45 protein-coding genes and 1 tRNA gene (1 of these 46 running past the window's edge) are annotated in these 57,671 nt (G+C 65.2%); 24 read left to right on the top strand and 22 right to left on the bottom strand.

The features are described 5' to 3' along the window. Window positions 1–424 carry the 3' end of a DUF6119 family protein gene (locus QJS31_RS06240; RefSeq protein ID WP_306356165.1) on the top strand. It extends 1,187 nt beyond the left edge of the window, so 424 of the gene's 1,611 nt are visible here — the last part of the coding sequence; the start codon falls outside the window, past its left edge; it ends in the stop codon at window positions 422–424. A gap of 120 nt (window positions 425–544) precedes the next feature. Here QJS31_RS06240 and QJS31_RS06235 read toward each other — a convergent pair whose 3' ends face one another. Both QJS31_RS06235 and QJS31_RS06230 read right to left on the bottom strand, forming a co-directional pair. Further along, window positions 545–1,171 (bottom strand): hypothetical protein, encoded by a 627-nt coding sequence (locus QJS31_RS06235; RefSeq protein WP_306356164.1) that lies wholly within the window; start codon window positions 1,169–1,171, stop codon window positions 545–547. 671 nt (window positions 1,172–1,842) lie between these two features. Beyond that, window positions 1,843–3,087 carry a GAF domain-containing protein gene (locus tag QJS31_RS06230; RefSeq protein ID WP_306356163.1) on the bottom strand — a complete coding sequence of 415 codons (1,245 nt, stop codon included), beginning with the start codon at window positions 3,085–3,087 and terminating at the stop codon, window positions 1,843–1,845. Window positions 3,088–3,444: 357 nt separating this feature from the next. Between QJS31_RS06230 and QJS31_RS06225 the strand changes: the two genes are divergently transcribed. After that, a complete protein-coding gene (locus tag QJS31_RS06225; protein ID WP_306356162.1) occupies window positions 3,445–4,413 on the top strand; it encodes a hypothetical protein in 969 nt (322 codons plus the stop codon). A 28-nt stretch (window positions 4,414–4,441) separates the two neighbouring features. Beyond that, window positions 4,442–5,218, top strand: coding sequence for a class I SAM-dependent methyltransferase (locus QJS31_RS06220; RefSeq protein ID WP_306356161.1), 777 nt, complete (start codon window positions 4,442–4,444; stop codon window positions 5,216–5,218). A gap of 111 nt (window positions 5,219–5,329) precedes the next feature. Here QJS31_RS06220 and QJS31_RS06215 read toward each other — a convergent pair whose 3' ends face one another. The 4 genes from QJS31_RS06215 to QJS31_RS06200 are packed head-to-tail and all read right to left on the bottom strand — an operon-like array spanning window position 5,330 to window position 8,229. Further along, the gene (locus QJS31_RS06215; RefSeq protein ID WP_306356160.1) at window positions 5,330–5,542 is read right to left on the bottom strand and encodes a hypothetical protein; all 213 of its coding nucleotides are present in this window, start codon (window positions 5,540–5,542) and stop codon (window positions 5,330–5,332) included. A gap of 46 nt (window positions 5,543–5,588) precedes the next feature. Further along, window positions 5,589–6,569, bottom strand: a complete 981-nt coding sequence (locus tag QJS31_RS06210; RefSeq protein ID WP_306356159.1) for a hypothetical protein — start codon at window positions 6,567–6,569, stop codon at window positions 5,589–5,591. A gap of 37 nt (window positions 6,570–6,606) precedes the next feature. Further along, on the bottom strand, window positions 6,607–7,194 hold the full coding sequence (locus QJS31_RS06205; protein ID WP_306356158.1) for a hypothetical protein: 588 nt from the start codon (window positions 7,192–7,194) through the stop codon (window positions 6,607–6,609). 48 nt (window positions 7,195–7,242) lie between these two features. After that, window positions 7,243–8,229, bottom strand: a complete 987-nt coding sequence (locus QJS31_RS06200) for an LGFP repeat-containing protein (protein ID WP_306356157.1) — start codon at window positions 8,227–8,229, stop codon at window positions 7,243–7,245. A 10-nt stretch (window positions 8,230–8,239) separates the two neighbouring features. On the opposite strand from QJS31_RS06200, the gene QJS31_RS06195 reads away from it, so the two are divergent. Then, on the top strand, window positions 8,240–8,542 hold the full coding sequence (locus QJS31_RS06195; protein WP_306356156.1) for a hypothetical protein: 303 nt from the start codon (window positions 8,240–8,242) through the stop codon (window positions 8,540–8,542). Window positions 8,543–8,995: 453 nt separating this feature from the next. Here the strand turns inward: QJS31_RS06195 and mobF are convergent, their stop codons facing one another. The 4 genes from mobF to QJS31_RS06175 form a co-directional block, all read right to left on the bottom strand. After that, the gene (gene mobF, locus QJS31_RS06190) at window positions 8,996–14,659 is read right to left on the bottom strand and encodes a MobF family relaxase (protein ID WP_306356155.1); all 5,664 of its coding nucleotides are present in this window, start codon (window positions 14,657–14,659) and stop codon (window positions 8,996–8,998) included. A 427-nt stretch (window positions 14,660–15,086) separates the two neighbouring features. Then, window positions 15,087–15,398: a hypothetical protein gene (locus QJS31_RS06185; protein ID WP_306356154.1), complete on the bottom strand. Its 312-nt coding sequence runs from the start codon at window positions 15,396–15,398 to the stop codon at window positions 15,087–15,089. Window positions 15,399–15,897: 499 nt separating this feature from the next. After that, window positions 15,898–16,686 (bottom strand): ESX secretion-associated protein EspG, encoded by a 789-nt coding sequence (locus QJS31_RS06180; RefSeq protein ID WP_306356153.1) that lies wholly within the window; start codon window positions 16,684–16,686, stop codon window positions 15,898–15,900. Beyond that, on the bottom strand, window positions 16,683–18,575 hold the full coding sequence (locus QJS31_RS06175) for a PPE domain-containing protein (protein ID WP_306356152.1): 1,893 nt from the start codon (window positions 18,573–18,575) through the stop codon (window positions 16,683–16,685). The genes QJS31_RS06180 and QJS31_RS06175 overlap by 4 nt, the downstream gene beginning before the upstream one ends. Before the next feature lie 249 nt (window positions 18,576–18,824). On the opposite strand from QJS31_RS06175, the gene QJS31_RS06170 reads away from it, so the two are divergent. The 7 genes from QJS31_RS06170 (at window position 18,825) to QJS31_RS06140 (ending at window position 33,040) form a co-directional block, all read left to right on the top strand. After that, entirely contained in the window at window positions 18,825–19,139 is a 315-nt protein-coding gene (locus QJS31_RS06170) for a hypothetical protein (protein WP_306356151.1), read from the top strand. Between the two features lie 15 nt (window positions 19,140–19,154). Further along, window positions 19,155–19,676, top strand: a complete 522-nt coding sequence (locus QJS31_RS06165; protein ID WP_306356150.1) for a YbaB/EbfC family nucleoid-associated protein — start codon at window positions 19,155–19,157, stop codon at window positions 19,674–19,676. Between the two features lie 304 nt (window positions 19,677–19,980). Next, complete coding sequence (locus tag QJS31_RS06160) at window positions 19,981–30,501, top strand: toxin glutamine deamidase domain-containing protein (protein ID WP_306356149.1); 10,521 nt, start codon at window positions 19,981–19,983, stop codon at window positions 30,499–30,501. A gap of 144 nt (window positions 30,502–30,645) precedes the next feature. Beyond that, window positions 30,646–31,137 (top strand): DUF6301 family protein, encoded by a 492-nt coding sequence (locus QJS31_RS06155; protein WP_306356148.1) that lies wholly within the window; start codon window positions 30,646–30,648, stop codon window positions 31,135–31,137. Next, complete coding sequence (locus QJS31_RS06150; protein WP_306356147.1) at window positions 31,134–31,577, top strand: hypothetical protein; 444 nt, start codon at window positions 31,134–31,136, stop codon at window positions 31,575–31,577. The genes QJS31_RS06155 and QJS31_RS06150 overlap by 4 nt, the downstream gene beginning before the upstream one ends. After that, window positions 31,574–32,434, top strand: a complete 861-nt coding sequence (locus QJS31_RS06145) for a hypothetical protein (RefSeq protein WP_306356146.1) — start codon at window positions 31,574–31,576, stop codon at window positions 32,432–32,434. The genes QJS31_RS06150 and QJS31_RS06145 overlap by 4 nt, the downstream gene beginning before the upstream one ends. 225 nt (window positions 32,435–32,659) lie before the next feature. Continuing rightward, on the top strand, window positions 32,660–33,040 hold the full coding sequence (locus QJS31_RS06140; RefSeq protein ID WP_306356145.1) for a hypothetical protein: 381 nt from the start codon (window positions 32,660–32,662) through the stop codon (window positions 33,038–33,040). 10 nt (window positions 33,041–33,050) lie between these two features. Here QJS31_RS06140 and QJS31_RS06135 read toward each other — a convergent pair whose 3' ends face one another. Both QJS31_RS06135 and QJS31_RS06130 read right to left on the bottom strand, forming a co-directional pair. Beyond that, on the bottom strand, window positions 33,051–34,757 hold the full coding sequence (locus tag QJS31_RS06135; RefSeq protein WP_306356144.1) for a hypothetical protein: 1,707 nt from the start codon (window positions 34,755–34,757) through the stop codon (window positions 33,051–33,053). 244 nt (window positions 34,758–35,001) lie between these two features. Continuing rightward, window positions 35,002–36,705, bottom strand: a complete 1,704-nt coding sequence (locus QJS31_RS06130; protein WP_306356143.1) for a YncE family protein — start codon at window positions 36,703–36,705, stop codon at window positions 35,002–35,004. 273 nt (window positions 36,706–36,978) lie between these two features. On the opposite strand from QJS31_RS06130, the gene QJS31_RS06125 reads away from it, so the two are divergent. From QJS31_RS06125 to QJS31_RS06115, 3 genes are read left to right on the top strand one after another with little or no spacing between them, the layout of a single operon-like run. Continuing rightward, window positions 36,979–39,384, top strand: a complete 2,406-nt coding sequence (locus tag QJS31_RS06125; protein ID WP_306356142.1) for an AAA family ATPase — start codon at window positions 36,979–36,981, stop codon at window positions 39,382–39,384. After that, the gene (locus QJS31_RS06120) at window positions 39,381–40,511 is read left to right on the top strand and encodes an aminotransferase class V-fold PLP-dependent enzyme (protein WP_306356141.1); all 1,131 of its coding nucleotides are present in this window, start codon (window positions 39,381–39,383) and stop codon (window positions 40,509–40,511) included. Before QJS31_RS06125 ends, QJS31_RS06120 begins: the two co-directional genes overlap by 4 nt. Then, window positions 40,508–41,440, top strand: coding sequence for an aminoglycoside phosphotransferase family protein (locus tag QJS31_RS06115; RefSeq protein WP_306356140.1), 933 nt, complete (start codon window positions 40,508–40,510; stop codon window positions 41,438–41,440). The genes QJS31_RS06120 and QJS31_RS06115 overlap by 4 nt, the downstream gene beginning before the upstream one ends. Window positions 41,441–41,543: 103 nt before the next feature. On the opposite strand, the gene QJS31_RS06110 is transcribed toward QJS31_RS06115, so the two are convergent. Continuing rightward, window positions 41,544–41,759: a DUF397 domain-containing protein gene (locus tag QJS31_RS06110; RefSeq protein WP_306356139.1), complete on the bottom strand. Its 216-nt coding sequence runs from the start codon at window positions 41,757–41,759 to the stop codon at window positions 41,544–41,546. Further along, window positions 41,746–42,654 carry a helix-turn-helix transcriptional regulator gene (locus tag QJS31_RS06105; protein WP_306356138.1) on the bottom strand — a complete coding sequence of 303 codons (909 nt, stop codon included), beginning with the start codon at window positions 42,652–42,654 and terminating at the stop codon, window positions 41,746–41,748. Before QJS31_RS06105 ends, QJS31_RS06110 begins: the two co-directional genes overlap by 14 nt. A 217-nt stretch (window positions 42,655–42,871) precedes the next feature. On the opposite strand from QJS31_RS06105, the gene QJS31_RS06100 reads away from it, so the two are divergent. The 4 genes from QJS31_RS06100 to QJS31_RS06085 are packed head-to-tail and all read left to right on the top strand — an operon-like array spanning window position 42,872 to window position 44,445. Beyond that, complete coding sequence (locus tag QJS31_RS06100) at window positions 42,872–43,072, top strand: hypothetical protein (protein WP_306356137.1); 201 nt, start codon at window positions 42,872–42,874, stop codon at window positions 43,070–43,072. Between the two features lie 55 nt (window positions 43,073–43,127). After that, a complete protein-coding gene (locus tag QJS31_RS06095) occupies window positions 43,128–43,502 on the top strand; it encodes a hypothetical protein (protein ID WP_306356136.1) in 375 nt (124 codons plus the stop codon). Further along, on the top strand, window positions 43,499–43,930 hold the full coding sequence (locus tag QJS31_RS06090) for a DUF4254 domain-containing protein (RefSeq protein ID WP_306356135.1): 432 nt from the start codon (window positions 43,499–43,501) through the stop codon (window positions 43,928–43,930). The genes QJS31_RS06095 and QJS31_RS06090 overlap by 4 nt, the downstream gene beginning before the upstream one ends. Before the next feature lie 26 nt (window positions 43,931–43,956). Next, on the top strand, window positions 43,957–44,445 hold the full coding sequence (locus QJS31_RS06085; RefSeq protein ID WP_306356134.1) for a DUF4254 domain-containing protein: 489 nt from the start codon (window positions 43,957–43,959) through the stop codon (window positions 44,443–44,445). Window positions 44,446–45,344: 899 nt separating this feature from the next. On the opposite strand, the gene QJS31_RS06080 is transcribed toward QJS31_RS06085, so the two are convergent. Then, window positions 45,345–45,417, bottom strand: a tRNA-Asn gene (locus QJS31_RS06080). Between the two features lie 186 nt (window positions 45,418–45,603). On the opposite strand from QJS31_RS06080, the gene QJS31_RS06075 reads away from it, so the two are divergent. Next, window positions 45,604–45,849 (top strand): hypothetical protein, encoded by a 246-nt coding sequence (locus QJS31_RS06075; RefSeq protein ID WP_029932092.1) that lies wholly within the window; start codon window positions 45,604–45,606, stop codon window positions 45,847–45,849. A gap of 51 nt (window positions 45,850–45,900) precedes the next feature. Here the strand turns inward: QJS31_RS06075 and dnaG are convergent, their stop codons facing one another. Further along, entirely contained in the window at window positions 45,901–47,817 is a 1,917-nt protein-coding gene (gene dnaG / locus QJS31_RS06070) for a DNA primase (RefSeq protein WP_306356133.1), read from the bottom strand. A 109-nt stretch (window positions 47,818–47,926) separates the two neighbouring features. Here dnaG and QJS31_RS06065 point away from each other — a divergent pair, with 109 nt between their 5' ends. Genes QJS31_RS06065 through QJS31_RS06055 form a run of 3 tightly spaced genes read left to right on the top strand, consistent with a single transcriptional unit; the run spans window position 47,927 to window position 49,797 of the window. Next, complete coding sequence (locus QJS31_RS06065; RefSeq protein WP_282780154.1) at window positions 47,927–48,517, top strand: energy-coupling factor transporter transmembrane protein EcfT; 591 nt, start codon at window positions 47,927–47,929, stop codon at window positions 48,515–48,517. Window positions 48,518–48,577: 60 nt separating this feature from the next. After that, the gene (locus QJS31_RS06060; protein WP_306356132.1) at window positions 48,578–49,126 is read left to right on the top strand and encodes a biotin transporter BioY; all 549 of its coding nucleotides are present in this window, start codon (window positions 48,578–48,580) and stop codon (window positions 49,124–49,126) included. Further along, on the top strand, window positions 49,123–49,797 hold the full coding sequence (locus QJS31_RS06055) for an energy-coupling factor ABC transporter ATP-binding protein (protein WP_306356131.1): 675 nt from the start codon (window positions 49,123–49,125) through the stop codon (window positions 49,795–49,797). Before QJS31_RS06060 ends, QJS31_RS06055 begins: the two co-directional genes overlap by 4 nt. 13 nt (window positions 49,798–49,810) lie before the next feature. On the opposite strand, the gene QJS31_RS06050 is transcribed toward QJS31_RS06055, so the two are convergent. From QJS31_RS06050 to QJS31_RS06030, 5 genes are all read right to left on the bottom strand, one after another. Continuing rightward, window positions 49,811–50,503 carry a 2OG-Fe(II) oxygenase family protein gene (locus QJS31_RS06050; RefSeq protein WP_306356130.1) on the bottom strand — a complete coding sequence of 231 codons (693 nt, stop codon included), beginning with the start codon at window positions 50,501–50,503 and terminating at the stop codon, window positions 49,811–49,813. 60 nt (window positions 50,504–50,563) lie between these two features. Beyond that, window positions 50,564–51,277: a hypothetical protein gene (locus tag QJS31_RS06045; protein ID WP_282780162.1), complete on the bottom strand. Its 714-nt coding sequence runs from the start codon at window positions 51,275–51,277 to the stop codon at window positions 50,564–50,566. A 125-nt stretch (window positions 51,278–51,402) separates the two neighbouring features. After that, the gene (locus QJS31_RS06040; protein ID WP_282780164.1) at window positions 51,403–52,656 is read right to left on the bottom strand and encodes a deoxyguanosinetriphosphate triphosphohydrolase; all 1,254 of its coding nucleotides are present in this window, start codon (window positions 52,654–52,656) and stop codon (window positions 51,403–51,405) included. Between the two features lie 3 nt (window positions 52,657–52,659). Then, entirely contained in the window at window positions 52,660–53,325 is a 666-nt protein-coding gene (locus tag QJS31_RS06035) for a YdcF family protein (RefSeq protein ID WP_306356359.1), read from the bottom strand. Between the two features lie 29 nt (window positions 53,326–53,354). After that, window positions 53,355–54,050: an MBL fold metallo-hydrolase gene (locus QJS31_RS06030; protein ID WP_282786514.1), complete on the bottom strand. Its 696-nt coding sequence runs from the start codon at window positions 54,048–54,050 to the stop codon at window positions 53,355–53,357. A 65-nt stretch (window positions 54,051–54,115) separates the two neighbouring features. Between QJS31_RS06030 and QJS31_RS06025 the strand changes: the two genes are divergently transcribed. After that, a complete protein-coding gene (locus QJS31_RS06025; protein WP_306356129.1) occupies window positions 54,116–56,116 on the top strand; it encodes a TPM domain-containing protein in 2,001 nt (666 codons plus the stop codon). Between the two features lie 74 nt (window positions 56,117–56,190). Further along, window positions 56,191–56,631: a DUF6247 family protein gene (locus tag QJS31_RS06020; RefSeq protein ID WP_051037017.1), complete on the top strand. Its 441-nt coding sequence runs from the start codon at window positions 56,191–56,193 to the stop codon at window positions 56,629–56,631. Window positions 56,632–56,651: 20 nt separating this feature from the next. Here QJS31_RS06020 and QJS31_RS06015 read toward each other — a convergent pair. Beyond that, on the bottom strand, window positions 56,652–57,671 hold a 1,020-nt coding region (locus QJS31_RS06015; protein WP_306356128.1), incomplete at its 5' end, for a molybdopterin-dependent oxidoreductase.

Here is a 57,671-nt window from a genome sequence, read left to right as displayed (position 1 = left end):
CAACAAGGCCGCGGCTGCCGCCATCGGTGGATACGCCCTGGACAAGAAGATGATCAAGACTCCCTTGCACTCCAAGAACGGCTTCGAATCATGCGACATCTACGTCCCGCCAGGCATCCTCGTCCACGTCAAGAAGGGCCGAGGCTCCGATGAGGTCAGCCATCTGCTTGCTCAGGCTCTGGTGGCCAGCGAATCGCTCGCGCGGGATGAGTTCGCGCGTGAAGCATGGACGCGCGAGGTCGAATCGGCTTCGGACGGTGCGATTTCCGATCCCGCGGTCGTCCAAGTTGTGTTGGCTATCGGTCGCAAGAAGCCTGTGACGGCGCAGAACTTGTTCACTTTCTCGAAGGTGAATCTGGTGCGTCAGTATGATCTGCTGCGGCATCTGGGGGTGGACGTCCGGGTTGCTTCAATCCCGATCTAGCCGACGCTCGGGGCGATATCGTGCACATGCCGACTGGGCACACCCTCAGCCATGAAACAGGCAGCACCTCAAAGTAACTGACCAATATGGACGTGGATCCCGGCACGACGAACTGGAACGTTAGGTCGTTCTTACGAGCAACTCCTGCGGGATGAAGCCAGCCAGCTCGTCCTCGAACCAAGTCCAGTCCCCGATCGGCCGCAACGGCGGCCGCGGTTCGGGGACCCTGCCAGCTCTCACAGCTTGGCCCAGATCATCAGTCGAGATGTCCAATAGGCCCGCGACAGCAGTGAACTCGACGGGTCGACGGACGGCTTGAACGCCCTTGATCCACGAGAGTTCACCAGGCGGACGGATCGAAACTTCCTCAGCCTCGGTTCGAATCATATCTAGGGCGGCAAGATCGAGCGGTTCGCCTGTCCGTCCCAGCACGTGCCGAATGGGTATCTCCATCTCCATCACGGCGGGCGGTGAGCCGAAGAACTGCCGAGCATGCCACGCGGCCGCTGTGGGCGAACGCCACGGTGCCGGGTCATGGGGATCTCTCGTGACCCACCACACGGCCCAAAGTGCCTCCCAGCGGAGTTCCGGAGCACGAGACGCCCATCGCTTCGCAGCGTCGTCACTGGTCGCGAACCATACGAGGTCGGCCCGAACTTCCTGCACCGCAGCGAAGCGACCATGATCAGCAAGTGCTTTTCGAAGAGCATCGGTCGTCACGTCGTAACGATCGGCGATCTTCTGCAACTCCGACGAAGGGTCAAGGGGCCGAAACCCGGAGCTTTGAATGCAGCGTGCCCGACCCAAAGTCGTTCCGTGCCAGAGTCGTACCCGATCCATGGAGCGGTTCTACCACGTACCTCGCTGTCCAACGGCGCCGGATGCTCGAAGTGGTCAGCCACGACCGAGACGAACCAGCCGGAATGCCGCCAAGTCGCGCTCCGTCGAATAGATTTCGTGTGTCATTGCCAGGACTGCGACGCCGACGCAGTCGAGGATCGGTGGATAAGGTGTCAATTTCAGCACGTGAGCTTCGCGGTGTGGTACAGAGGTTGCCTGCCAGACAGCCGATCACCGACGCGTACGAACAGGCACATCCCGGACCACAATCGAGGTGGCCGAGTCAACGAGACCATCTCTTGGACTGGCTGGCGGAATACGATCGCACCGGCTTCTACGGCCGCAAGAACCCCGGTCAGGATGCCCGGTTCTTCTACACCCACTTCAAGTGCGCGCCCGGACTACTGTGGCTGGCGGAAGCACTGGGTGAGAATCCAGGCCGCCTACGGGAGGCTGCGGCCCGTGTCGAGGCGGCCGGAGAGAATCTCGCACGCCAATGCGGCGCGTTCCGCGCCGTCATACCCTGGACACGGATTGAGGAACTGCTGACCGCACAACCCACCAAGGCTGGTCGCGGCCTACTCGGTCGCCGGACTTTCGAACTCGGGGCCCCAGGCTGCCGGTGTGGGACGGTGTACAAGATCCTGGCAGATGCGGCAGCCGCGGATCAGGGGCACCGGGTTCGGTGACACCGGCGTGACATCGATGAGCGCCTGCGGGCGACGACGACGCCCGTTGATCCGAGTCCATTTGGCGTCCAACACCATCCACTCGTCTTGCGGTGAGAAGCGCAGGCGCGCTTGCGTCGCGGCCTCGCGCCGTACGCCGGATGCGAGGGCGAAGCAGGTTTCGGCTGCCAAGAGTCTGCTGTTGTAGTCGAATTCGGGCTGGTGGTGTCGCCAGCCCGCGAGCGGTGTGCGCTGCTCGGCGAGCCATTCGTGGACGAACCCGCTGGGCAGGTCCACCAACCCCATCGCGTGGCCGAGCGGTATCGGCATCTGCCGGAAGACGAGGGTGCACGGGTCGGTGCAGATCGCGGACGGGTCTGTGGCGGCTTCGAACACGATCGCGCGGACGACGCGGTCGGGTCCGTGCCCGCTGGCTCGTGCGGCGAACTGCAGCTGATGATCGGTGCCGTCGTCGTAGGTGGTGGTGGCGGTGCCGATCCAGTGGTCGGTCGGGTTGACCATGTTGAACATCGACAGGAAGTTCGCGCGATCGTCCCATTGGTCGAATCGGGATAGCAGTTCGGGAATCGTATTGCCGTGGGGAAGCTCCCCGAAGGGAAGTTGCAGCAGGTAGGTGGCGGCGGGGTCAGCCGTGACGACACCGCCGGCGCTCCATTCCATCGCGCCGACGACCGGTTTCTCGGGTAGTTCGGCGTTCACGCTGTCGACCCAGATCCTGGTGGCGTGGACGCGTCCGGAGGGGCCGATGACCGGGATTGCGGCAATCCGTTTCACCTGCCCGTCGGGCAGGGTGACCTCCGTGCTGCAGGTGCCGCCCGCTGTCGCGCACTCCCGCACCACCGAGTCCAGTTCGCGGGCGACCAAGGCGTTGGCAGCGATGCTCGAGCGGGTGAGCTTGGAGAATTGGCGCGGTTCTGCTCCGTCCAGAACGACCGACGACCGGGCTGGGCCCGAGAGGGTTTCCGCGACGACCCAGCATCGACGAGCGCGGTCCTTGCCGGTGGAGGAGAACTGTTGCGAGCCGCTACAGGAATCCGCGGCGGGTGCGGGTTCCAGGTTCCGACGAGGCCGAGCTGGGCTGTGCCGGTCTGCACGGCCGAGGGATTTCGCGTCCTGAGGATCTTTGTGGCTCATGGCGTACCTCCTCCGATCGTGTCCACGGATCCGTGTGGCGCGGGGCGGGGAGGCGAATCGCGTGCTCGAGCTCGTCCTCCCGGGTTGCGGCGTGGATGCGTGGACTGCTCCCAAGATCGTGCGCTGAGGGCAACGATGCAGGCCAGCAGGCTTCAACGGATGGAACAGACCTTGTGGTCGGCATAGCATTGTGCTATGGCGCGGGTCACAGATGACCGCCGCGGTGCCCAGCCGACAGGGCACGGCGGGACCGGGCCACGTCCCGGGCATGTGCCGTCCGGCCATGGCCCATGCGGGCTGATCACGCCGCAGCCATTAGCTGCGATCGCGGCGGTCGACCAGTTGGGGATGTCCGATGTGGGGTTCTTGGCGCGGGTACCCGGCAGCACGCTATCGCGGCTGTGGCAGGACGAATCGTGGCTGGACGGAGTTTCTGGCGCGACCTTGCAGCGCCTGATCACCGCGATACCGAGTTTGCTCGCCTACGTGGATGGGCGCAGCCACGCCGCACGGATCGACTCGGTGCTGACCGAGTGCGCCGACTCCGGCCTCGAGGTGCGATTCGACAGGCTGGAAACCCTGATCGCGCGGGGGCAGCCCGTTCAGCATTTGGTGACCGCACTGGAAGCGACGGCCAGCGTAATGCGATTGGATTCTCGCACCGCGATCGCGAGTCTGGCTCGCTGCTGGGGCAGCGGCCAAAGCATCGCGCTCGACGCCGTCATCGCGCCCGACCACGGGGTGCTGGCCGCGCCTGATCTCCTGGTCGACAAGGCGCTGCAGCTGATCGGGGTCGTCGACACCGGCTGCAATTCGCTGCGCACGACGGTGGGCTACGGAATCCTGGTCCACAAGGCAACCAAACTGACCGGCGCTGTCCCCGCCGAGGTATCGAATACGGCCGCCGACCGCAGCGCGGCCTTCGCGTACCGCAGCAGCGTCATCGGCATGCTGTTGCACAGCGACGACCCCGACGCCGCCTTCGCCTACCAGCGACAGCTGGATGCCCGCCCACTGCTGCGCCGCAACGAGCTGTGGTCGTTGGCCACCTTCTGCGGTGACGAGCCGCAGACGCCGGAGTTCGCGCTCACGGCGAAACAGTTGAATCGCACGGCAGCGGAGATGATCCGCGATCTATCCGCCCTCAATGATGCCTATCTGCACTATCTCGTTACCACCGCGATCCCGGCTGTGCTGGACTACGATCCGACCTTCGGGTCGCTGCAGGCGGAACTGCGGACCGCAGTGGAGCAGCGGCTGGAACACGGAGTCGCCGATGCGCGCGTTCGGGCGGCGACCGTGGCGTTGCGGAAGTCGATTCGGTAGCCAGCGACACAACTAGTGAGGAGCGGCCGTGCTGGGTGACGAGCGAGTGTCGGATGCCTACACGAAGAACGCGGAATTCTGGATCACCATCATCCGCGACCGCCTCGACCCCTACCAGACCCAACTGACCGACCCGGCCCTGCTCGACATGATCGGCGACCCCACCGGCCTGCACATCCTCGACGCCGGCTGCGGCGAGGGATACCTGACCCGAGAACTCGTCCGCCGGGGCGCAGCGCATGTGCACGGCGTGGACACCTGCGAGCAGCTCGTCACCGCCGCCCGATCCCACCCCGACACCCACCCGGACACCGCGACCTACCACCACGCCGACGTCGCATCGCTGCCGTTGCCCGATCGCAGCGTGGACCTCGTCGTCGCCAACAGACTGCCCAACGGCATCGCCGATCCTGGCCGCCGCTTCCACGAATTCGCGCGCGTCCTCAACCCGTCCGGGCGGCTGATCCTGCTCAGCATGCACCCCTGCTTCTATGGCGCCCGCGCCGAACGAACACCGGCCACCACCACCGACTTCTCCGTCGACGGCTACTTCGATATCCGGTCAGTCGAGCAGAACTTCAACGTCGCCGGCCGCATCTCGCCAGCACCATCAGTCCAACAATTCTTCTCCCTCGAGACCTACATCGGCATGATCACCGCAGCCGGATTCGCCGTCACCAACCTGCAAGAACCCCACCCCACCCCTGAGCAGCGGAAGCAAAACCCCTGGTGGGACCAGAATTTCGTTCGCCCACTGTTCCTACTTCTCGAAAGCCGGCTGCAGTGGCGAGCAACCACCACCTGATCGACCGCCCGCAACGCCCGATACCTCTGTGGTATCGAGCCAGGTCGGCCGATGCAATTCCGTTCGCTCGCGAGACCAGCCTGTCGGGACTGTCCGTGTATCGCTGGGAATTCAGTTTCCGGCGGCGGTGGCCGTCCATCCACCGTCTTCTTCGGTAACGGCCGGGCCGGAAGGTGTGAGTGTCTCGGGTGCGGTTCCAGGTCGGGGGCGGGAGTCTTCGACGAAATCGCGGGCACTCCTCGGCTCGGGTCCGTCGATGCTGGGTTCCCCCAGGTCTGCGAGGTCATCAACCTGCTCGTCGAAAGGGTTCTGTTTGTCGACCACCGAACTACTCCTTCGAGTCGGTCTGGGCACGCCCGCGTTCCAGAGGCTAGTAGTAGGTCAATCCCATGCCACCGGTGGCGAATAACTCACGCAGGATGGTGTTCATCTGCCCTGCCCACTCCTCGGCATTGTGCGGCGGCGTCGGCAGCCGTGGCACGGTCGTCCGGTAGAAATCGCTGCCTTCGTCGAAGTCGCGGTCGGTAGGCAGGGATACCCGCTCTTCGCCGTAACGATGAATCTTGGTGTTCTCGAAACCGATGATCGCGGTGCGGCCCTCGACCCGCAGCGACACCAGAGTGAAGAAGTGGTTGATCGCCCCTTTGGGTTGCAGCATGCGCGACAGCGCCGACACCGCCTTCTCGATGTCGGGGGCGATGTCGCCGCTGGGCTCGACCTGCCAGCACAGGCTCGAGGCACGGACGGAGGCAGCGATGACCTCCGCAGCTGGCGTAGTGGCCCCGGGCAGCAGGGGCTGTACCGCTACCTGGTCCGCTCCGATGACCAGTTCCGTGGCGAAGAATCCGAAGAAGAAGTCCTCGGGCGCGGCCAGAGCATGACCGTCCTGGCCGACCAGGGCTACCGCGCGGAACAGGTGCGTGTACGGCCCACCGATATTGCGTAGCCGGTAGGCCGCCGGCGACCACTGCGGGCCGAGCAAGGCCCGCGCCCACCCCTGTGCCTCGATCTCGGGCACCGCGATGCCCTCGCCAGGACACACGGGTGCTCGTGTCCAGCCCGATGGGTAGCCCCACACCTCGACCAAGACGGCGTTGACAGCGCGGTCGTCGCCGAAGCTGCCCAGATCGGAGACATCGAGATAGTCGATGGCGGTAGCGACGTCGAGGTCGGGAACACTCACCGCCGGTCCGCGCACGTCTCGGTCCTGCTGTGGCCACCGCAGTGTTTCGATGTTGGACCAGCCGCCGCCGCGGATCGCACTGCGGCCGGCTGCGTGCTGCGCGGCGAGCTCGCCACGGAACCGTTGCGTCACCTCGGCGGTGATCTGGTCCGCGCTGATGTCGACCATGGTCTACCCCGCTGGCTCGAAGTCGTGGGCGTGTGGGCTATTTGAAGATATCCAGTGCTGTGTTGACCCAGTCCGGGCACCGCAATTTAGACGGATCACCGGAGTCGCAGTAGAAGGTCAGGAACCCGACCGGGTTCCCTGCGGGCATGGTGTAGTAGGTGTCGAAGTTCTTGGGGCTCACGACCGCGACGACGGGCATCCTCTCTGTGATCTCGCAGTTCTTGCCATTGCTGTCGCAGCGCCCCTTCCGCGCCAGCGCGTAGAAGTTGTAATGGCCGTCGGTGTTCTTCTGCGGGGTCGAGTGCTTCAGCGGCCACTCCATGATCTTGATCTTCGTGATGGCATGCCGATGTCGCGCCTTGTCGTAGCCGAAGCCGAAGCCTCGCTGATACTCCGCCACAGGGTCGCCGACAGCGTCGTTGGGGACACAGTAGAAGCCTCGACGGATCGGGAAGGTGCCGACCTTCGTTTCAACGGTACGCAGCACTTCTGAGCTGTTGTGATTCGGGAAAGCGGGGTCCCGCGTGCTGCAGTCGTCGGTGACTTGAGCGTGTGCGGGGCCTGTACCGATGATGGTGACGCCCATCATGAAGGCGGCCGCCAGTACGACGCTGATTGATCTCAATGGTTTCTCCTGATCGAGTGCTGTCCCAGGGAACGATCCGGCGGGCTGTCACTGTTGGTCGACTTCGGCGATATAGACCTCGCCGTCGGGTGCGTGCGCGATCGCGCCCTTCTGGAATTCCTGGGCCATCGACAGCCCCGGAGGAAGGTCAGTGGTCCGAGGGTTCTCGACCGGGTATCCCAAAGTGCTGCTCTCGTATCCGAGATCGCCCCACACATTGAGCAGGAACACCGGGACTCGCCATGCGCCGACGACGGGGAACCAATAGATCGCGCTGCCGTTTTCGAAGAACACGAAATGGCCGACACCGTCGGACGCGACTTGCTCATCAGTCAGCGGCAGGCCGAGTTCGCCATCTTCCCTGCCCACTTCGGCCCACCGGTCCCGGATCGCCCCGTAGAGCAGACGACTCCCGGCCGGTGCCGACCAGGTGATGGTGCCGTTCTCGAAATTGTTGTAGCGCCCGTTGTGCTTGGTCACCGGCAGTTCGTCGGAAGTCGGATACCCGAGCGGGCCGCCCTCGGCCCCCACAGAGTTCCACTTCTCCCGGATCGCACCGCCGATGGCATATGCCTCATTGGCATGCCAGTAGATGGCGCCACCGTCGAACTCCTGGCGGCGCCCGAGATTGACGCCAGGGATCTCATCGGTGCGCGGGTAGCCCAGGTATCCGCTTTCCCAACCGTGACGCTGCCAGGCCGCGAAGAAATGGTTCACCACCGGATGCGCTCCACCCCACGGCGACCAGTAGATCGGCCCGTTCTGGAACGTCGAGCGCTTCCCCACACCATCGGGATTGGTCAGCTCGTTGCTGGTCGGCCACAACAGGAAGCCGTTCGGGCCGCCGAGCTCGTTGTATTTGTCGCGGATCGCACCGCACACCTCGAACGGAGCGGGCCAGTACACCTGACAGCCAGGCGCGGCGAACGCGGTCACCTCACCTGAAGTAGCCGCCAGCTGCGCTTCCATGGTCTCGGCCTTGTCGGCGTCCTCCTTGCTGAACCCCTCGGGGATCTCCTGGCAGTCCGAGCGCATCTTGCCCGGTATGACCTCCCGATTCGGCTTCTCGGTTGGCTCCCACTTCTCCGGCTTCGCCTTCTTCCCGCCCGGCGGGCCGGCCGGGCACGAACCGCCTCGTGCCGCGTCGGGTGGTGTCCTCGCAGGTGGGGTCACCGACGGCGTGCCCGGCACCGTGGTCGATGGCGTCGTGGTCGTCGGTGCCGTCGTCCCGGTGACCGGTGTTCGTGTCGTCGACGAGGGCGTCGATGTCGAGGGGGTGGGGCTTGTCGTGGATGGCCGCGGCGCGACGGAAGTCGTCAATGGAGGTGTCGTCGCAGGTTGGGCATAGGCGGCGATGGTGCCTGCGGTGAGCACGGCGACCGCCGCCATCACCACGGTGGCGCACGCTCCTCGTGCGAATGGAAGCCGCACCGAAACCGTTTGCTGCTGAACAGATCTCAAGTCCCCTCCTCATAACCCTCATCAGGACACATCCGAATACAGCAGCCCGTCACCCCCGACAGCTAACAAGCTGAATGTGCCTGCAAACACTAACGAGAAGAAAGACTTCGAGCAGTGGCGACACTCCGGCAAACTATGCGATGTTTCCCTATCACCACGTCTAGGAACCCAGACATGTTCCACGGGAGAGCTCCAAGACCGACCCCACCGGTACGCCACACCTCGCCGGAATGCCGGTCTAGACCCACAAATTTCTCAGCGCTCCGCCACCACCAAGCACGTCTGATCGAGCAGTCCTCAGGCAGCTGACTGATCCCTGGGTGGGCTGCTGAACGTAAGGTCAGAGGTCCAGTACCCCGGATATGTCTGCGTCAGCGCTGGTTTCAGGATCGAATCTAGTCTCTCCGGACCCCTGCTGCTGGGTCTCGCGATCCCTTTGGGATTCTCGTCCGAACTGTTCCGCCTCCCGCCTTCCGCTCGGAAGCTCGCAGCGCCGTTGTTGTTCCGCGCGTGCGGCGGCGAGGGCGTCGCGGCGCTGTTCGACATCGGCTGTGAGACGTTGTCGAAGTAGCTCTTGATCGAAGTCCGATGTGTCGGTCCGGGTCCAGCGGAACAGGACCGCGTCCGCCGTGGTGACCAGCGCGATTCGGGTGGTGAGGTCGCGGATGCGTTGGTCGAGTTCGCCATCGGTGAGGTGTCGGAGTTGCCGATCGGGCCTGGGCTCGGTATGGCTGATTCGCGGTTCGATGCCGCTACTGGCAGGACAGGTGAGCCCGGTGGGATGGGGTCCACTGCGGCCCGACGGCTCCGATGGCGGGGTGGGTTGCACGCCGAATCGCTGGAGCTGCGCGAGTTTCCATTCGCAGCGGAAGCGTGCTTGGTTGAGTTCTGCCAGGTCGAGATCGTCGGCGGCGAGGCGCGCGACGTCGACATCCGCGGCGGTGACGATTCCGGCTGGCCCGGCGGCATCGAGGAGCGCGCGAAATGCGCCGTCGGAGCGGTCTTTCGCTCGGTCGGCGGCTTCGGTGGCGAAGTCGGCCGAGATCTTCGCCAGATACAGATCGAGCATCTCGCTGCTGGATGGTGGCCCGGCGCGCAGGTCGGCGATCTGTTCGGCGAACGCGGTTCGCGCGGCGGAGTCGGGGATTGCCGTGAGCAGTGCGTCCAGGTCGTCCAGGTCGTGGTCGCCATCTCTGCTGTGGACTCGGTCGGTGAGTTCGTCGACCCGGGCGCGGAGGGTGGCGGCTTCCTGGTCGGCGGCGACCCACTCTGCGTGTGCGTCACGAGCGGCGAGCAGGTAGGGGCGTTGTGCGTCGCGGCGGGCTCGGAGCTGGTCGAGATGGGCCTGTACCGCTCGGAGGTGGCGACCGGTGCCGCGGTGGTAGGCGATGGACAGCTTGCGGTAGGTGCGGACGTAGTCGTCGTGTTCGGCGCGCAGTATCGCGGCGCGTTCGGTGGGCGGGAGGTCGCGGTGGTCGGGGATGGTAGCCGGGTCCACCGGTGGTTCCCAGCTCGTGTCATCGGAGTTGGACCACCGGCCGTCGTACGGTTCATCGGTGTCTGCAGGAGGGAAATCGTCCGGTGGGGCGAGCGCTTCGAGGGACGCTAGGTAGTCCGTGTCGAGGTCGACCGATAGGTCGGCAACCAGTGGGTCCGGTGCGCTCGGTGGGGCTGGAAGGTGCTGTTCAGGATCGAGTGGGATGCCTTGGCGGGCGGCATATTCAGTGTCCTCGTCGGGGTGTGGCGGCGGCTCGGTGGGTAGGTCTGCGGCGGTGCGGTGGAGGTCGAGGTGATGGCGGGCGAGGGCAGTGATCCGCCATGCCACGGCGGTGGCGTAGTGGTCGGGGCGGGGCCGATCGTCGGCGTGGCACGCATCGGTGAGCAGTGTGCTGGCGGTGGCCAGTAGCTCACGAGGCGTCCAGTGGGTCGGGTCGGCGGATTCGACGGCGGCGACCAGGCGTGGCCACGCGGGATCAGCCTGTACGAATGCGGTCAGAGCGGGACCAAGGACATCATCGACATCGGTGATCCACCACGGCCGCAAGGGATCCGAGTGGCGGTGGTCCGCGTCGAGTACGCCGAGATCCAGTTCTCCCGCGAGCCGCCACCACAATGCGGCAGCGGGTTGTTCTTCGGGCAGCGGACCGTTCTCGGCCGCGCTGTGGAGCAGTGCTGGAACATCGAGCCCGGAGCGGTGCGCAACGTCGAGCTTGGCGGCAACGGCGGGCCAGAAAGCGTCGGCGGAAATGCGGGGGTCGATGCGGTCAACGGTGGGCACCCACTTGCCGAGGGTGTCGCTGAGATCGCCTACCAGGGTGAAGATCCGGTCATCGAGGGCACGTTGGTGGCGGTGGGCGGGACCGAAGTCGGGCAGTCGCGGCCCTGTCGGCCGATGATCGGCGTCGCCGATGCGACGGGCCGCTCGCCACACCGCAACGTCACCGACGAGAGCTTGTCTGCCCGCCTCAGCGGTGGCGTGCCGAGTCAGTAACGGTCGCGACCAGGCTGGTGCGGTCGCCGACACCCATGCCTGCGTGTGGTGTCGGATGTCGGCGGCGAGGTGGGTGACCAGGTGGGCGCGTGCGGCCAGGTACGGGCCGAATTCCGGGTGGTCGTGCAGCACGTCGGGGATGCCGGGCAGCCACGGCAGCGGGCCGGATGCGCTCGTGTGCGAGTCGGTGCGGTTCAGCCGCCAATCGAGCACGGCGGCCGGATCGCGGACGCCGTCGAAGTCGCGCTCGGTGATCGCGGTGGCGAGGCGTTGCTGCGGATCGCCGGGCTGCCCGCGGTCGTCCGGGGTGATCGCGATGATGGCTAGGTGCTGGCGCAGCGCAGGCCATCCGCCGCAGTCGGTGAGACCGGGATACAGCTGTTCGGCCGCGATGTCGATTCGGTTCATCACCTCGGGTCCGGCGAGGTGTTCGGCCGTCGCGCCGAGTGCATGGGCGAAGGCGTCGGCGGCGTGCGCGAGCCGAGTTGTGACAGCGAAGGTGCTGCGATGACTGCTCGTCGCCGACTGTTGGATGGTGTCGCGGGCGAGGATCTCGGTGAGGATGTCGACCACGGTCGGCGGGTGCAGGGACCGTTCGCTGTGCTGTTGGTGGGCGATATCGACGGCGGTCTGGGCGTAGATATCGTTGCGTCGGCGACCGCGCGAGATCGCGACATACAGTTGAGCACGGCTCTCCGCGCCGGTGAGAACGCTGTGCCCGGTGTCGGCGGTGACGCCTTGGGCGGAGTCTATGGTCGTGGCCCACCCCAACGTCACCTCCTCGCAGACGTACTCACACGGCAGCAACACATGACGGCCGGAATCCAGATGCGCGGCCAGCACGCTGCCGTCGCGGCGTACCTCGAGCACACGCCAGCGGTAGCCGTTGCGGACGTAGTCGGTCCCGCTGAACCGCAGTCGCGGGTCGTTGCGGCGGGTACAGATCACGTCCGCGGCAGAGGCCGACAACCCGTCCGCCAGCTCGACTTCCGGTCCGACCACGCGCGCGGCCGTTGCGATCCGATCGCTGCGGGCACGCCGGTTCAGGATGGCCACGATCTCGCGTGTCGGTGCGAGCATCACCGCGTCCAGACCAGCGGCACGATCCCGCGCCCAGTCGGTGTAGCAGCGGTCGATGACCCGGTCCAGCGTGCCGATGTGCAGGCGGTCGCGGTCGGCGTAGAACGCGATCACCGACGGATCCCCGTCACGTACCGCCAAGGTTGCGGCAGCCTCTGCGGGATCGTGGAAGCGCATCACCCGGGAGAGCGTGACCGCGCCAGCGGTGTCGGCAATATCGCGCAGCACCCCGCCCGCGGTGATCGAGGCCAGCTGCCGGTCGTCGCCGATCGCGCGCACGACGGCGCCGCGGCGCAATAGGAAATCGACCGTCAGGTCCAGTTGCCGGGTGGAGGCTTTGGCGGCCTCATCGATGATCACCAACGTGCGCGGGCCGATGGTGTGTACCCATGCCGGAACATGCACCCGTGCAGCCGTTTCCGGCGTGAGGTGGGTCAGGATGTAGCCGAGTTTGTCGATGGTGGCCACCGGCACCCCGGCCCCGATCTCGGCCTCCAGCACGGCCGCGGACGCCGCGGTCGGCGTGAGCCCGACAACGCTGCCGCCGTCGCTCATCCAGGCCCGCACCAGTACCTGCATCGCCACCGTCTTGCCCGTCCCGGCCGGCGCGATGGCCACCTGCAACCGTCGTCCCGAGGTGGCGAATTCACGCACCATCGCCGCCTGTCCGGCATTGAGTTCGCGGCCGTTGTTGTTCGCCGTGAACTCCAGCAGCGCGATATCGACGCAGGCATCGTCGACTGTGCGTGCGCCATCGTCGTGCGCGGCGACGACGAGTCGATGCTCGGCGGCCAGCACAGCCGCCGAGGTGTACTGCTGTGATTCGGCCACGGTGTAGACGCTGGTGTGGTCCGCACGGCGCAACAAGTTCGGTTCGGTGAAGCGGTCGGGTTGAGTGAGTGCGATCGACCGCGCCGTCCCGAGCGCTGCGGTGGTGACTGCATCGGCCGCCCGTTCCCAATCCTCGGCATGGACGTGCCCACGGATCTGGCGTTCAGCTTCCGAGCGCACATGGCTGGCCTGCCACACCGACCGCTTGCGCGACACGATGTCGATGACCCGATTCGCCACGGTCTCGATCCATTCCGGCGTCACCTCGACCCGCCGCGTCGGCTTGGGATGGCAGGCGTTCCAGATCATCTCGACCACCGCCTCTTCACCGAGCAGCTCGACCGCTTCGGCCCACCACGTGGAGCGCTGCTCGGCACGCGAACGCAGGTCGTGTTTGGCCGGACGGGTGTCGAGCGTGGCACGCTCGGACAACTTCAGCATCTCCACCGTGGTCGGCTCGCGTCCCCATTCGGCGTGGAATCGGCGCGCCAGCTCGGCCAAACGGGCCTCGATCGCAGCGTCGCGGCGAGACCACAACCGTCGCAATGCCTCCGCGACGCCGACGATTTCGCGGATGGGCCGCTTGTCGGGATCGCCATCGCCGCGATCAGCGAATTCCACCCCAACAAGTGTGTTCAGGTGATGTTCGCAGCGGGTGTTGTAGACCTCCGACGCGGTCACGAGGAATCGGTACAGCATGCGTGCGTCCAGGGCCCGCCACAGCCCGCCCTCGCGAGTGCGGACCTTCGTCGACACCACCACATGAGTGTGCAGATCCGGGTCACCGGCGCGGCTCTCGCGGTGCTCGAACGCGGTCGCCACCAAACCGCGCGTGTCCACCTGCGCTACCCCGTTCGCTCCCAACCGGGTGTAAGCGGCGTGCTCTTCCAGGAACGCCAGCGCGTCCGCCACTGCGGCCCGGTGCGCCTGTTCGATCCTGTCCGCGATCGCTCGTGGAGCGACTGCCCACAGCACCGACACCGACTTCACTGGCGAGAAGCACACATCGAACCCCGACACCGCGGTCGTCGCATTGCGGGAATTGCGGGCCACCCAGCCCGACAGCTCTCGGTCGTTCGACGGTGGGCGATCGAACTCCGCGATGAACAGTTCCCGGGCGACGCGGGTCCGGATCTCCGCGCGCACCTCATTTGGAATCGGGGCGTTCCACCGCTGTCCGTGTTCCAGGTTGTAGCCGGTGAACCCCGCGGCACACTGTCGCCGAAACTCGCTGGCCCCCGAGTAGATTCGGAACGGCTGCCCCAACTGCGAGGCCGACAACGCCTTCCGCCGCGCGTCCTCCGCTGTCGTCCCGACGGCCAACTGCTCGGCGAATACCCGGTCCTCGATCACCTCAGCGTCCGGGTGCCGCCCCAGCCCGAATAACGCTCGCATCTGCGGTTCGGTGACCGCATCCCCTACCGCGATCGCATCGAACTCCGACAGGCCCGAACCCATCCATACACCAGGCGATTCTCCTTTGACCGAGTAGTAGTCAGCCAAGGAATCGCGCCCGCGCTCACTCACGTCATGGGCCGCTGTCTGCCGAAGGTAGTATTCGAACCCGTCACCGGCGGACAGTTTATGGACCGTCGCCGTCATAACTCCAAGCTACAGGCGTCGGCGCAATGACTGCCAACGATCCAAAACTCGTCTCAGGAACATAATCCATTCCTATCATTCTATTCTCAGGCAAATCACAACAGCAGTCACAAACTGGACTTATCCAACTCCGAAAACCGGGCTACGCCTGCAGGTATCACACTCAATTTTGACTGCCGAGACATCGCGCGGCCTGAATGCAAGAGGTCTGAGGGATGACGGGATCGGATACGTGAGCGGATGGGGCGATAGAAGAAGAGAAATACAATCAGTGACCTGTGGCAGACATGCAGGAATGGAAATAGAGTGGTGACCATCTGCCAATACTCGACACCCCATATCCGACAGCTCCGGCGGCGGCTGGACCAGAAAGGATGAGAGTCGAATTTCGTCGAAGTAAGGAGACGACAGCATGTCAACAAGAAAGTCAGTGGTATCCGCACGACAGCAAGCGCATAGAGCGCTTGCTACGCGGCGTCAACAGCGTATCGAGCGAGAGAAGGCCAACGAATCCGATCTCGCCGCCTACCTCCTGATAGAGGAACAGATCCGCGAGGCCGTGCGCGTCCACCGTGACGCGATCACCGCCCTGCGATGCCGACAAGGAAACCACCTGCGACAGTGGCGCGGTCGAGGCGAGAAGCTCTCGGCTATCGCCGAGCTCACCGGGAGGTCGGCCGCCGAGCTCAGTCGGCTCATCAAAGCGACCGCCGCGCCAACCGGAGGCCAGATCCGACAAACCTCACGGATTCACGGCAGACCAGCCGAGTCTGCCACCACCGTGTCGGCTCGCGACATCGACGGCGTCGAGGCACCGGCAATGTAGCCTCGCACGTGATCCGCCAGCGGTCACAACGCTCCACAGTCCACCGAGAATCTCACATCCTCGCTGGTAGCGAGGTCACCGGGCATGTTGAACGCGGCATCGAAACTCCATTGTCGATGTCGGCCTTGGCGACGACGGCGACGGCGCAAAAGAGACCTTCGACGCCGCCAAAGCCGCGACGGCCGCGCAGCTGATCGATTCTCTACCCGTCGACCGGAAGCTCAATCCCTACGACAACCCACCCGTCACCGACAACCCCTACCCCGGCCCGACGATCAAGGTCCGATGAACAAAATACTCGCCCTCACCGCACTCGAAGCAGCCACATCACTACTCGTGGTGGCTTGCGACGGATCACCGGAAACCGCAGCCTTATCATCCGTGGGACGCGAGCTATTTCGGGGCTCCCGGTTCAGATTTGTCGTTCGTCCTTGATGGCACGAATCACCGCGGCGACCCGTGCGTTGATGAGGGCAGTGAACCGCTTCGCGTCGGCGGCGGTGGCGACCTGCGATCCGTCTCCGCCGATGACGTATCGCCCATCATCTATGAGGTCACGCCATTCGAGCCGGTGCGCGGTGACGCCTTGCGGACCGAAGATCGAGTGTCCCTGGACGATATCGATCGTGCCCAGGCAGACAGTCGGCGCACTGAGGAACTTCTTGGAACGGAACCCTGTTCGGTGCTCCAGAGCAGTGCTAACGGTCGACTGATGGTGGTCGTAGTCGAAGCCCTCACCGTCAGCTGTATCAACCAGTGGAATATCCGGCTGCTGGCCCGCTTCGAATTCGGGGAGTCCAGCGACGACCTCTTCGGCGAGTCGTATCGGATCGCATTCGGTGACCGTGCACTCGCTGCCGCGCGTGCTCTGGCCACCGGACCGCTGCTTGACAATGAAGCCCCGGCCCGCCTTGCGGAGGGCCATCACGCGAATCCGACTGTCGATTTCGTCGTCATCGCGGAAATCGAATCCATCGACGCAGATTCGAAGGTCGGGCTGCTGGAAAACCTGTGCAAGCTCGTCGAGTGACCGATCCCATCGTGCATGGACCTTGTCTGCCACTTCACGCTTCTCACGAAGAAAGTCATAGTACATGGGAGTGGTGCTGATGAACAGGAACGGCGCGGGAAGCCGCTCACCGGTGAACAGCTCCCAGAGCACAAGGAACTCCAAATCACTGAAGCGCCACGTCGTGCTCATTTGCCTCGCTCCACAACAGCATTCGCAGACACCGGTTCGGCGTCGAATACGTCTTCGAGATGCCCACCCGACCTGAGGTAGGCGGGTCGCTTGTGCTCCTTGTCCGAGCCCTGCTGTCCGGCACCGGCCGCGCCCGGCGAGCCCATCATCGGCATGCCGGAGGTGCCGCTGGTGGTGGCGGAGGCGGAGGCCAGCCCGGCACGAGCGACGGTTGAGGTTTGAGCCGTGGTTGTGTCGGAGATCGAGGCACGCGGGAACAGCCGCGACTGGGTCGTGCGCGACGGGTCGATGGGAGTCGACGTCGTGGTGGGGCTGCCTCCCCCGGTCACGGTGGGCTGGGTGCCGGTCGGGCTGGGCGTCGTAGTGGGGATCGTCGGTGTCGGGATGGTCGGCTGCTGCGCCGCGAGTTGAGCTGCCTGCTGGGCGATTTGCTGCGCTGTCTGCAGTCCTTGCTGGACTGCTTGTGTACCTTGTTCCACCGCGGACTGGGCCAACTGCGCGCCTTGCTGGAGGAGAGTTTGCAGCACCTGACCGGTCGTATCGGTCGTTGTGGACGGGTTGGTCGGCGTGGTCGGATCAGTCGGAGTGGGAGAGTCGGGATTCGGAGTGGTAGGTGCCTGGTCCTGCGGAAGGTCAATGATCTCCGAGGGGATATTCGGGGTCGTTCCCGGCGATCCGGTCGTGACCGTGGGTGCCCCGTTGTTGATCGTGGGGTTCCCGTTGGTGTTTGGGTCATCGGTGATGATCGGCGGGGTAATTGTGCCTAGTTGAACTGTGGGCCGGGGTAGGGAAAGTGAACCGAGTGACTCGTTGTATTCCGCAATCCCCGCAACGTAGTAGGCCTCGCATGCGAATTGGATCTCCTTGAGAAACGGCTCCACAGCACCGTCCGGAGTGGGAGACCTGCGACTTTGGCCCTTGTAGTTCACCTGATAGCTGGAGGTGTCATATCTCCCCGCCGTCACTTGAGTGATCTCGGGCTGGGGGATGTCGGGCATCTCCCTGTTGGTGGCGCGCAGCCAGCCGGCCGCAGCGAGCAGTCTTGTCTGGACTTCGCTCATGACCGGGGTCAACTTCTCGATATCGCTGAGGTACGAAGACACGGTCCCGGCCGCCATACTCGCGGAGTTCCCACTCCAGTAGTTCTGTACTTTGCCGATTTCGGTCTTGAATGTGTTGGCGGCTGTTTCGAGGGTCGCGCGCATGCCCTCCCAGTGGCTGGCGGCGCTGACCGCCGTGGTGCTGAAGATGTTCTGACCGAGGTTGTAGAAGTCGTTCCACTTGTAGCTGAAGGGATTCTCGGGCCACACCGCCCTGCCATCCGTGGGTACCTGATAGTCGTCGAAGGCACGCGACCGGACCCCGTTTCGGTTTCCGCGATTAGGCTTCTCGCTGTATTCCTTCACCGGATCGGGTGTCGGAACCTTGTCGTTGAGTGCTTGCGTGATCTTGGGAACGATGGCGGGCCCGGAAGCCTTGTCGGGCATCTTGATCCCATCGAATCCGGAGATGGCTTGTCGGAAGGCCGCTTCGGATTCCTGTTCGGCGCGGGCGAATTCGATGGCTGCCGTTCTGTACAGCTCAGATAGTTCTGTGACGATACTGATATGGGAGGCGACAACGCCGCTCAGATCCCGGCCCAGCTGCCGGAAGCCCTCGGACCACTTACGTCCGGAGCCGAACGTGTCGTAAGGTCCGGCGAAATCCCGCAAGTTGGTAGCACTATCGAGAGAACCGGCGTCGAGGGATTCCTGCACCGTCCGTAGCTGCCCGACCAGGTCGCCGCACGCCTGCACTGCGATCGCTGCCGCGCGCGGTTCGAATCGCAGTGGCTCGTCAGGAGCGCTGACCTGCCCACGCAGGTCTGCCAATGACATCGTGTTGGTCATAACACCCGCTCCCCGCACATGATTTCGGCGACCTCCCCACTCCAGGGCCTCAGCGGCCCTGAGTAACGATCGGTTTCATCTTGCCGCATGCCCACTGCAGCATGCCAATCGGCGCGCACCGCAGGGGTGCGATGGTGTTCGTGATCATGTTGTGTCTCCGTTTGAGCTGTGGCACAGTCTCTCCCACGACTGCGTACGCTAGATCCGCGTATACAAAGTGGGTGAGCATAGAAAGCTCGGGAGGGGCGCATGACGGGAGAGATCCGGGTAGATCCGCAGCAGGTGCGTGAGGCGGCGACGATCGCCGACAGTATCCGCGCCGAGCTGCACGCTATCGCCGAAGACGCCCGCACGGCGGTCTCTCCGGGATCGACGGCATGGGGTGATGACAAGTTCGGCGGACGATTCGCCAACGGGGACACCGGCTTCGAGAAGGGCAGCGACAGCATGGCTAGCGGGACGGATGCCCTGTCTACCTCGTTCGGCAATCTCATTACGGGACTGACCGAGGCTGCGCAGCGTCTGGAAGCAATGGAGCAAGCCAACATCAGCAAGTTCGCGTAGCAGAGGTTTCACCGAGTGTTCCCTGAACGCAGTCAGATCGACGCCGCAGCGGTGTTGGAGGGCTTCTCCGATCACGTCCGGGCGGTCACCGAAGCGAGCAAGAAGCGTGCGCAACTCACCGCGAGCGCGACCACAGCGGACGGGCGAATTACCGTGACCGTCAACGCTGATGGCATCGTCATCGCGACCCAGGTGACCCCCGATTTCGACAGGTTATCCGCTGATGAGATCGCCACCGCGTTCACCAGCGCCGTGCAACAAGCCGCGCAGAAGGTCGCTCACCAGGTCCAAGAGTTGATGGCGCCGCTGACCGAACAACGCCTCCAGCTGCCGAAGATGGACGAACTCGCCGACAACCTGCCCGACCTGTTCGCACAGAAGCCATCCATGCCCGCCGCATCCCTGACGGCGCCCTACTCGCGCGAACGCAACGACGAGGCCGCCGCCCAAGCCGCGCCCGACTTCGCCGACGCTGAAGATTACGACGACTGGCAGGCCGAACACTCGTGGAGCCCTATCAACAAGAAGCGGCGGTGACGACTCACCTCACCTCGGCCTACAACGAACGCAGCGACAGGGGGTTCGGCGGGACAAGCTTTCGCCCGTCGCGCCAGTGTTGAGATCCGCGCACCTGTTGTGGCACAGTCATTCCCGCCAAGATCAGAATCGGTGTTGACCGATCGCCGTAGAGATGAACTTCGAGACGCCGGGGGATCTCATGAGAAGGCCGGACAGTGCAGAACTATTCGGATGCCGTGTTTCGCGACCTGTCTCCGCCGCCACGCGCCCACAGTGAACGTGCAAAGCATGAGATCACTCACGGGCAACTGAGGCGTATTCGGTGGCGCTGCAGTTCCCTTCCTGGCTGGAATGGCTCGAGTGGGTCGTCGGGTCGGATTGGCCGCATGGCAATGAAGACCTCATGTGGCAGATGGGCAGCGACCTCGAAGCCGTCGCCGATCGCACCGACAACCTACTCGGAGACCTCAACTCGCTCATCACCCGTATCGGGACCGCATACCCGGCCGGTGCCGGTGGCGAGGAGATTCTCAACTGGCTCACGCCCTTTCGTGACGGTGGTGAATCCGGTAACGGCTCACTGCCCGAACTCGCCGACCAGTACCGCGAACTGGCCAAGGCCGCCAAGGAAATGGGCAACGAGCTCCAGGCCGCCAAGCTCAACTTCTACTTCGCCGGTGCCTGGCTGATCGCCGAACTCGCTTGGGCTGCGGCCGGAGGGCCTTTCGCGCCCGCCTTGCAAGCCACTGCAATCGGCGCGGCCCGTCATCTCTTCAGCGTTATCGGTGGCAAGCTAGCCAATCGCATCATCGATATATTGAGCCGTCGTATCACGAACGCGGCTATGAAGGCGTGGGTTCCCAAGCTCGTCTACGAGATCGGGCAGGAAGCGCTCGTTGAGGTCTTCCAGGGCACTACCCAGGAAGCTCTGGTCCAGACCATCCAAAAGCAGGGTGGCAAGATCGACGAGTACAACCTCGGCAAGCTCACCGAAACCGCCGCCATCTCCGCCTTCGCCGGCGGTGTCGGAGGTGGTGCCGGATTCGGTCTGGGTACCCGGTTGCCCACCGACATGGGCGGCTGGAGAGGCGCGGGTAACGGTGCCCTCGTCGGTGCCGGTGCAGGCACGGCAGGCGCTCTCGGTGCATGGCTCGGCACCGGAGTTCTCACCGGCAGTTGGGAACTCGATCCACGATCTCTCACCGGAGGCGCGCTATCGGGTGCAGGTCCTAGCGCTCTCTATGGCTACGGCGCTAAGTCCGACTACTCCGGCACACCTGAGACGAACGTCAACGACGGCTCCACACCCGCGGCCCGCGACACTCCGGTGCCTGCGTCGAACATACCCGGTACCAACACCGATGACGCCAACAGCACACCAGCACCAGAGAATACCGGGCAACCCAGCACCGGCACCCCCGCACAAACGACCGGCAACACCACCGACTCCACCAACAGTGACAACCCGAGGGATTCGACACCGGCCGACACCCCCGCCACCGACCGCGCCCCGACATCCACCGACAACCCCCAAGGTCCAACCGCTGACGGGCAGCTCAGCAGTTCGGACACCCGGTCCGGGCCACAGGTCACCCCAGCCTCACCCGCGGACACCACCACACCCCCCTCCCCTGCCACCGACATCGCCTCCAGCTCTACCAATGACGCCCCGGCGGTCCCTGCGCAGCCCCTGGCCACCGACGCTGCCACCACAGAGAGCACCTCCGCGCGCGCATTGAGCGACGCGGGGTCGGATCCCGTTACTTCCCCGGCAGCCAACAACGAGGCGACACCACAACAAAGCACCAATGTCAGCCCCAGCGAAGCCGCCACCTCGATCGCCGGCGCTACCACGAACTCTCCGACGGCCGTGTCAGGAACACCGTCCTCGACCCACACCGCCGTGACGTCACCTGGCAGTGTCACGGCCCCGACAGCGGTCCTCGCTCCAGCCTCACCACCGGTGACCGCCACACCGAACCACACCGCATCACCAGTCTCCCCGCGCCCGACGTCGCCGCGGTCCACCGACGCCCCGATGTCCATCCGGCCGCCGAGCGATCCCCGTGCCGGCACCCCTGTCGACGGAAGCACGCCAAAGCCATCTACGACGACCTCCAGCCTAACGAGCGAGAGCCCCCGGTCTTCGGTCACCGAGGACGCCCTCGCTCCACTCAACCAGCCTGTCCAGGCAGCACGCACGGGCATCGAACCACCCTCATCGAACCCGATCCCCGATACTTCGACGCCCCACGAACAGCCTGATCAAGGCTTGAACCTCGCGTCGGCACCGGAGCTGACCGCTGCCAGCGAGCCTGGCTCCGACACGCGGCCATTGTCCGCCCCTCTCGACGCCCCGGTTAGCGATGACGCCGATGTCGGCGGCCCGCTCCAAAGTGGCGGCGCGGTCCGCCCGCGTAACCTACTCGATCAGTCTGCTCAAGACGCCTGGGCGAATGCAGCCTACGAGGCCATCCGCCACAGCACAGGTGATGTCGCCGACATGGTGGAGAACCTGTCGACCGTCGAACGAACCAACGGCTCAACGGGTTTCAGCACAAGAGAGCTCGCAGAGGTCAAAGAGCATCTGTTCCACGCCGCACACAAGCTCAGCGTATTCGACGACAACGGGCGTGTCGTTGGATCCGAAACCCGCCGTTTCGATGCCGATCCCGATATCGCCGAAGCCTGGATGCGACTCTCGCGCGGCGAGCCGCTACCCGCCGACGTGACTCTGCTCGAACACGAGCTCGCCGAGGCGAGCTATCTCAGAAGCAACCCGGACGCCAGCTACCGAGACGCGCACGCATACGCTAACTCGAAGGCGAACTGGGAAAACAACATCCCCGATCGCACCGGAGAGAACTACGAAGGATGGGCAACAGGCGATGGCGCTCTACCTGGTGTACCGGAAAGCAACCGAAACACCGACGGAAGTGACCTACCGGTTCGGCAGCGACGAGACGAACCTGACCCGCGAACTGGTGATCACCAAGACCGGCCCGGACGTCAAAGCGGCGGACGGCTCGACCGACCCACTCCTGATCAAAGTGGCGGCCAAAATCCTCGACCGGATGAACAAGGACGGGACCTGGCCGGGCGGGGGCGGGATACAAGCCTAGACGGCAATGTCCGGCTCACCGATCTTGCGAGGTCCCCGGATGTCCCGAGCCCTGCCAATGACTCGGTAGTACCCGCCCAGGCGTACGGATCGCAGGGTCCGCCGACACCGGCATGGCTTGACGATGGACCGTCGTCACCCACCCCGAAGCCCGGCCTGATCCGCCGGATCATGGACGCTCTGCTCGGCACATCCAGCCTGGAGCCGGATGCACGGCCCGACAACGAGCCGCCTTCAGCACGCACAGCGACGGAGCAGTCATCGCTGCCGCACGAGCAGCAAGCACCGCGATCAACGCCGCACCCACAGAACCTGACTAATGAAAGTGGAGTGCTCGAGAGCACTCCGGACCATGTCGGTCCCGCCACCAGGGTCGATCGCTCGTACCTTGACACGGTACTTCGGGACACGCTCGATACACCTGGTCAGCACTTCGACAGCCTCAACCCCGACCAATTCGTTCCGGGTTGCCCCGATACGGACTTGCCCGCGCACCTCACCCGGGATATGCCCGAGGGCGCACTCGACCATTCCACCGTGCCGGTGGATCCGAAGGAGATCAACCTCAGCTACCCGGATGACCCGTACAACGTTGTGTGGCGTGATCGTTCGGAGGCAAGCGCGTTCCTGCAACCGAGCAACGCGTTGTACCGCATGGACTCCCGCGGACCGGAAATATTCGAAACCGGATTCGCACCTCGAAACCCGAGCCACTTCAACATTGCGGCTCACACCGGGCAGACCACCGACTCCGGATTCGTGTCGGTCTCGAAGAGCCCGGAGCACGCGACCGTACGCGAACTCAGCCACCTACGCACCGAGCTGCAGACGAACAGCTTGCGCAGACTGCCGGATGGCAACTTCGTACAGACCCGCTACGTCCACGAGATCTATACCCCCCACGGCATCGACGTCGATGCCACGATCAACGATGCCCGCGCCCACGACCCGAGACTGTGGGCGCATGGGCACACCGAGGCAGAGGTTCTCCTCCCAGGTGGAGTCCGCAACGATCAGATCTACCGGATCTGGCCCCGCGAGTTGCTCGTCTCACCCACTGGCGAGATCCTGGCCACCCGTATCGGCGAACCCATCGTCAATCCCCGGTTCGCCTATGCCGACAACCCGAACTTCCAGTACACCCACCACCCCGAACAATCCACGCGTACACCCGAGAGCACGCACACCACATCTCATCCCGCAGGCCGCACGCCACGCACGTACGAATCCGCATCACCTCCACATCGCGGAATCGACCCGACACACCAGCGCCCGGTGGAGCCCGCTACCCCCGCACGCCCCACCGACTACGCTCCGACAACGGACCACCGGCCTCAGGATCAGCCGGCGCGCCAGATGGTTACCGAGCAGAGTTCCATCCCACACGCTCGAACTACTGAACCAATTGCTCCCCAGCATCTTTCGGAGCCAGCCAGGGTCACCTCGGACGCCGTTCCCACCCAGACCATCCCACCCCAGGAAGGTCAGCTACACCCCGCTCAACAGCCTGCCCCGCACACCCCGACACATCCGGACACATCACCGGCCACCCCGAATACACCTGCGCACCCCACACCGCATCCCGATCAGCCGACCCCGACGCAACAACCTCCAGCCAGTCCTCAGACCACCCACCATCCGCCGCACCAGGCTCCTGGAAAGCCACCGAAGCCGAACGGGTGGCCGGACAAGAACATTCACAATGTCGACACCAGCCGCAGGAACCTCAAGAAGTGGGTTCGCTTCATCAACGGTCCAGGGTTCATGTTCGCGGGCCGCAACATCAACTGTGTCCTGTGCTCGGACGCTTTCCTGCGCACCTGGTTCGGCCGCCCCCATGAAGCACCGGCGCTGAACGACCCCTCTCGGCCACAAGGACTCGGCCCCGACGCCGTCGACAACCTCACCGGAGGCACTCGAGAGCCCACCACGTTCCGCAGCATCAAAGACCAACTGCTACGTCTCGGCCCCGGTGCCGCTGCCATGGTCCTTACCGACTGGGTCGACGCCAACGGCCGCCGAATCGGCGGACACGCCTTCGCCGCCGTCAACCACAACGGCAAGGTCCTCTTCGTCGACGCCCAAACCGGCAAGGTCCACGGCTGGCCCCCTCGGTATCGACCAGACGGCGTCGGCGCCACTCAAGCTGTATTCCTCAACGCCGACGGCCAACCAGCGCGGCCGCTGCCTACATCTGCACCGCAACAACATCCGCATCAAGCCACTGCTCGGATAACACCAGAACAGCACAGTCCGAGGACCCCAGATCAGCCCGACACGCCCCTGAGCTTGCGCACTCGGTTCAACCAGCTCCGAACCCTCATAACCGACCTTGCGCACGCCTTGAACACACCCGCGCGCACCCACGAGATCCCCCACCTCCAACACCAACTCGCCACTCACCTCGACAACCTCGGCCTCATGGACCCCGCTTCCGCCCAAACCCCCTGGCGGCTGCTCTCTCAACACGATCCCGCTCTCGTCGAATACCTTGCCAACAACCACCACAATCTCCTTCCTAAAACGAATACCGACGCCAACCCAGGCCCCACGACATATGGCACTCCGGAGCCGGAAACCAGCGAATCGCGGCAACCCGAGTCCGAACCGTCGGCGTCGCATACTCGGCACAACGCCGACGACGACAGCACAACGAGACCGGCATCTCAGAGCAACGAATCCCTTGGATCTCGTCCGCCGAACCATGACACCGAGATCCCACCTTCAGCCGTCCAACCCAGGAACGCTGACACCAATATCCATGACGTCATCGGCACGGACCGCGATCCCAGTGCTGACCAGCCACCTACAGATCCGCTCGAGGGACTGACCTTCCCGCACCCTTGGACGGTCCAACAGGACCTGACCCCGTTGACGCCCGCAGAGTTCGCCGAGCTGCGAAACTACGCGGTCGGGGGCTATAGAGCAGTCAACGATGCATTACGTGGCAAGGGTCCCATGACCGAGGACATTGCCAAACGAATCGAACTGTTGCGATCGGCGCTGATCAAAGTTCCCCTGAACACGACATACCGTGTCAGCCGGTCGACCGAAGCGACGGACCTCGGCTTCACCAGCTCCGTCGAGATCGACCAGAGCCTGATCGGTGAATGGCTGACTGAGCCGGCATTCATGTCGACCGCCGGCTTCAAGGATCCGCCGTACCTGTTCAAACGCCAGGACCCTGTCATCCTGGACATCCTCGTACCGGAAGGCACACCCGGGATCGCGTTCGACGAGGCAATCACCGAGGCCGACATGGTGATGAAGGAACGCGAACTGCTACTCGCGGATGGGCTCGAGCTGCAGGTCTTCAACGTTCATTACGATACTGAGCAGGGTGTGTGGCGGATTCAGGCCGCTGTCGCAGCCCCCACCATCGAAGAAGGAGCAGCGAATGGGCGCCCTGGACGACGATCGACTCCACATGCGCCGGATCAAGGTCTCACCCGAGCGGATGACACAACAACGCCACGAGACGGAGAAGCTACTCGGCCGGAAGCTGGCGCCGTTCCCAGCGGAGATCGAAGCGTACAAGGCGGAGGGGAAGGAACCCCCAGCCGAGTAACCGACACAACACCTGCCGCCGAAGCGAATCAGCCGTTCGCCGACAACGAGATTCAGCACCGAGACGCTCCCGCCCCGGATCCGCACGCCACATCCCAGGTCCTACACGGCATCGATCGCACAGCCCTCGGCACCAGCCCCGATATCGAACGGGTCTACCACAATCTCCGCAACGAAGGCGCGCACGACGTCATCGTCCATACCGACCGCAACGGCAACCCCATAGATGCTGACGGTACCCCCCTCACCGTCGAACAAGTCGTCGACGCCATCCGTAGCAACCCGAATTACGCACCAGGCACCCCGATCCGCCTCATCTCGTGCCACTCCGGCAGCGACGTCGGCTGGGCGCAGCAGATCGCCAACGAACTCAACACCACAGTCCTCGCGCCCACCGATATCGTCGGCGTCCGCAATGCGCCCAACTCCCCCGCCACAGTCCAGAACAGCACCCCGTGGCGCACCTTCCAACCCACCCGCCACGACGGCACCAAACCCGAACCCGTCGACTGGATGCCCACCGCCCAGCCCGACGGCTTCCTCCCCATCGACGCCGAAAATCGAAATGACTGGGATACTCTCGGCAGGCGAGGTCCGGATGGAAAGCCCTACCGCCCCGACTGGACCCCGGACCCCGCACAAGGACCTAGCCGCTACGAGGACTTGAACGCGGCGCTGCGTGACGCCGAGACAGCGGCTCGAGACCACATCGACGAGTCGGCTCCTGGGACCTACCAACCACCCCAGCACGAAGCCACCCCGCAAGCTAGTCATTTCGAGGACCTCGCTGCTGCTCAACGCGACGCCGCGACGGCCGACCGAACTCACATCGAACCTGCCGACCCTGCGTCACCTCGACCCGAAAACCCGACACCGGCCCAGATAGCCGACGAAAAACAGCGGAACGCGACACCTGCCAACCGCCATGAAGACCTCCGCGCCGCACAACGAGATGCTGCAGCAACTCACCGAACTCACATCGAACCTGCCGACCCTGCGCCACCTCGACCCGAAAACCCGACACCGGCCCAGACCGCGGACGAAAAACAGCGCGACGCGACACCTGCCAACCGCCATGAAGACCTCCGCGCCGCACAACGAGATGCCGCAGCGCTTCAGAGGGGCCACATCGTCGAGCCCGCAGCGGACCGGAAGCCCGAAGATGTCTATCGAACCCCCCAAGAGCCGCTGGTACCAGAGAAGGACAATGACCCGCCACCGCCAGGCTTGGTACGAGGCGATGATGGGTATCTACACCTCGATGTCAGTCTCCGTCCTGACCTCAGGCCAGACCCGCCCGGGACATGGCGTGAACGTGAGCCGGACGAAAGAAAAGAGATTGGCCACCCAAACCGACACGCCCTGCATGCTGAAGGAGATCGTGTTGAAACCTGGCGTCAATGGATGGGCGGAAACCGATATCAGTACTGCGACAGCACTGGCCTCATACCCGATTACAAAACCCAAAAGGATGTGGATGTCGCAGCCCAGCTTGAGCGCAGCGATCCGTATAAGGTTATCGATCCCGAGGCGCTTGCGCTGCTGACTGAAAAGTCCGACCAACGCATAAACAAGGGCACAGAGCGCGATGCCATTCGGGATAATATACACAAGATTATGAATATGGATGGATTATCCATCGACTCGATTCATGATCTCAGCGCAGACCGTCTGGGAAAAACTATAAAAGACCAACGTCAGGCAATAGACTCGCTATTGACTGACGGCAAGATCAGCGAGGAGTACAACGAGAAGCTTCACCAGCATCTCGATAAACTGACTCTCGAAGCGGCCAAGTATAACGATCTGGGAACCGAACTGGTCACACTCTCCAAGGAAATGGCCGAAATCGGCGGCCGCGCCTATGGTGTAGACCCGAACGTGTGGCCGGGTGCAGTTGTGTTGACTCCCTATGAGGGCACGATTAATGGCACGGTTAACTTCGACGGACCAGAGACGTTTGACATTATCGTCGCCATCCCAGCCTCACGGGAGACCAACTGGCAGACAGTCATCGAGTTCATCGAGTGTAAAGGCGTCGGGTCCGATACCGGTAGCGCCATGACCGACGAAAACGGCCGTGTGGAACAGATGACACCGGAGTACAAGGTGCGTACAGCGGCACTGGATCAGAATCTCGCCCGGATCCTGGCTGAGCTACCGGAGCAGATGGCCGCGCGAGGTATCGATCCAAGCAGCCCTGAGGGGCAGGCTCTCATAAAAGTTCGCGAAGAGGTAATCCAAGCTCACCTCAACGGCAGGCTTCGCGATGAGTACGTTCTTGTGCACGCGTCGAAGAAGGGCGAGATCACGGTCAAACGGTACGTCCAAGAGCGGGACGGACTACGGGTACCGATCCTAGACTTGGCCGGTTTCGTCCGAGGTGCCGCTCGCGTGCCGGACATTGCCCGCGAACTTGAACATGCACTTGCGCGCGAGATCGAGAGCAAGGGAAGCCGACTGCGTGAGGGGTTGGATGAGCGTACTCGCGAAGTTCTCGACAAAGCACTGGAACTCTACCGTGCCAAAGGAGCACCGACAGCGGACCTGCGCGCCCTGTACACACGAGCCAACGAGGCCTTGGATGCCGTTAAGAATGCGCAGGAGCGCGGCCTTACTTTAGAAGAGCTCAGCCGAGAAATCAGCAATGCCACCAAAGCGCTGAACCAAGCGAGAAATCTGGAACTCGAACGCGGTTTGGAAATTCTACCCGGGGCGGGCATCGATATCGATCCCGCATTGGTCAAGGAAATGATCGCCCTGGAGTTCACAGGCACTCATCGTGCTGCAATCGCGTACCTCGACGCGGCGACTCTGCAACTGGTCAAGGACGCCGCTGACTATGGCCGTCAGGAGCGCATCCAGAACAGAGAGCTACGGGAGCGCTTTCTTGGATACGCTCTGGAACAGACCCGCGCGCTGGAAGCAGCGCGAGCCAAGGGACAAGACGTCGACCTCGGCGAGCTGAAGGATGCCTACCAACAGGTACGTGGTGTGATCGGATTCGAACGAACGCAGGAAGCGCGCGCAATTGCGGAATTGGGCCTGCAACCAGCGCACAGTCGAATGGCTTTGGAACTGCTGGAATCCGAGCGCGAACGCACACTCGTCCGAGCTGCGGATACGATCGGACGGGAGATCGTTCGACAGGCAGAGGCTAGAGTGCTCGAGGCCCGCGAACCGATTGCGAGAGGTCGCGAGAAGGCGATTGAAAAGGCGCTCGAGCGGGCGCACGAATTGAAGACCGCCCGCGAACAAGGCAAAGAGCTGGATATCGCTCGCCTTCAGACCTACCACGACGAAGTCGCCAAGATTCAAGAAAAGGATCGGGCAAGAGACGCCCACGCCGTAAAATCACTGGGCCTGGCGCAGGAACACGCGGACGCTGTCATCCTGAAGCTGGAGGCCGAACGGATGGAAACACTAGGCAAAACAAAGGACGCCTTCAGCACGGAAATCGCACGTCAGGCATCGGCCCGGGTATTGGAGGCGCGAGCACGCGAGGCTCAGGAGAGAACACTCTTCATCGAAAAGGCACTCGAGCAAGGTCGAGAGCTGGAGAAGATCGTTGGACAGGGGAAAAAGCCAGACCCACAGGCGGTACAGAGAAATTTCGACGAGATCACGAAGCGAATCACGAAGGAACGCGAGAAGGACAGTCGCGTTCTCGAACAGCTCGGTTTGGCACCCGAGCATCGTGAAATGGTGGCACGAATACTCGAGAACGAACGCACACAAACACTTGGCCGAGCACTAGAACCCTTTAGTCGAGAAGTCGACCGGCAGCAAGCTAACCGAGCAATCGACCCTCGTGCGATTGCCGCGCGCGCAGTCGAGGCCCGCGCTCTCGAAGCCCGAGGTATTGAGGCACGGGGTGTCGAATCCCCGAGACCTGATACCAGCGCTGCGGCCGAGACTCAGTCACAACCGCGAGGGAAGACTACTTATGAACGTCAAAGAGAGCTTGCCGCACATCTCGCGAGGCAGGGATTTTCGCCCGAATTGATAGCTGTGCGTTTGACGATGGAACTGGGGCAAGCCCAACTAGCCGCTGAAGCGGCTCGAAACCGATCTGCCGCCGAGGCTGCCGCCGTCGTCCGGGCACGCGAACGGGAGGGCCGGGACCGCGGCATCGCACGAGAGCTTGGCAACTGATGTGGCGTCGAAGCCCGTGTTGTCGGTGACTTCGCTGCTGTGGCACAGTCGATCCCACGGCAGAGTGTTTATGACCTGGTACAGACGGTACAGCGGGTATTGCTGCGGGCGCACCCGATTGTCGAAACCGATGAGGGAGTTGATATGACGGAGTGGCGGGCGCTGAGCGATACCGAGATCGTCGAACTGGCGATTCGGCTGCGATCGCTGGAGTGGTCACGGAAGCTGGAGGATGCACCGGAAGTCGTCACTGGCTTCGGCTGGAAGCTCAACAACACTCTCCCCGAGGGGGTCTTCTTCGACACCGGATTCGGCAGGTCGACCGGGCAGATGATCGGTCTGGACGGAAGCGTCCATCACATCAGCGCGCAGGTTACCGCCTACGCGGCGAAGGACCCGAAGCAGGGCGGACAAGTGATCGATGCGTTCGCCCGGATGACCGCCGCGCTAACCCGTGCGTTGGGTGCGCCCACCGCCCGTATACCGGGAGATAGCCCGGAAATCCGTTGGGCCGGAACTGAGACAACCCTGCTGCTGAAAGCCCTTCCGCCCGCTGTGAACCTTGAGCTCCTCACCAACGCCGCACTGGAGCAGCACGACGAAGCTGTCCGCATCGAGAAACAGGGGTTGTTGTGACCGGCTGGGCCGAGTTCACCGATCAGCTCGCCAGCCAATTGGCGCGGATGCCCGACGGTGTGATCATAACCCTCAGCGGAGCGGGCCGGTCGGTGCGCTACGTTCAGGCGCAAGTCCTGCAGCTCGAAGACCGCATCTGGGCCGAATTCCAGGGCGATGCGAAATTGGACGACGCGGCGGCCCTCAATCCGAGCCTAATGAGCGAGACTGGCTGGCAGCTCCCGGACAGAGATCACCACGGCAATTGGTGGGTCGAGGTGCCATGGCCGGCGAGCTCCTCGATCTATCGACAGCTGGCGTCCATGATCGTCACCGGGTTCCGCGACCACCACCATGTCCCCGATGCGACGGCCTTGACCTACTTCGCCTGGAACGACGAGACCGGTGAGCCATTCGTGGAGCTACCACTGCTCGGAATACCGTCGAGAGACCGCCTATGAAACGACGACTTAAGCTCACACTCACCGGCCACCTCGACCAAACCCAGCTCGATGAGCTGCGAAAAGCCTTGCTGCTATCCACAAACGGCACAGCCGCCGATCCCGTCGGCACCCAATTGGGAACGCGTACACACGGAGCACCGGAGCTTCCCGAGTACGGCCTCACGTTGTGGCGCAGCGGTGATGACGAGTGGTCCCTATCGGTGGACGCAATGGGTTCTCTGCCCATCACTCACTGGCAGGGCTTGGTCAATCTCGGTATCAGAGCTGCCGGACTCACCATTCGGGAAACACAGGAGTTCTCAGTCGTCACCGACACACCCGCCTCAGACAAGACGGTGAAGCCCGTCGAATCCGCCCTCCCGTCGACCACAAGACAACCCGAGCCAACTCCCGTTCCCCCACCAATCCCCAAAGGTCCGCGTAAACCCGATTGGACCGTGCTCAGCTGGCCCGAAATCACCGTGCTGGCGACACGTTTGATAGGTCTGGATCCGGCCTGGCGGCTCGATCCGGGCCTGGTCGCGAGAACCTTCGGATGGCCGATACGGCAGATCGTCCCGGACCTCTTCCAACTCGATACCGGCCCGGAGACCGCCAAGGGCTACATCTTCGGGGCAGAGGGAGAATCCGCAGGCGTGGAAGTCCCGGTCAGCATGCCGGTACCTGACGACGATGAACTGCGCCTCGGATATGTCTTCACACTGCTGACCCCCACCCTGACAGAAGCACTCGGCCGATCCGCGCTGCCACCGTCTGGGCGGCCTGATGAAGTAACGTGGGGCAATGATCTATACCGGCTCAACCTGGTACAGATGCCCACCGATATCCGATTGTTCCTAACCCATAGACACTAACTACCGCATGAGGTGGTCGACGGGTTCCGACAGTCTTGTCGACCAGTGCTGACCACTGGAGGGGCAACGCTGCGGAAAAATTGACCGTAACCTCGAGGGCGATCAGATTCCCGTCGGAAACGATCTATGCGCCTCGACTACCAGCGCGGACCGTTCACCGCCGGTTAGCCCGTATACTCCAATCAATGCTCTTCATCTAACCCTTATACCGAAGGGGCGCTCATTGTGAAACCAGTCGGCATCTATCGAGAAATGTACCGTAAGGTGCGATCCGACCTTCCGCCACTACGTGATTCTTACACCGACAACCCAATCGACGATCGCAGCCGCGTGGTCGGATACATGAATTCGTGCACGCCGGTATTCGACGTGCTGGCGGACGTCAACGATCTCATCGACGAACGAAAGACGATCCGCAGCGGAGCGTCATTATTCTCCGACGGCGAATGGATATGGCGGGCCGACTCGGTCCACTACCTGGCAAACTATCCTCTGAGGATTCCACCGGCGTTCTTGGAGCATGTTCGTTCCCGCAACTACCAGCCGCCTACCGACATCGATGTGTCAGACCCATCATTCGACGACGCCATTTCGATGTACTTCTGAACACCAGGAGTCAAGCTGGCGTCCCCGTACTCATGGGTGGGCCGAACAAAGCAGCCGGGTCGACGCCTTGCGCGATCGCTTCCGCTTGGGCGAGTTCACAAGTCCAGAACAGCAGATCGTTGCCGGGGAGGCGCGCGGACAATTGTGTGCCCGGGTTGAACCGGATCAGGGTGCCATCCCGGCTGCTGAGGTTCAGTGCTACCTGCCCACCGTCGATCTGTTTGCGTAGCCAGGGGTTCGCATCGGGCGGAAGAAACGTTGCCGAGGTGTACACGTTCAGGACGTGGTCATAGCCATCGGCCGGATAGGTCGGCCACTGTGTGCCTTCGGGGTCTGACGGGGGCAATACGATGGTCAGCGTGCAGTCGGTGAGGACCTTCACGAAGTCGCCGATGTCGCGGTAGCCCAGCAACAACCGGTACAGCGCCACGTCGATATCGGTAGTCAGAGCCAAGCCACCGAGGTACTCGCGGGTCGGGGTAAAGTCCGGATTGACCCACCGTTCGGAGAACCCGCCCGCGCCGTCGGCCTTGATGCCGCCCTGAATATTGTGTCGCTGCACCTGGGATCGATCGACATGCGGATCTGTGAAATACCGCCACTCGCCGGGATTCTGGCGTGACCACTCGATATCACCGGCATCCGGCTCCGGCAGCGGCGCGCGAGCCAGATAGTGGAAGATATGCAGACGGTCGAACCCGGACGGCACGCCAAGCCTGGTCGGCGGCATGGTCGCCCAGGTCAGACCTCGGGGAATCCCGGCGGGCACGATCGGTGCGTCCGGATGGCGATTCCGGTAGCTCACCGCGAACTGCTCCGCAGCCAGGTCCGGCCCCATCGACGACGAGGACTGCTCCACCACGCCGTCGTCGCCGACGTAGAACCACGCTGCCCCCATCCTGGTCTCCTCCGTCGGTGCGTACACCCACCAGCCGAACTCGAGACGTTGCGCGGCAAGGCCATTGGGGGCATAGGACGTTAGATCAATGCCGACATCGACCAAGTGCCGGGCGACGATGTCGAGGGCTTGCTGCTCGGTCAGGCCGTCCACCCCGTCGATCACCGGCGCAGTGCTGGTCTCGGCGGTCAGCCCGGCCCGGCTCAGGACCTCGTAGCCGCGATCCACATCGGATCCTGTCGCGCTACAGGATAGGACGAACGCTCGGAAGGATCCGCGGTCCACGGTCTGGGTTTCACACGCGCGCACCAGCCTGAAAGCGGCATCTCGCACCCACTGGGCGGGAACTTCGTCGTGGTCCTCGTCCTCCTCACCGTCATCCAGGTCCGCGTCCCAGTCGTCGTCCTCCTCGACACCAAAGTCGGGCGGTGCATGGAAAACCAGCAGTTCCTCGGCCACAGCCTTGGTGGACTCGAAACCGGGGAACATCGCGATCCATTCGCTTTCCAGCGCGGCACGAGTGCCGCCCCACTGCTGCCCGTCCCACCACAGCAGCGGCTTACCGTCCACGCCGATCTGCCGCTCGGCCAGCACCTGACTGACCCACTCCGGCGGCGCCGACGGAGCCACACCGGACTCCGCCACCCACACCCCACGACCGTCGGACAGCGCAAACAACGCCGACGAGATTCGGCCGGGCGCAGCGAACCAATACCCGTCCCTGGTGAAGCCAGCCGTACCGGCACCCTCCACGGCCGCACACACCGCCACCAATACCAACCAGCGCGCCCGCACGACCCGCAGCGACGGCAGACTCACTTCGACACCACATCCCCACGCTCAGAACGGCACATCATCCCTCCGGCAACCCGGTTCCTCCCGGCGCGCGGTCGACAATGCCACCAAGACCTCTCGCTGCGAAATCATAGTCCGCACGTAACAGGTTCATCGCTGTGGCTGCTTCCGGGCCGATCCGCGTCGTCCCCCACCATGCGACCAGCGACAGCTAACTAGTAGTGGGACAACAGCTTCCCTGCCACTGTGCGTGACCATCGCCGGAGGTTCAGTCACACCCCAACGCGGCGCATGGGTCGATGACAGTTACATAAGACCGCATCGGGCGGACGTACACCTGGTGGGACACCGTATCCGCCGCGACGCCTTCGGCCGCGCTGTCCATCTCGATGACGCCCTTGACCGTGCGAGTCGCGGTATCGATCACCGTGAGGCTGATGTCGTCGAGTGCGCCGGACTCCGGCGCGTAGACGTTGCCGACGGTGGGATCGATCGCCAGCCAGGCCACGCGATGTCCGACCTCGATCGTCCGGTCGTAATTGCCCGTGGTCAGATCGAGCACCACGATGCCGCTGCCGCCTGCCAGAAACGCGGTTTTCGTCTGCGGATCCACGACGATGTCGTACGCCATACCCGGGTAGTCGATCCGGCCGACCACCGATCGTGTGATCGGGTCGATTACCGTTACTCTGCCCAGCCCGTTCAGATACACACGGCCATCCTCTGGATTGACGGCCAAGTTCGCTCCGTGCCCCGGCGTGACGATGCGACCGGTGACTTCCATCGTGGTGGGATCGACGATCGAAGCCACCACGCTGGCACCTGTCGCCTGGTCGACCACCTCGCCATTGGGTTGGCCGGTGTACACCTCATGTGTTGTGGTGTTCACGGCGATGTCGGCGGCATTGACCGGCACCGTCGCGGTACCGACAACCGTATTGGTCGCCGTGTCGATCTTCATCAGTGTCTTGCCATCCTGGGAACCGTCGGCCAGCACCCACAGAACGCGATGTTCCGGATCGATCGCCAACCCACGCGTCGAGGCACCGACCGGCACCGTAGCGACGGTTTCCTGCGCCACGGTGTCGACAACCGACACTGTCTCGTCCTGGGAGTCGACCGTATACAGCCGATGGTTGACCGGATCAACGACCGTGTAGCCGACCCCCTGCGAGGCTCCCACCGCGATCGTCCCGTGGCCGGCGTTGAACGCCTCGGCTGAGCTGTCGCTCGACCGCACTACGGCGACACCGGTCGCCACCGCCCCAGCCAGTACCACCAGAGCAGCGACGACGAGCAACGCCAAACGGGATAAACGGCCCTCTGTCGGCGCAGTCGGCGGCGGCGAGGTTGAGAACCCCGGCGTGTGCTGGGTGGAGGCATGATGGACAGGAACGCTCAGGGCGGGAGACGGTTGTGACGCCGGAATGCGATAGTCGGACTCGCTCACCGATGTAGCTGCACCTGTGACCTCTTTCTCGAGGTTCGGGGCGGCGTCGGGCATCTCCGGCAGTAGCCGAAGCCTTTCGGGCGGATACCCCACCTCGCCCGCCGCGGCGACCAGCACCTGCGTCTGCGCCGCCGTCCACTGCTGCGGGTGAGTCAGCATCAACCCGGCCGGCAGTTGCCACCCACTTTCAGCCTGCGCGCGTGCCACCACAGCTCGTAAGACCGCCGCGACCACGACATGCACCGGCACCGCCGTCCCACCCAGCTCGACGACCGACAGTCCGGCATCGATCAACCGCCTCGGCTCGCCCGCATACCGTTCGGGCTCATCCCCGCCGCGCTTCCGCGCCAGCACACCAACTTCGAGCCCTTCCGTGGGCGACAGGAACACCCCGGACGGCATGGCAGCCGCACCGTCAGCCAACCGCAGCGGACGGGACTCACAATCCACACCGAGCAATTCCGCGGAGGTCTCCGTAACTCCGAAATCCACCCGCAGCCAGACCGATTGGTCATACCCCATCGAGGCCACTCCTCCCAGCTCATGACCAGCCGTGCCAGCATAGACGGGCGCCTACCGAATAGCGGACCGCCAGGTGACGTATGCCACGGACTTGTCTCCCTACGGATAATGAGGCGCTACTGCGAAGATTCGGCCTCGTCCGCCCCAATCGCGGCGATTCGCTCATTCCTCCGGAACAGCGCATCGCAGCTCGTCCTTCTCAACCGAATCCGACTGCGCTGACATAGAATTCACGTCCGAGTACGACATTCGTCGATCGGGAGGGGGCGCGCCGTGTCACGGATCGATGCGCCAGCGGCTTTGGTTGATCGCGTTGACGAGATGTCCCTGCTGCTGGGATGCGTCGATCGGGCAGTGCATACTCGTCAGGGCAGTGCGATCGTGCTACGGGGTGAGGCCGGTGTCGGCAAAAGCAGCCTGCTGACGGCATTCAGCGGCCGGGCGATGGAAGCTTTCGCCGAGGCAGGTTTGCTCTCGGGATACGGGCAGGCGATGTTGAATTCGCTGGCGTCGGATTCGTTTCAACCGGTACGGGAATGCCTACGGTCGTTGGCGACATCGGCACAACGGTCGGGGTCGCGGTCGGTCCTGGAACGGGTGGTGTCGTCGTTTCGCACCCACGCCCCCGACTGGGTGGAGTCGGTACCGGTGGTGGGCCAGTTGCTCGCCGCGGGGATGCGGACGGGTCAGTCCTTTGTCGAGTCCGGTCGCGACGCCGTGGAGATGGACAGTCGGTTGGATCAGCTGGTACGGCTGGTCGAGGATCTGGTCAGCGAGCAGCCGCTGCTGATGGTGCTCGACGATCTGCATTGGGCCGATACCGCTACCGTCGACCTGTTGACGACGCTCGCGCTCCGCGTCGAAGGCCCGCTGGTATTGGTATTGGCGTATCGCCCGGACCAGTTGCAGTCGTCCGAGCAGACGCATCCGTTGCAGCGGGCGGTGTTCCGGCTGTGCCGATACCGACCGGATACCACGCTGCTCGATCTGCCGCGATTGTCCGGTGGCGATACCGAAGTACTGGTACGGCAGGCCGCAGCGGGCAGGGCGATACCCGCACACGTTGTGTCCCGGATCGTGCGGCTCAGCGCGGGCAATCCGTTGTTCGCGGAGTCGCTGGTTCGGGTCGGTGACCACGGCGATGATTCGGCGCCGGTGCAGATCACCGCCGTGCTCGAGGAACGACTGTCGTACCTTTCCGGAGAGGATCAGCGGCTGCTGGAGACGGCGGCATTGGTCGGGTTCAGCTTCGAGGTCGACTATCTCGCGCAGCTCGCGCGCCAGGATGTCGATCACGTGTACGAGCGCCTGGACGTCCTCTACAGCCAGCACGGACTGGTGCGTCCGGCCGAGCCACGCGGCGACTACGACCGGTATGTCATCCACCATCCGTTGTTCGCGCAGATCTTGCGAGAGCGGGGCACCGCCAACCCGCCACGTTGGCGGCGACAGCACGTTCGGTTCCTCGAAATCCTCGAATCCGAACCGGACTGGGACGATGAGATGGCCGTGCGCGCCGCCGCGACGGCGGTCGCCGCACGAAATCAGGGACGGGCCGGTGAGCTGGCATTGGCGGCGGCGCGGCGGCAGTTCGCAATGGGGGCGGTATCCAAGGCGCGGGATCTGGCCCGTATCGCGGTGGAGCAGACTCCGTCGTTCCAGGCGCACGCTCTGCTGGCGGAGTGTCTGTCCGCCGAAGGTGACCACGTCGGAGGATCCGATGCGTGCACCGCTGCCCTGGCGTGCACTGCGACGGAGACGGTTGCCCCGGCACTGGAGGCTCACGTGCGACTGCTGTGGGCGCGGAACCTTCGCATGACCTGCCGCTGGACGGAGACCGTCCGCGTGCTCGACGATCTCACCGCCGCCCATCCCGATCCCGGGCCGCTGCTCGCGGAGACACTGATGTTGCAGGCCGAGGTCGCACTATGCGGACCGGTACAGAACACCGAAGCCTGTATCGCGTTGTGCGACAGAGTCGTAGCGATGACCGATGATCCAGAGGTGCGTTCACGCGCCCTCGGCCACCGCGGACTGGCGCACCTGGCCGCTTACCAGCCCCCTGACACCGAGCGGTGGCTGTCGCAGGCCGTCGAAGCCGCCCGATCCACCGGACACCCCTACGCCGAGTATGAGGCGCTGCACTGGTTGAGCAAGAAGACCATGGCGTGTGTGGAACTCGACCGATCTTGGCGGTTGCTCGAGGAGCTGGCTCGAATGTCGCAGAACTCAGGGGTCGCCAGCGAGAATCCGCCGCATCTGCGCGATTCCAGCCGTGTACTCGGTCTGCAACGCCGCTACCGCGAAGCCGCCGAGTCGTTTGCGCGATACATTGATGCCAGCCTCCCCACCGCGCTGGGTAGAGTCGCGGTCACTCTTGCCTGCCAGGTCCGTGAACTCGAGGACCTCTACGGCCGCGCGGCCGGCGAGCGCCTGCTCGCGGAGATGCGTGGGATGTGTCGGGAGGACCTGCTCGCCGCGGACCGGTGTACGCGCCTGGCCGACCACCTCAGCGCGTTCGTCAGCCGCCCACCCGACTGGAACGCCGTCGCGTTCTCCATCAGCGCCCTCGGAGTCACCGCCGAGGACGCGCAAGCGGCCGATGCGATCTTTCGTTTCGATGTGCCCAGCCTCGCGCACCTGCGCGGCATCGTACGCGGGTCCGGGGTCGGTGCGTGAAAGCCGCTCGCAGAGAAGAATTCCCGCTCGCACCCGATATCGTCCACCTTAACCATGCGTCCTACGGTCTCGTGTCCCGCAAGGTGCTCAACGCCGCCGAAAAGTTGCGCTACAACATCGAATCCGACCCCACTCAGCATCTCGGTACGGACCTCATGGACCGGCTACGAACCCGGACAACCCAAGCGGCTGAAACGCTCGAGCTCGCCGCCGACCAACTAACGTTGTGCAGCAATGCCACTTCAGCCGCTGCAGCGATAATCACGTCGCTTCCACTCACAGCCGCGGATACGGTGGTCGTTCTCGACACCGAGTACTCCGCGATTCACCGTGCCTGGGAAGTCGCCTGCTCGCGCTCCGGTGCCCGCTTTCTTCCGGTGCCGGTGCCCCTGCCGTTCGATGATCCCGATCTGCTGCGGGCACGGCTCGATGCCTGCGTCCCGGGCTCGGTGTCATATCTGCAAACCAGTCTCATCTCGTCTTCGGCGGCGATCCGACTGCCTGTCCGCGATCTGTCCGCCTGGGCACAGGAACGCAGCGGTCAACTGATCGTGGATGCCGCCCATGGCCCGGGGCATACCGATCTCACGGCCGACGGGTGGGGGGCCTCCGCAGTGTTCGGCACGTTGCACAAGTGGTTCCCGGCGGCGCGGTCGGTCGGATTCCTCTGGTTGGCACCGCAGCTCGTGGACGTCGTCCGACCCGCCGAAGTATCCCTGACCTGGGATTCGCCGGATCTGGTCGAACGCTTCTCCTGGCCTGGAACCTTCGATCCCGCCCCGCGGCTGTCTCTGGGTGCGGCCTTGCAGCAATGGCGGCGGTGGTACGCCGCAGGGTATCTGACCGAATGCGAAAAACTCGCCGACTACGCGAGCGAGGTCCTACCCAATAGAAGGGTTCGCCCGACCGCCGGGCGGGAATACCGCCCTCCGCGGATGCGGTCGTTCATCCTGGACAACGTGACCGTCACCGAGGTGAAGTCCGTTCTCACCCGGTCCGGGATCCGCGCATGGGTCGGTCCCGGACCGAACGGGGAATGCCTGCTGCGGATTGCGACCCACATCTACAACGACACGACCGACATTGACCTGCTCGCCGACACAATTCAGGAGGTACTCCCCCGATGACCGTGCCTCCCATCCCGGAACGGCTCGAACGGGCCATTCTCTTCCTGCGCGGCGAAGACGATGGTCGAGTGTGGCTTGATGCGCTTCCTTCCCGCATCTCCGACTACAGCCGCCGCTGGGCCCTGTCACTCGATGCCATCGCAGACAGCGGAGCGATGTCCTGCTGCGTCTACTGCACGACACCCGACGGCGAACCAGCAGTGTTGAAGATTCCTGTCGACCCCGAATCCGGTAGCACCGAAGTACAGCTCCTTCGCCGATGGTCCCCCAGCGGCGCTACACCGCGAATCCTGCACCACGACACCGACTCCGGCGTCTTTCTCATGACCCGAATCCTCCCCGGAACCATCGCGTGGCCTACAGACGGACTGGCCGACGCCGACCGCTTCGGCGAGCTGCTCACCCGGCTCAACCACCCGAGCTCGCCACACCCGCCCCCGATGAAAGACCTCGCCGATATCGCCAACATGCGAATGGATTGGGCACGAGACCGCTTCGCCGACCCCCGCTACGCCGCCGAAATGGATGACTTCGCGGCCCCCGAGCGGCTTGCCCAAGCTCAGCAAGTCCTCGACATCCTGTTGGAAACCACCTGTCGACACCATGTTCTGCACGCCGACCTCCAAGCGAAGAACATCCTCGAAGGCCGCGACCATTGGCACACCATTGACCCACTCGGTGCGGTCGGCGACATCAATGCCGAAGCAGCCCTTTGGATCGCCATCCAGGACGGCCCCGCCTCCACCGACGAACGGATCGAGCAGCTCGCTGAGCATCCCCTACTCGATCCGGTACGACTGCGCGCGTGGACATTCGTCTTCTCCATCGCCGAATATCGTCCGTACCTACCAGCGTCGGCCGAACGGATGTCCACCTTTGTCACGACAACCGACCTCGCCCGGACCATTAGCGGGCTCCAAGAGCGCTGAACGGAAACGCCCATCAGCCAAGGAGCGGATATCGGGATGTCAACTGCGGCACCCTGGTCCGACCAGCCGCGGGCTAGGGTCCGGCTATCATGTGAACACTCTGCTATTCACCTCGGCGCTGAAACGTACCGTTTCGTAGTCCGGCGGTAAAGGTGTCCCACTCGTTCGCGGCGAACATGAGCGTCGGGCCGGCCGGGTCCTTCGAATCGCGAACCCCGACTCCTCCCTCAGCGAGCCAGGCCACCTCGACACATTGCGAACTGCCTTCGCTGTAACTGCTTTTGAACCATGCCGCTCCGGTCAGGTCACCGTTCACCACGCTCGTGCTCCTTCGCTGCCTGCCGCAGCAGGGTCCTGCTCTCCACCTCATCCAGGCACTTGGCCCGGATTGCCCTCGCAAGCTCACTATAAAGGCGGACGTCGTCGGCCTTCTCGAGGTAGACGTCCTGAGAGAGGCCGCCGTCCATGTACACCACCGGGGGCTCTACGGGCTCACCCTTGGCGTTCTGGTCGAACTCGAGCAGGATGAACGAGCCGTGCGGCAAACCCCAGGTGAGACCGGCGCTGTAGGGGTGCACGCGGATCGTGATGTTGGGGCGTTTCGACATCTCGGCCAAATGCCGCAGCATGCCAGCCATGACCGACGGTCCGCCGAGCACGCGGTAGAGCACCGACGCATGGAGCATCACGTCCATCTCGACCGGATTCGTCCTGCGTGTGACCAAAGCCTGACGCTTGAGTCGATGCTCGACGCGTTTCTCGATGTCCTCGCTGCTGGTGAACCTGGGCGAGGCGCTGATGATCGCCCGCGCGTAGTCCGCAGTCTGCAGTAGCCCTGGAATGTGCTGATCGTGGTAGGTGGTCAGGCGGCGGGCGGCGGCTTCGAGCCCGACGTACATGTTGAAGGCACTGCTGTACAGGCCACCGTAGGCGTGATACCAGCTCTTGGCGCGCGCTTGGACGGCGAGATCCACGGCCGCGGCGGTCTCGGCTTCGCCGATGTCGTATACACGGCACAGCGCTTCCACGTCCTGCCTACGGACTTTCTGGATCTGGCCGGTCTCGATCCGTTGAAGAACGGCTCTGGACAGGTCCACCAGTTTGGCGGCCTCGGCGATGGTGAAGCCGGTCGCTTCGCGCCATTCGCGGAGCACGCGCCCGAGCTGGCGGCGGGGGAGAGTCGACGAGGGGCCGTCGTAGTCGGAGCTGGTCACGGGATTCCTCCAGGAAATCGAGTCACGGTGGATCGAAAAGCGAGTCCGACGTGCCTGAGAACCGAGCCCTGCCCTGTGGCATTAGAGCAATCATAATCGAGTTCTCGTTTTTGTTCGTCTCTATCCAGGGCCGATGGTGTGCTTGGACGGGGCGCACAAGGCATCAGGCCGTTCAGCCCCGATCCCTGGAACCCATCGAGCCGAGAAGGTCGGAACGATGAACGAGCGAACGAACGAAGAAGATCCGGGACGCGGAGTCCAGAGCCGCCGTGTGGACAGCGACTCCTGTTGCGTCGCACAGGACCCCAGCGTTCCCGATTGGCGTACGGCGCGGCTGCTGTGGGACTCGCACGCCACGCACGGTCCCGAATGCATCGTCCAGTTGGCGGCGGGCGCGTTCCTGTCGTGCGAGGAGTGATCGTGGCCGCACTTGCGCTCGGATGCGATGCACTGCCGACTGGTGAGCGGAGGCGGTGACGATGATGTCGCCCCTGATGTTGTTCCTCATCGTCAGCTGCCTGCTGACCCTCGTCTGCGGGGCCGTGATCGGCATGGCATGCTGGTGGCCCGTCCCGAACAAGGGTCTGACCGTCGCCGCGATCCAGCGACGCCTCGAACGCGAAAGGCTCGCTCAGGCAGCGGGTCTCAGCGTGTGGCCGGTCGGCCGGCCACACGAAGCACCTGAAGGTGCAATGTCGGTGGTCGAAGCCCATCGCACCATGCAGCGCCACCGCCGGTGCAGCGTCGCGGGCTGTGTCCGGAAAGCCACCGCCTACGACACCCTCGTCGCCGCCGGGCGGGTCACGCCCGACCGGGCGCGGCTCATCGTGGAGAGGCGGCGGCGATGACGCTGCCGGACAAAGACGCACTGCTCGCGGCATGCCGCGGCTTCCCGCGTCACGACCATCCACTGCTGCAAGCGGCAAGCGAACTCGCCGCCCTGCATCAGCAGCGAATACACTCCCACGCCACGACGACGGTGAACGAGATCGACTGGCGACGAGCCCAGGTGATGATCCGGATCGACCGCTGGGTGGCAGCCCGAGCGCCGAGCCCCTCGGGCGGCGCCCGGCTGCATACCGAGACGATCGGCCGCATCGTGGACCGGATCGCGCAGTTGTGCGTTCACGCGTACTCGCGGCTGGCGTCGCCGTCGAACGGCGCGTACGCGGACGCCAGCGCCGCGCTGTTCGAGCTCACCACGGGATACGAGGACCTCGTCGCCGAGATCATGCGCGGAATCCGGAAGCTTCCCGAGAGCTTCGATCAATGGTGAGGCCCCTCTGCCCGGAGCGGCGATCGATGGACGACAGCGACCCCGACCCGACGGTACGCACAGCGGCATTCGGATGCCGCGGATTGCGACTGCCGACCGGCGAGGAATTGGTGGCCTCGCTGCACGGCGGCCGCCCGGGCGACCATGTGCTGGTGCGATGTTTTCGGCAACTCGCCGCCTGCCATCGGCGCAGGCTCAGCTCCACGCCGAACGAGCAGACGGTGGCTGCCGGGGAGCGCCGAGCCAGAATCATACGGCTGATCGACCAGTGGGCCGACCGTTCCCTTCCGCGATCGGGTGAATCGGCGCGGCTGCATACCGAAACCCTGGCTTCGGTCGTCGACCGGCTCGCACTCGCCCACGAACAAGCCTGGCGCACGCTGATGACGGCCGGCGACCCGGCGGCCCCCGTTGTCCACGCTCGTTGGCGGCACCTGGCCGAACTCGTCGATGCCTACCGCGACCTCACCGAACAGGTGGCGGCAGGCCAGCGACAGCTGCCACGAGGCAGGTGACCGAAAGCGGCCCGTCAGATCAGCGTCGGTTCCGGCAATCTTTCCGCTTCGGACGTGTTCTTCAGAAACGTTTGTTGCGCACATCACAGTTGTGGATCTAGGCTGGACGCACTCGACACAGAGCGACCGTTCGGCAAACCGCGAAACACAGCCCCTGTGACCGACGTTTCCCAGGGATCTGCGGTGGCAGCACCTGAAGGCGTGATCTTCTTTTCCCGCGTAAACGGTCGGAGCCTTCTTCACGCGAGTCTTTCACTGGTCAATCGCACACCCTCTGCCGCTGTGGCGGAGCATCGCGAATCGCGCACGCTGCCTTGACGCGCGTCGGTCTCCAAAACGCTTGTCTGAGTGCGTGTTCGGAGGTGAGAGGGAGATCTGCCATGGGACGTCGTAGCCGACGCTTCGGGGTCACCATGGCGTCCACCCGAGAATTGATGCGATCGTGGCCGATCTCCTACGCATGCGCCAGAAGCCACGAGCGGCGCTCGCCGCCCTGAGCGGCCGCGCGTCACGTTCAGCAACAACATCATTCGGATCAAAGGCACCGGGAAGGGCAAGGGCTGATCCGCCAAGACCAAGACCAACTTCGGATTTCGGACGGTGATCCTGCCGCAGTTCGCGGTCGACGCCCTCCGGCGCGCCCTGGCGGAGCAGCCGGACAAGAACTCGGCCGAGGCTGCGGACAATGACCTGGATCTGATTCTCACCAGTCGTAACGGCGGCGTCTGGGATCCACACAACTACAACCGGCTCTGGCCTACATTAACCAGCCGACCGAGGCACCCGACTTCACGACGACGCTGAATCAGCTCGCGGGCTGAAAGCGTGTCACTTCCGTGTCGTTCACGGGCACAAAGGAAAAACCAGGTGCGAACTGAATTGTTCGCACCTGGCAGAGGCTCCCCCATCTGGACTCGAACCAGAAACCTGCCGATTAACAGTCGGCTGCTCTGCCAATTGAGCTATAGGGGATTGTTTCCCGTTCCGCCCTGGCGGGCCGAACGGATTGAAACTTTAGCGCACGTTCGCCGAAGTTCCCAAATCGCCCCTCTACCTGCGGACATGTGGTGGGTTGGGGGTGGGGTGCCGGATCGACAGGGGGTGGGGGGTTCGGGCAGGATGTAGGCGCGGACTGGCCTACGGGAGGAGCACTTCTCAATGCTGCGGTTGATCATCGGCGTCGCTGCCGGGTATGTGTTGGGCGCGAAGGCCGGGCGGGCTCGGTATGAGCAGATCAGCAAGACGGCGCGGGCGATCAATGAGAGTCCGGTCACGCGGAAGCTGGTGCTGGTGAGTCGGCAGAAGCTGGCGGACAAGTTGAGCACGCAGCCGAAGTTGGAGCCGATGGTGCCGCTGGACGAGCGCACCACCGTGATGGTGCCGCAGGATCAGCTGCGGCGCTGAGAGAGGGCTCGGCTGCGCCGTCGCGCCCTGGGCGGGAGCCGCGCCTTGGGCTCAGCTGCCGATGGCGAAGTCGTCGGAGTTGCCCATGGCCTGGGTGAGCAGGCTCTTGCGGTACTGCTCCAGGGCCACCAGGTCGCCGAAGAGCTCCAGGTAGGCGTCGGTCTGCTCGGTGGAGGAGATGCGCTGGAGTTTGGACTTGAGCTGGGCGATCTGGCGGCCGACCCAGGCTTCCTGGGTGCGGGCCAGGACGCCGGTGATGACGCGGGGGACGTCGTCGGCTGATTTGACCGGGAGCGGTTCGGCGGCCAGTTCGGAGACCAGGGCGCGCAGCGTCAGGTCGGGGGTGTTGTCGGCGACCAGGGCGACCCATTCGGAGCCGCCGATGCCGCTGGAGACACCGCCGGCGTCGGTGATGGCGGTGCGGACGGCGACGTAGGCGGGGTGGGTGAAGGCCTCCGGGTCGAGGGTGTCGAAGAGCGGACCCGCCAGGGCCGGGTATTGCAGTGCGGCGGCCAGGGATTGGCGCTGTGGGAGCAGGGTCGGGTCGTTGGGGTTGGGGCGGGCGGCGGGGTGTGCCGTGACCTCCTGCGCCGCTTCGCGTCCCGGAATGCCGGGGCGCGCGCCGCCGCGGGCGATCTTGCGGGCCTCCTCACCGACGCGGCGGACGACGAGCTGGATGTCGTCCCAGCCGACCCAGCCCGCGAGCTTGGTGGCGTACGCCTTGCGTAGGGCGTTGTCCTTGATCTGTGCGACCACGGGGACGGCGCGGCGCAGGGCATCGACCTGGCCCTCGGGGGAATCCAGGTTGTGTTCGGCGAGCAGGCCGCGAATCACGAACTCGTACAGGGGAACCCGGCGGGCCACCAGGTCGCGGACCGCGCCGTCGCCGGAGCGCTGGCGCAGCTCGCACGGATCCATGCCGTCGGGGGCCACGGCGATATAGGTCTGCCCCGCGAGCTTCTGGTCGCCGCTGAACGCCTTGAGGGCGGCGGCCTGCCCGGCCTCGTCACCGTCGAAGGTGTAGATGATCTCGCCGCGCCAGAAGTTGTCGTCCATGAGCAGGCGGCGCAGCACGGCGAGATGTTCCTCGCCGAAGGCCGTACCGCAGGACGCCACCGCGGTTTTGACGCCCGCCAGGTGCATGGCCATCACATCGGTGTAGCCCTCGACCACCACCGCCTGATGTGCCTTGGCGATCTCGCGTTTGGCCAGATCGAGGCCGAACAACACCTGGGACTTCTTGTACAGCATCGTTTCCGGGGTGTTGATGTACTTGGCGGTCATCTGGTCGTCGTCGTAGAGCCGACGGGCGCCGAATCCGATCACATCGCCGCTGAGATTGCGGATGGGCCACAGCAGTCTGCGGTGGAAACGGTCGATGGGGCCCTGGCGGCCCTGCTTGGACAGACCGGCCGCCTCCAGCTCCTTGAACTCGAAGCCGCGGCGCAGCAGATGTTTGGTGAGCGCGTCCCAGCCGCCGGGTGCGTAGCCGCAGCCGAACTGGCGGGCGACGGCCGCGTCGAAATTGCGATCGGTGAGGTACTTGCGGGCGGCCTCGGCTCCGGGCTCGCCCAGCTGCGCCATGTAGAACTCGTGGGCGGCCTGATTGGCTGCCACCAGGCGGCTGCGGGTGCCGCGGTCGCGCTGCACCGAGGTGCCGCCGCCCTCGTAATTGATCTTGTAGCCGATCCGGTCGGCCAACTGCTCCACGGCCTCGACGAATCCGACGTGCTCGATCTTCTGCAGGAAGGCGAAGACGTCGCCGCCTTCACCGCAGCCGAAGCAGTGGAAGTGGCCGTGCTGCGGACGCACGTGGAACGAGGGGGACTTCTCGTCGTGGAACGGGCACAGGCCCTTCATCGAGAGCGGACCGGCCGCCTTCAGGGCGACGTATTCGCCCACGACATCCTCGATCCGGACTCGTTCACGAATCGCTGCGATATCACGATCAGGGAGTCGTCCGGCCACGCCGCGAGTCTAGCCGCGCCACGGCGACACGCGAGACCCGGACGCACCCGGAGATCGGCCCCGGCCCCCGCACCTCGGGAAAGGGTGGGCCGCATGCCACCATCTAGCGGTGCTCAGCCTCTATCACGACGCCCGGACGCCGGTGCATGCCGTGCCCGCCGGAGCGAAGCTGATCGTCTTGGCGACCACGGGCACGGCCCTGTTCTTCGTCACCTCGCCGGTGTGGCTGGCGGTGGCGCTGGGCGTCGTACTGGCCCTGTACGCGCTGGCACGGATTCCCTGGCGAGCGACCGGGCGGCAGGTGCTGGCCATCGCCCCGTTCCTGGTGTTGATCGCCATCGCCCAATTGATGTTCACCGGTTGGGTGAGTGCCGTGCTGGTGAGCGAACGCATCCTGGCACTGGTGCTGCTGGCGAATCTGGTGACGCTCACCACGCGTACCTCGGCCATGATCGACACCATCGAACGGGCATTGGGCCCGCTGCGACCGATCGGTGTGCGGCCCGAGCGGGTGGGCCTGCTGGTGGCCATGACCATCCGCTTCATTCCGGTCATCCGCGAACAGGCCGAGCTGGTGCGGGCCGCGCAGCGGGCGCGCGGCATCGAGCGCAGCACCGCCTTCCTCATTCCATTGCTCATCCGCACCCTGCGCATGGCGGACAATCTCGGCGAGGCCCTCGACGCCCGCGGGTTGCAGTAGCGCCGCGGCAAGCGAGACCGCCGTACCAGATCACACCCGCCCCTCCCCTACGATGCTCCGGTGCGTAGTAGGGATTTGGCGCAGGTGGCGCTGTTCACGGCGATCATGGTGGTGCTCGGGTTCTTCCCGCTCATCCAACTGCCGGGGGCCTTCGCGCCGTTCACCTCGCAAACCCTGGGTGTGATCCTGGCGGGATCGATCCTCGGCGCGAAGCGCGGCACCCTGGCCATGCTGTTGTTCGTCGTACTGGTCCTGGTGGGACTGCCGGTGCTGCCGGGCGGGCGCGGCGGCCTGTCGGTGATCCTCGGTCCGACGGGCGGCTTCGTCCTCGCGTATCCGGTCGGCGCGCTGGTCATCGGTCTGCTGACCGAGCGGCTGTGGCGGCGCTACAGCCTGCCCGTCGCGATCGCGATCAACTTCTTCGGCGGGGCGATCGTGTTGTACGCCATCGGCATTCCGTGGATGGCCGTCGCCGCCGATATCCCGCTCGGCAAGGCCATCGTCACCTCCGCGGCCTTCCTCCCGGGTGATGCGGTGAAGACGGTGATCGGCTCACTGGCCGCGGTCGCCGTGCGCCGGGCCTACCCTCTCATCCCGGCCCGCGCATGATCGAACTCGAGGGTGTCGGCCATCGTTTCGGTGAGCGCGAGGTGCTGCGCGAGCTGAATCTGACGCTGAGCGAGCGCCGCATCGGCGTCATCGGCTCCAATGGTTCGGGCAAGTCCACCTTCGCCCGGTTGCTCAACGGCTTGCAGATCCCGGCCGAGGGCCGGGTGCGAGTGGACGGGTTGGACACCCGCAAGCGGGGCCGCGAGGTGCGCAAACGGGTCGGCTTCGTCTTCCAGGACCCCGATGTGCAGATCGTCATGCCGACCGTGGCCGAAGACCTGGCGTTCGGGTTGAAGCACCACGGGCTGGCCAAGCCGGAGATCGCCGCCCGCGTCACCGAGGTGCTCGCCGAGTACGGGTTGAGCGACTACCGCGACCACCCCGCCCATCTGCTCAGCGGCGGACAGAAACAGCTGCTCGCCATTGCCGCGGTACTTGCCGTGCGACCCGACCACGTCGTCTTCGATGAGCCGACCACGCTGCTGGACCTGCGCAACAAGCGCCGCATCACGCGCTTGCTGCACACCCTGCCGCAGCGCGTGGTGGTGGTCTCCCACGATCTCGATCTGCTCGCCGACTTCGACCGTGTCCTGGTGTTCGACGAGGGCCGCGTCGTCGCCGACGGGCCGCCCGCCGACAGCGTCGCCCACTACCTCGCCATGCACCCGTAGCCGAATCCGCGCGTCAGCCGTGCGAGTTGGCGGCGAACCGCGGTGGCGCGGACCGGAATTCGACGGTCGATTCGACCGCCATGGTGACGGCGACCCGGCCCTTGGCGGCATGCGGGGACCACAGCCGATGCGCGGCGGCGCGCACCTGCCCCGCTGTGGCGGCCTCGGCCGCACCGCCGACCGTCAGCAGCACCGAATTCTCCCGGGGCGGCACCTCCCGCCAGTGTCCGGCGGAGTCCTCGATCAGCAGGCCGCACAGCAGGTCCGGCAGCAGGAAGGTCAGGAAGCCGGTGTCACCGTGGACGGCGGTATCCGGTGTGCAGCGCCGGTCCGGCTCCGGGCGGACGTGCACGAGCTGCGGGCGCACCGCCGTCACTCGACCGACCCAGCGGTCGAAGTGATCCTCCGGATATCCCAGTGCCGAAGCGAGCGCGGCGAGCAGATCCGGTGACAGTGCCGCGAGGCCGCGCGCCCAGTCCGAGACCGACTGGCGCAGCGGGGCGGTCGCGACATCGTCGGGCAGGTGCGCGACATCGATCACCCCCGAGGCGGCGGCGTGCGCGCAGAATTGCCTGGCCGCCGTGAGAACGTCGACGAGTGGGAGCTGCCGAATCTCGACGCCGATCAAATAACAGACACCGGTGTCCGCCAATGCGTCTCGGAGCCGGGTGCCGAAATCGGCCCGGTCCGTTCGCAGACCGGCCACATCGAGCGTTGGTACGCGGAATCTATCGCCCACGGCGATCAGCCCCCCTAATTCGAGACCTCATGGTCGACCCTCTGCGCCGAACCGGCGGCGACGGGCTTCCTCGCCGAGGGTACGCCCGGGACGGGAATGGAAATCCATGGTCGCGCTCACCCGGGGCACCGGTCCCCGGCTCGGCGTCACCCGGTGCACCGACAGCCGGCCCGCGTGCAGCATCAGCGCACCGGGCAGGGTCGGCAGCACCCGCACCGAATGTCGGCGCGGACCGGCGATGAGCTGGGCCGGAAACGATTCCCCGGTCGCCCAGGGCAGCGGCACGTACTCGAACATGCCGCCGTACTCCGGGGCCAGGACATGCAGGGTGAGCGTGTAGTCAGCGGCATCGAAATGCCACTTCTCGTCGGCGGGTTCGTGACCGTGCACCGTCACCGCCGCGCGGTCGTCCGCGGACCGGTACGCATGCTCGCCGACCACACCGGAGACGACATCGAGCAGTGGTTCCCAGCGGTAGAGGAGTTTCAGTGGCGAGGATTCGGGTATTCGGTCGTAGGTCAGCGTGGTGACACCGACGGTCGAGTCCGCTACGGAATCGTCCGATTCCACGACCATCTCGGCTATTTCGATAATGGCTCCCCTTGTCAAGAAGTCGCGCAGCAGCACCGTGCCCGTGGATTCGAATTCCGCACGCCACTGTGCCATCAGGGTTTTCAGGACCGCAGGGTCACGGCGGTCCAACGGATACCGATCCAGGTCGACGGCTGATTCGAGTCCCATCGGCATCGTGTCCCCTGCTCGCCGAATTACCGCCGCGGCAACGATTGGGCGCGACGGTCTCTCACCTTCCAGGGTGACATATCGTCCGGCGGCGGTTCGAGGTTTCGCGACCGGTTAGGGGTGCGCTAGGGGATCGCGGCCGCGACGCGCTCCAACCGGCTCTCGGTGTAGGACGCGATCTGATCCACGATGACACGCACCCGGGCGGTGTCGTCGGCGGCGGCCTCCCACCAGGGCAGCAGTACCGGATCCAGCCCGTTCGGTGCTTTGGCGAGCAGGTGGTCGGCGACCGACAGGATGCGATCGCGCTGGTCACGCTGGCGGTCCTGGTGGCCACGGTCGGACATGACGTAGCGCAGGGCGACCGTCTTCAGCACGGCGACCTCGGCGGCGACGATCGGGGGCACCGCCAGGTCGGCGGCGTAGCGGCACAGTCGGCGACCGCCCCACGCCTCCCGGGTGGCCTCCACCGCGGCGGTAGCGAAGCGGCCGACCAATTCACTGGTGAGGCGTTTGAGCGCCACCGAGGCCGTCAGCGACGCGTCGTAATCGCAGGCGGCGGCCACCACCGGCAGCTCGGACAGGCGTTGCGCCGCAGCGACGAGCTCTTCCGGATCGAGTGAACGGTGCTGTGCCGCACCGAGTTCGGCGAGGGCGGCCTGCTCCACCGGATCGCCCAGCGCGCGCAGATCGATGCGGCCCGCGATCACACCGTCCTCCACGTCGTGCACGGAGTACGCCACATCGTCGGACCAGTCCATGATCTGGGACTCCAGGCACTGGCGGCGCTCCGGGGCATTCCGGCGCACCCACTCCAGCCGCTCCATGTCCACGTCGTACGCGCCGAACTTGCCGCCGGGAGCGGTTCTCCCCCACGGATACTTGATCACCGCGTCGAGGGCGGCGCGGGTGAGGTTCAGGCCCGCGCTCACCCCGCGCTCGTCGACGACCTTCGGTTCCAGGCGGGTGAGAATCCGCAGGTTCTGGGCATTGCCCTCGAATCCACCGTAGGCGTCGGCGAACTGGTCGAGGGCGTGCTCACCATTGTGGCCGTAGGGCGGATGGCCGATATCGTGCGCCATTCCGGCCAGATCGACCAGATCCGGATCGCAGCCCAGCCCGTCGGCGATACTGCGGCCGATCTGCGCGACCTCGAGCGAATGGGTGAGCCGGGTGCGCGGGGTGTCGCCCTCACGCGGACCCATGACCTGCGTCTTGTCCGCCAGTCGCCGCAACGCGGCGGAATGCAGCACTCGCGCGCGGTCGCGAGAGAAATCGGTGCGGCGCGCCGGAGTCGACGACCAGCTGAGTCCGGCCGTCTTGGCGGATTCGGTGACCAGGCGGGCCCGGTCGTCGTCGGTGTACGGATCGGTGCTCATGGCTCACTGCTCCGCGGTGTACTCGAAATCGGCCGAGTAGTGCGTGATCCGGTACCAGATCAGGGCGAAGGTCTCCCGGAAGATGCCGTGCGCCTGCGACTCCCGGGTGTAGACGGCCGGGCCGGTGCGCGTGGGTGCGGTCCACGCCTCCAGCCCCGCGTCGCGGGCCATGGTGCGGGTGCGCAGCGAATGCCACGGATCGCTCACCAGCACCGTCGACGTCTTGTCCCGGGCCTGGAGGGCCTTGGCGACGGCCTCCACACTCTGCAGGGTGTCCGAACCGGTTTCCACGGCCAGGATGCTGTCGGCCGGGACACCGCGGGACTTCAGATAGTTCTTGCCCGAGGCCGCCTCGGTGTAGTTGTCGCCCAGCTGTTTTCCGCCCACGGTGACGATCAGCGGGGCCACTCCGCGCTGGAACAGCCGGTACGCCTGGTCCAGGCGCGCCTCGAAGACCGTGGACGGTGTGCCGTCGTATTGGGCCGCGCCCAGCACCACGATGGCGTCGGCCTTCGAGTAGTCGCTGATCCGGGCGACCTGCCAGACCCGCACGGCCGTCCCGCCGACCACGACCAGCCCGGCCAGCACCGCGCCCACCAGCAGCCGCGCGGTCCAGCGCCAGATGCCGCGCGCGCAGCCGCCCCGCTCGTCGGCGGCCGCCCGCCGCATCGGGTCGGGGTAGCCGCGCTGCTGGATATTCACCAACCGCGTCGCCGCCACTCGGGCACCTGCGGACGCTCCGCGCCGAGCGTGGTGTCGTCGCCGTGGCCCGGGTAGACGACCGTGTCGTCACCGAAACGGGCGAACAGCTTGGACTCGACATCGCCGAGCAGGGAGGCGAAATCCTCGGGGGTACCGGTCTTGCCGACACCGCCCGGGAAGAGCGAGTCACCGGTGAACAGGTGGGTGCGCCCCGCGCCGTCGGTGAGGGCCAGCGCGACCGACCCGGGGGTGTGGCCGCGCAGATGGATCACCTCGAGGTCGAGTTCGCCGATGCGCACCGTCTCGCCGTCGGCGAGCAGCCGGTCCGGGGGCACGGGCAGGGCGGGGGCGTCGAGTTCATGGGCGGCGGTGGGGATCTCGGTGGCCGATGCCACCTCCTTCAGCGCCCACCAGTGGTCCGGGTGCTGATGCGTGGTGACGATCAGTTCGACCCGCCCGGGTGCCTCCTGCTCGATGAGTTCCAGCAGGCGTTCGGCCTCGTTGGCGGCATCGATCAGCAGGGTCGCGCCGGTGGCGGTGCACCGCACCAGATAGACGTTGTTGTCCATCTGGCCGACCGACATCTTCACGATGCGCGCGCCCGGGACCTCCCGCTGCTGCGGATTGCTGCCGGGGGCGACATGGCCCGTATAGGGCGAATCGATCGTGATCACACTGCCGATGGTAGTCATGGCCGCCGACACGGGTGGTAGGAAGAAAACTCACGCACCCCTTCCCTGCGGATAGATTCGAGACCATGGCGCCACCGAAGCCACTGATCCTGGTCCTGACCGGCTTTCTGCTGGCCTTCACACTGCTGGCCGGCCAGCCCGCGGTGGCGCGCGCGGAGCAGCCGACGCGGCTGCCCGGGTACGTCACCGACACCGCGCAGGTGTTGAGCGACGCGCAGGAGGCCGAGGTCGCGGCGGCCGTGGAAGAGCTGTACGGCGCCGAACGCGAACGGCTGTGGGTCGTCTATGTACGCGACTTCGCCGGGATGGACCCCCGGGAGTGGGGTGAGCGCACGGCGGCGGCCTCGAATTTCGGGGATCGGGATGTGCTGCTGTCCGTCGCCGTGGACGACCGCGCCTACGCGTTCACCGGCAGCCTTCCCCAGGATGTCGGCGAGAGCGACCTGGACCGCATGCTCACCGATGACGTGGAACCGAGACTGCGCGCCGGGGACTGGGCCGGGGCCGCGGTGGCGACCGCGCACGGGCTGTCGGCGGCCATGAATCCGCCCGGGACCAACCCGCTGCCGCTGCTGATCGTCGCGGCGGTGGTGGTGCTGCTGGTGGCAGGGCTGTGGTGGTGGTCGCGGTCCCGGCGAGCCGAGCGGGAGTGGCGGGAACTGGAGCGGGTGCGGGAGATCGACCCGACCGACACCGCGGCGCTGACCGCCCTGCCGCTGCCGATCCTGGACACGCGCTCGCGGGAACTGCTCGTGGACATCGACAACGCGATTCGCACCAGCACCGAGGAATTGCGTTTGGCCACCGACGAATTCGGCAACACCACCACCGCGCCCTTCGCCGCCGCGCTGGAGGCCGCGAAACACGCATTGGCCACGGCGTTCTCGATCCGCCAGCAGCTCGACGACGCGATCCCGGAGTCCCCGGATCAGCGCCGCGGCATGCTGGTGGACCTCATCGCCACCTGCGGGCGGGCCGATCGGGAACTCGACGCCAAGGTCGACGAATTCGACGCCATGCGCAATCTGCTCATCAATGCCGGAGACCGGCTGGACGCACTGACCCGGAGCCTGGTGGAGCTGACGGCGCGGATGCCGGGCGCGGAGACCACACTGGACACGCTGGTGCGGGAGCATCCGGCGTCGGTGATCGCGCCCATTCGCGACAATGTGCGCATGGCGCACGAACGAATCGCGTTCGCGGAGCACAATATCGAGCAGGGGCGGGCCGCGGCGGCGCGGCCGGTGGGTGAGCAGGGCGCCGCGGTCGGAGCCATCCGCGCCGCCGAATCGGCGGTGGACGCGGCGCGCACGCTGCTGGACGCCGTGGACACCGCCGCCACCGATATCGCCGCCGCGCGTTCCGGACTGGCCGCGATGGTGGCCGAGCTGCGGCGCGATCTCGCCACGGCCGAAACCCTCGGCGCTCACGGCGGAACCGAACTGCCCGCGGCAATCGGCGCGGCGCGCGACGCCCTGGAGGACGCCACCGCCAACGGCGACGCCAACCCGCTCGGGGTCTTCCAGCGGGCGGTGGCCGCGGACACCGCCCTGGACAAGGCGATCGCCGCCGCCACCGACCGCAAGCTGGCCGCCGACGATCTGGCGCGACGCCTCGATCAGGCTATGACGGCCGCGCGCGGACGCATCAATGCCGCGGCCGATTTCATCAGCACCCGGCGCGGCGGCGTGGACGCCGAACCCCGCACCCGATTGGCCGAGGCCCAACGCCATCTGGACCGGGCACAGGAGCTCGCCACCACGAACCCCGGCGAGGCGCTGCAATCGGCCCAGCGCGCAGTGGAACTCGGGGCCAGCGCCCTGCACACCGCCGAAGCGAACGTACGGTCCTGGCAGGCCAGCCACACACCCACCGGCGGCTCGCAGACCGGCGCGGTGCTGGGCGGCATTCTCATCGACGGCATGCTGCGCGGGATGGGCACCGGATACCGGCGCGGTGGTGGGTTCGGCGGCGGATTCAGCCGTGGTGGCGGTCGCGGGATGGGGCCCGGGTCCTTCGGCGGCTCGCAGGGTTCGCGGCGCATCAGCCGCGGCGGGCGTTTCTGACCGTCGGCTCCGACATGTGGGCGATGCGCACCGTTTCGCAACCGGAGATCGGAGACGCGGACTAGCGTGGGTTCATGACAGCCGAGCATGGTTACGCCAAGTTCGAGCACGGATTTCCGCTACCCGCACATGCCAGCCCGGCCGCGATCCGGTCCTGTCTGGATCCGGCGGATGTGCAGCGCTTCGACCGCGAATACTCCGACGCCCTCGACGTGGCGCGCGAAAGTCTCGACCTCACCGGATTGTTCGACACCTTGGCCACCTGGCGGCATACCGCCGATCGCGCCCTGCTGCCCGATGGCCGGGTGCCGGTGCGCTGCGTGCTGCTCTTCGGCGACGAGGCCCGTCTCGTCACCCCCTGGCATCTGGGCCGGGATCTGCTGCGCCTGCCCGCCTCGGTGATCGCCCGCGCCTGCGATATGCCCGCCAACGAACTCCCGGGGCGCTACTTCACCGCCACCGGGGACCGCGACAACCTGCACGACTTCCGCCTGGTCAACGACCCGCGGCTGTGATCCGCCGCGGGCCGTCCGGCTCAGGCGTCGACCGTGACCCGGTGCAGGCCGCCCGGGCCGAGCGGATACGGCGGGCGCACGTCGGCGTCCTGGACCTCGCCGGAGCGGCTGGTGACGCGGGCCTCCACGGTGTGCGGGCCGGGCGGGAGGTCGATGACGGTGCGCCAGCGCCGCCACGCGGCCGGGGCGAGTTCGGCGCCGAGTTCGACCGGGAGCCATTCGGTTTCGTCGATGCGGATCTCGACACCCGCCACGCCGTGCGGCGGCGCCCAGGCGACGCCCGCCACGGTGCATTTGCCGGAACCGGGGCTGCCGACCGAGGCGACGTCGATGCGGGCCTGCGGGCGCACCCACAGCGGCTCACTGGTCCAGCCGCGCTTCCACCAGTAGTCCAGGTGGCTGTCGTCGGTGAGTTCCAGTTCGGTGAGCCATTTCGCGCCGGTGTACTGACCGTACAGACCGGGCACGAAAACCCGGGCCGGGAAACCGTGTTCGGGGCTGAGCGGTTCACCGTTCATGCCGATGACCAGGTACCCGGGCCACTCGCCCGTGCGCAGCGGGGCCAGCGGGAGCGAGATGGTGAATCCGTCGCTGGCGCGGGTGACCAGGCGGGTGGCGCCGGTTTCGGGCAGGGCGTGATCGAGCAGCGTGGTCAGCGGCACCCCGAGCCAGCGGGCGTTCCCGGCACGCCCGGCGGCGACGGTATTGTGCACGCACACCATGACCGCGTCGAATTCCTCCGCCTGCTCGGCCAATTCACGCAGCGACAGGCGCAGCGAGTGCGCGACCATACCGCTGATGGACAACCGCCAGTGTTCGGGGTCGAGCCGGGGTGGGCGCGAGTTCACATCCGCCACATAGAAGTTCGAGCTCGTGGTGATGAGCGGTGACAGACCGGGTTCGATGCCGAGGCCGTCGTCGGGGATCGGCTGGTGGGCGCCCATGGGACCGACCCGCTGCGCGCGCTCCCGGTAGCGGCGGTCGGCCCGGCGCAGCAGGGTCTCCGCACCCGCGAGGAGACCGGCACCGGCGGTGGCCCA

This window comes from Nocardia sp. CC213A (genome assembly GCF_030766805.1).
Taxonomy (GTDB): domain Bacteria; phylum Actinomycetota; class Actinomycetes; order Mycobacteriales; family Mycobacteriaceae; genus Nocardia; species Nocardia otitidiscaviarum.
The sequence above is the reverse complement of the archived record's forward strand: the minus strand, read 5'-3'. Positions and strand labels throughout refer to the sequence as shown.

What these genes read in the sequence shown, in the direction of transcription:
- QJS31_RS06200 (WP_306356157.1), bottom strand. Translation starts at nt 8,229, where the DNA reads ATGCGCTCGGACTGCCAGGAGATCCCCGAGGGGTTCAGCAAGGAGGAC.
- QJS31_RS06055 (WP_306356131.1), top strand. Translation starts at nt 49,123, where the DNA reads ATGATCGAACTCGAGGGTGTCGGCCATCGTTTCGGTGAGCGCGAGGTG.
- mobF (WP_306356155.1), bottom strand. Translation starts at nt 14,659, where the DNA reads ATGACGGCGACGGTCCATAAACTGTCCGCCGGTGACGGGTTCGAATAC.
- QJS31_RS06025 (WP_306356129.1), top strand. Translation starts at nt 54,116, where the DNA reads ATGGCGCCACCGAAGCCACTGATCCTGGTCCTGACCGGCTTTCTGCTG.
- QJS31_RS06130 (WP_306356143.1), bottom strand. Translation starts at nt 36,705, where the DNA reads ATGGGGTATGACCAATCGGTCTGGCTGCGGGTGGATTTCGGAGTTACG.
- QJS31_RS06075 (WP_029932092.1), top strand. Translation starts at nt 45,604, where the DNA reads ATGCTGCGGTTGATCATCGGCGTCGCTGCCGGGTATGTGTTGGGCGCG.
- QJS31_RS06100 (WP_306356137.1), top strand. Translation starts at nt 42,872, where the DNA reads ATGAACGAGCGAACGAACGAAGAAGATCCGGGACGCGGAGTCCAGAGC.
- QJS31_RS06090 (WP_306356135.1), top strand. Translation starts at nt 43,499, where the DNA reads ATGACGCTGCCGGACAAAGACGCACTGCTCGCGGCATGCCGCGGCTTC.
- QJS31_RS06030 (WP_282786514.1), bottom strand. Translation starts at nt 54,050, where the DNA reads ATGACTACCATCGGCAGTGTGATCACGATCGATTCGCCCTATACGGGC.
- QJS31_RS06175 (WP_306356152.1), bottom strand. Translation starts at nt 18,575, where the DNA reads ATGACCAACACGATGTCATTGGCAGACCTGCGTGGGCAGGTCAGCGCT.
- QJS31_RS06230 (WP_306356163.1), bottom strand. Translation starts at nt 3,087, where the DNA reads ATGAGCCACAAAGATCCTCAGGACGCGAAATCCCTCGGCCGTGCAGAC.
- QJS31_RS06155 (WP_306356148.1), top strand. Translation starts at nt 30,646, where the DNA reads ATGACGGAGTGGCGGGCGCTGAGCGATACCGAGATCGTCGAACTGGCG.
- QJS31_RS06115 (WP_306356140.1), top strand. Translation starts at nt 40,508, where the DNA reads ATGACCGTGCCTCCCATCCCGGAACGGCTCGAACGGGCCATTCTCTTC.
- QJS31_RS06040 (WP_282780164.1), bottom strand. Translation starts at nt 52,656, where the DNA reads ATGAGCACCGATCCGTACACCGACGACGACCGGGCCCGCCTGGTCACC.
- QJS31_RS06210 (WP_306356159.1), bottom strand. Translation starts at nt 6,569, where the DNA reads ATGGTCGACATCAGCGCGGACCAGATCACCGCCGAGGTGACGCAACGG.
- QJS31_RS06020 (WP_051037017.1), top strand. Translation starts at nt 56,191, where the DNA reads ATGACAGCCGAGCATGGTTACGCCAAGTTCGAGCACGGATTTCCGCTA.
- QJS31_RS06035 (WP_306356359.1), bottom strand. Translation starts at nt 53,325, where the DNA reads ATGCGGCGGGCGGCCGCCGACGAGCGGGGCGGCTGCGCGCGCGGCATC.
- QJS31_RS06085 (WP_306356134.1), top strand. Translation starts at nt 43,957, where the DNA reads ATGGACGACAGCGACCCCGACCCGACGGTACGCACAGCGGCATTCGGA.
- QJS31_RS06180 (WP_306356153.1), bottom strand. Translation starts at nt 16,686, where the DNA reads ATGAGCACGACGTGGCGCTTCAGTGATTTGGAGTTCCTTGTGCTCTGG.
- QJS31_RS06045 (WP_282780162.1), bottom strand. Translation starts at nt 51,277, where the DNA reads ATGGGACTCGAATCAGCCGTCGACCTGGATCGGTATCCGTTGGACCGC.
- QJS31_RS06170 (WP_306356151.1), top strand. Translation starts at nt 18,825, where the DNA reads ATGACGGGAGAGATCCGGGTAGATCCGCAGCAGGTGCGTGAGGCGGCG.
- QJS31_RS06195 (WP_306356156.1), top strand. Translation starts at nt 8,240, where the DNA reads ATGACCTCCCGATTCGGCTTCTCGGTTGGCTCCCACTTCTCCGGCTTC.
- QJS31_RS06145 (WP_306356146.1), top strand. Translation starts at nt 31,574, where the DNA reads ATGAAACGACGACTTAAGCTCACACTCACCGGCCACCTCGACCAAACC.